Source organism: Photorhabdus namnaonensis (assembly GCF_001684335.1).
GTDB classification, from domain to species: Bacteria; Pseudomonadota; Gammaproteobacteria; order Enterobacterales; family Enterobacteriaceae; genus Photorhabdus; species Photorhabdus namnaonensis.
Genome location: NZ_LOIC01000018.1, coordinates 316,638 through 374,308 on the forward strand (window position 1 = coordinate 316,638; position 57,671 = coordinate 374,308).

The 57,671-nt window shown below is 41.2% G+C and carries 61 protein-coding genes, 2 pseudogenes and 1 riboswitch (1 of these 64 only partly in view); of the genes and pseudogenes, 33 read left to right on the forward strand and 30 right to left on the reverse strand.

Features of this window, described 5'->3' with window-relative positions; translation table 11 throughout:
* Positions 1 to 471 (reverse strand): annotated as a pseudogene (locus Phpb_RS24340) (Na+/H+ antiporter NhaC family protein); the annotation flags it as partial.
* Between the two features lie 406 nt (positions 472 to 877).
* Here Phpb_RS24340 and Phpb_RS26520 point away from each other — a divergent pair.
* The 4 genes and pseudogenes from Phpb_RS26520 to Phpb_RS03700 all read left to right on the forward strand — a co-directional run bounded on the left by Phpb_RS26520 (position 878) and on the right by Phpb_RS03700 (position 4,146).
* Positions 878 to 1,009 carry a helix-turn-helix transcriptional regulator gene (locus tag Phpb_RS26520; RefSeq protein ID WP_240492392.1) on the forward strand — a complete coding sequence of 44 codons (132 nt, stop codon included), beginning with the start codon at positions 878 to 880 and terminating at the stop codon, positions 1,007 to 1,009.
* A 439-nt stretch (positions 1,010 to 1,448) separates the two neighbouring features.
* The gene (locus tag Phpb_RS03690; protein WP_065389212.1) at positions 1,449 to 2,450 is read left to right on the forward strand and encodes a LacI family DNA-binding transcriptional regulator; all 1,002 of its coding nucleotides are present in this window, start codon (positions 1,449 to 1,451) and stop codon (positions 2,448 to 2,450) included.
* 140 nt (positions 2,451 to 2,590) lie between these two features.
* Positions 2,591 to 3,091, forward strand: a pseudogene (locus Phpb_RS03695) (Na+/H+ antiporter NhaC family protein); the annotation flags it as partial.
* A gap of 389 nt (positions 3,092 to 3,480) precedes the next feature.
* Positions 3,481 to 4,146 (forward strand): PAS domain-containing protein, encoded by a 666-nt coding sequence (locus tag Phpb_RS03700; RefSeq protein WP_065389213.1) that lies wholly within the window; start codon positions 3,481 to 3,483, stop codon positions 4,144 to 4,146.
* Between the two features lie 494 nt (positions 4,147 to 4,640).
* Here the strand turns inward: Phpb_RS03700 and Phpb_RS03705 are convergent, their stop codons facing one another.
* Together Phpb_RS03705 and Phpb_RS03710 are read right to left on the reverse strand one after the other, a co-directional pair.
* On the reverse strand, positions 4,641 to 5,711 hold the full coding sequence (locus Phpb_RS03705; protein ID WP_065389214.1) for a magnesium transporter: 1,071 nt from the start codon (positions 5,709 to 5,711) through the stop codon (positions 4,641 to 4,643).
* Between the two features lie 73 nt (positions 5,712 to 5,784).
* Positions 5,785 to 5,956, reverse strand: a riboswitch (M-box (ykoK) riboswitch).
* A gap of 154 nt (positions 5,957 to 6,110) precedes the next feature.
* Positions 6,111 to 6,443, reverse strand: a complete 333-nt coding sequence (locus Phpb_RS03710; protein WP_065389215.1) for a DUF6694 family lipoprotein — start codon at positions 6,441 to 6,443, stop codon at positions 6,111 to 6,113.
* A gap of 594 nt (positions 6,444 to 7,037) precedes the next feature.
* Between Phpb_RS03710 and Phpb_RS03715 the strand changes: the two genes are divergently transcribed.
* A complete protein-coding gene (locus Phpb_RS03715; RefSeq protein ID WP_065389216.1) occupies positions 7,038 to 8,174 on the forward strand; it encodes an ABC transporter substrate-binding protein in 1,137 nt (378 codons plus the stop codon).
* A gap of 443 nt (positions 8,175 to 8,617) precedes the next feature.
* A complete protein-coding gene (locus Phpb_RS03720) occupies positions 8,618 to 10,102 on the forward strand; it encodes an aldehyde dehydrogenase family protein (RefSeq protein WP_065389217.1) in 1,485 nt (494 codons plus the stop codon).
* Positions 10,103 to 10,147: 45 nt separating this feature from the next.
* Here the strand turns inward: Phpb_RS03720 and Phpb_RS03725 are convergent, their stop codons facing one another.
* Positions 10,148 to 11,515, reverse strand: coding sequence for an alanine/glycine:cation symporter family protein (locus Phpb_RS03725; protein ID WP_065389218.1), 1,368 nt, complete (start codon positions 11,513 to 11,515; stop codon positions 10,148 to 10,150).
* A gap of 627 nt (positions 11,516 to 12,142) precedes the next feature.
* Between Phpb_RS03725 and Phpb_RS03730 the strand changes: the two genes are divergently transcribed.
* Positions 12,143 to 13,732, forward strand: coding sequence for an FGGY-family carbohydrate kinase (locus Phpb_RS03730; RefSeq protein ID WP_065389361.1), 1,590 nt, complete (start codon positions 12,143 to 12,145; stop codon positions 13,730 to 13,732).
* A gap of 204 nt (positions 13,733 to 13,936) precedes the next feature.
* On the opposite strand, the gene Phpb_RS03735 is transcribed toward Phpb_RS03730, so the two are convergent.
* The 3 genes from Phpb_RS03735 to Phpb_RS03745 form a co-directional block, all read right to left on the reverse strand.
* Complete coding sequence (locus Phpb_RS03735) at positions 13,937 to 16,084, reverse strand: polysaccharide biosynthesis tyrosine autokinase (protein ID WP_065389219.1); 2,148 nt, start codon at positions 16,082 to 16,084, stop codon at positions 13,937 to 13,939.
* A gap of 71 nt (positions 16,085 to 16,155) precedes the next feature.
* On the reverse strand, positions 16,156 to 16,584 hold the full coding sequence (locus tag Phpb_RS03740; RefSeq protein WP_036809197.1) for an arsenate reductase/protein-tyrosine-phosphatase family protein: 429 nt from the start codon (positions 16,582 to 16,584) through the stop codon (positions 16,156 to 16,158).
* On the reverse strand, positions 16,584 to 17,729 hold the full coding sequence (locus Phpb_RS03745; RefSeq protein WP_065389220.1) for a polysaccharide export protein: 1,146 nt from the start codon (positions 17,727 to 17,729) through the stop codon (positions 16,584 to 16,586). Before Phpb_RS03745 ends, Phpb_RS03740 begins: the two co-directional genes overlap by 1 nt.
* A 671-nt stretch (positions 17,730 to 18,400) precedes the next feature.
* Between Phpb_RS03745 and Phpb_RS03750 the strand changes: the two genes are divergently transcribed.
* Positions 18,401 to 18,796, forward strand: coding sequence for a VOC family protein (locus tag Phpb_RS03750; protein ID WP_065389221.1), 396 nt, complete (start codon positions 18,401 to 18,403; stop codon positions 18,794 to 18,796).
* Between the two features lie 88 nt (positions 18,797 to 18,884).
* Here Phpb_RS03750 and Phpb_RS24350 read toward each other — a convergent pair whose 3' ends face one another.
* The 20 genes from Phpb_RS24350 to sctW form a co-directional block, all read right to left on the reverse strand.
* On the reverse strand, positions 18,885 to 19,334 hold the full coding sequence (locus Phpb_RS24350; RefSeq protein ID WP_065389222.1) for a lysis protein: 450 nt from the start codon (positions 19,332 to 19,334) through the stop codon (positions 18,885 to 18,887).
* A gap of 9 nt (positions 19,335 to 19,343) precedes the next feature.
* Entirely contained in the window at positions 19,344 to 19,745 is a 402-nt protein-coding gene (locus Phpb_RS03760; RefSeq protein ID WP_065389223.1) for a structural protein, read from the reverse strand.
* Positions 19,746 to 19,754: 9 nt separating this feature from the next.
* Positions 19,755 to 20,081, reverse strand: coding sequence for a phage holin, lambda family (locus Phpb_RS03765; protein ID WP_049582457.1), 327 nt, complete (start codon positions 20,079 to 20,081; stop codon positions 19,755 to 19,757).
* A gap of 760 nt (positions 20,082 to 20,841) precedes the next feature.
* Complete coding sequence (locus tag Phpb_RS03770; protein ID WP_065389224.1) at positions 20,842 to 21,828, reverse strand: glycosyltransferase; 987 nt, start codon at positions 21,826 to 21,828, stop codon at positions 20,842 to 20,844.
* Between the two features lie 589 nt (positions 21,829 to 22,417).
* The gene (locus Phpb_RS03775) at positions 22,418 to 22,807 is read right to left on the reverse strand and encodes a YscW family type III secretion system pilotin (protein WP_065389225.1); all 390 of its coding nucleotides are present in this window, start codon (positions 22,805 to 22,807) and stop codon (positions 22,418 to 22,420) included.
* Complete coding sequence (locus Phpb_RS03780; RefSeq protein WP_036809092.1) at positions 22,804 to 23,037, reverse strand: T3SS regulon translocated regulator ExsE family protein; 234 nt, start codon at positions 23,035 to 23,037, stop codon at positions 22,804 to 22,806. Before Phpb_RS03780 ends, Phpb_RS03775 begins: the two co-directional genes overlap by 4 nt.
* Positions 23,034 to 23,477 carry a type III secretion system chaperone gene (locus tag Phpb_RS03785; RefSeq protein ID WP_065389226.1) on the reverse strand — a complete coding sequence of 148 codons (444 nt, stop codon included), beginning with the start codon at positions 23,475 to 23,477 and terminating at the stop codon, positions 23,034 to 23,036. Before Phpb_RS03785 ends, Phpb_RS03780 begins: the two co-directional genes overlap by 4 nt.
* Positions 23,477 to 23,632 carry a hypothetical protein gene (locus tag Phpb_RS26255; RefSeq protein WP_205634730.1) on the reverse strand — a complete coding sequence of 52 codons (156 nt, stop codon included), beginning with the start codon at positions 23,630 to 23,632 and terminating at the stop codon, positions 23,477 to 23,479. The genes Phpb_RS03785 and Phpb_RS26255 overlap by 1 nt, the downstream gene beginning before the upstream one ends.
* A 67-nt stretch (positions 23,633 to 23,699) precedes the next feature.
* The gene (locus Phpb_RS03790; RefSeq protein WP_065389227.1) at positions 23,700 to 24,590 is read right to left on the reverse strand and encodes a YopD family type III secretion system translocon subunit; all 891 of its coding nucleotides are present in this window, start codon (positions 24,588 to 24,590) and stop codon (positions 23,700 to 23,702) included.
* A gap of 11 nt (positions 24,591 to 24,601) precedes the next feature.
* Positions 24,602 to 25,765 (reverse strand): type III secretion system translocon subunit SseC family protein, encoded by a 1,164-nt coding sequence (gene sctE / locus Phpb_RS03795; RefSeq protein WP_065389228.1) that lies wholly within the window; start codon positions 25,763 to 25,765, stop codon positions 24,602 to 24,604.
* A complete protein-coding gene (locus Phpb_RS03800; RefSeq protein ID WP_065389229.1) occupies positions 25,746 to 26,255 on the reverse strand; it encodes a SycD/LcrH family type III secretion system chaperone in 510 nt (169 codons plus the stop codon). The genes sctE and Phpb_RS03800 overlap by 20 nt, the downstream gene beginning before the upstream one ends.
* 9 nt (positions 26,256 to 26,264) lie before the next feature.
* Complete coding sequence (locus Phpb_RS03805; RefSeq protein ID WP_065389230.1) at positions 26,265 to 27,242, reverse strand: virulence-associated V antigen; 978 nt, start codon at positions 27,240 to 27,242, stop codon at positions 26,265 to 26,267.
* Between the two features lie 11 nt (positions 27,243 to 27,253).
* Complete coding sequence (locus Phpb_RS03810; protein WP_065389231.1) at positions 27,254 to 27,532, reverse strand: LcrG family type III secretion system chaperone; 279 nt, start codon at positions 27,530 to 27,532, stop codon at positions 27,254 to 27,256.
* A 40-nt stretch (positions 27,533 to 27,572) separates the two neighbouring features.
* Entirely contained in the window at positions 27,573 to 28,007 is a 435-nt protein-coding gene (locus Phpb_RS03815; RefSeq protein WP_065389232.1) for an LcrR family type III secretion system chaperone, read from the reverse strand.
* Positions 28,004 to 30,121, reverse strand: a complete 2,118-nt coding sequence (sctV, locus tag Phpb_RS03820) for a type III secretion system export apparatus subunit SctV (protein ID WP_065389233.1) — start codon at positions 30,119 to 30,121, stop codon at positions 28,004 to 28,006. Before sctV ends, Phpb_RS03815 begins: the two co-directional genes overlap by 4 nt.
* Complete coding sequence (gene sctY, locus Phpb_RS03825; RefSeq protein WP_065389234.1) at positions 30,118 to 30,447, reverse strand: type III secretion system chaperone SctY; 330 nt, start codon at positions 30,445 to 30,447, stop codon at positions 30,118 to 30,120. The genes sctV and sctY overlap by 4 nt, the downstream gene beginning before the upstream one ends.
* 2 nt (positions 30,448 to 30,449) lie before the next feature.
* Positions 30,450 to 30,815 carry a YscX family type III secretion system protein SctX gene (sctX, locus tag Phpb_RS03830; protein ID WP_036775307.1) on the reverse strand — a complete coding sequence of 122 codons (366 nt, stop codon included), beginning with the start codon at positions 30,813 to 30,815 and terminating at the stop codon, positions 30,450 to 30,452.
* The gene (sycN, locus tag Phpb_RS03835; RefSeq protein WP_065389235.1) at positions 30,812 to 31,183 is read right to left on the reverse strand and encodes a type III secretion chaperone SycN; all 372 of its coding nucleotides are present in this window, start codon (positions 31,181 to 31,183) and stop codon (positions 30,812 to 30,814) included. The genes sctX and sycN overlap by 4 nt, the downstream gene beginning before the upstream one ends.
* On the reverse strand, positions 31,180 to 31,467 hold the full coding sequence (locus Phpb_RS03840) for a TyeA family type III secretion system gatekeeper subunit (RefSeq protein ID WP_065389236.1): 288 nt from the start codon (positions 31,465 to 31,467) through the stop codon (positions 31,180 to 31,182). Before Phpb_RS03840 ends, sycN begins: the two co-directional genes overlap by 4 nt.
* On the reverse strand, positions 31,448 to 32,320 hold the full coding sequence (sctW, locus tag Phpb_RS03845) for a type III secretion system gatekeeper subunit SctW (RefSeq protein WP_036775302.1): 873 nt from the start codon (positions 32,318 to 32,320) through the stop codon (positions 31,448 to 31,450). Before sctW ends, Phpb_RS03840 begins: the two co-directional genes overlap by 20 nt.
* A gap of 306 nt (positions 32,321 to 32,626) precedes the next feature.
* On the opposite strand from sctW, the gene sctN reads away from it, so the two are divergent.
* From sctN to Phpb_RS03955, 21 genes are all read left to right on the forward strand, one after another.
* Complete coding sequence (sctN, locus tag Phpb_RS03855; protein WP_065389238.1) at positions 32,627 to 33,949, forward strand: type III secretion system ATPase SctN; 1,323 nt, start codon at positions 32,627 to 32,629, stop codon at positions 33,947 to 33,949.
* Positions 33,949 to 34,410 carry a type III secretion protein gene (locus Phpb_RS03860; RefSeq protein ID WP_065389239.1) on the forward strand — a complete coding sequence of 154 codons (462 nt, stop codon included), beginning with the start codon at positions 33,949 to 33,951 and terminating at the stop codon, positions 34,408 to 34,410. The genes sctN and Phpb_RS03860 overlap by 1 nt, the downstream gene beginning before the upstream one ends.
* 11 nt (positions 34,411 to 34,421) lie before the next feature.
* Complete coding sequence (locus tag Phpb_RS24355) at positions 34,422 to 35,609, forward strand: type III secretion system needle length determinant (protein ID WP_082302522.1); 1,188 nt, start codon at positions 34,422 to 34,424, stop codon at positions 35,607 to 35,609.
* Complete coding sequence (sctQ, locus tag Phpb_RS03870; RefSeq protein WP_065389240.1) at positions 35,606 to 36,535, forward strand: type III secretion system cytoplasmic ring protein SctQ; 930 nt, start codon at positions 35,606 to 35,608, stop codon at positions 36,533 to 36,535. Before Phpb_RS24355 ends, sctQ begins: the two co-directional genes overlap by 4 nt.
* Entirely contained in the window at positions 36,532 to 37,185 is a 654-nt protein-coding gene (sctR, locus tag Phpb_RS03875; RefSeq protein WP_065389241.1) for a type III secretion system export apparatus subunit SctR, read from the forward strand. The genes sctQ and sctR overlap by 4 nt, the downstream gene beginning before the upstream one ends.
* Before the next feature lie 2 nt (positions 37,186 to 37,187).
* Complete coding sequence (sctS, locus tag Phpb_RS03880) at positions 37,188 to 37,454, forward strand: type III secretion system export apparatus subunit SctS (protein WP_036775290.1); 267 nt, start codon at positions 37,188 to 37,190, stop codon at positions 37,452 to 37,454.
* Positions 37,451 to 38,239 carry a type III secretion system export apparatus subunit SctT gene (gene sctT / locus Phpb_RS03885; protein ID WP_046395152.1) on the forward strand — a complete coding sequence of 263 codons (789 nt, stop codon included), beginning with the start codon at positions 37,451 to 37,453 and terminating at the stop codon, positions 38,237 to 38,239. The genes sctS and sctT overlap by 4 nt, the downstream gene beginning before the upstream one ends.
* Positions 38,236 to 39,291, forward strand: coding sequence for a type III secretion system export apparatus subunit SctU (gene sctU / locus Phpb_RS03890; RefSeq protein ID WP_046395153.1), 1,056 nt, complete (start codon positions 38,236 to 38,238; stop codon positions 39,289 to 39,291). The genes sctT and sctU overlap by 4 nt, the downstream gene beginning before the upstream one ends.
* A 754-nt stretch (positions 39,292 to 40,045) precedes the next feature.
* Positions 40,046 to 40,864: a helix-turn-helix transcriptional regulator gene (locus tag Phpb_RS03895; protein WP_065389242.1), complete on the forward strand. Its 819-nt coding sequence runs from the start codon at positions 40,046 to 40,048 to the stop codon at positions 40,862 to 40,864.
* A gap of 114 nt (positions 40,865 to 40,978) precedes the next feature.
* Positions 40,979 to 41,815: a T3SS regulon anti-activator ExsD domain-containing protein gene (locus Phpb_RS03900; RefSeq protein WP_065389243.1), complete on the forward strand. Its 837-nt coding sequence runs from the start codon at positions 40,979 to 40,981 to the stop codon at positions 41,813 to 41,815.
* Positions 41,816 to 41,829: 14 nt separating this feature from the next.
* Positions 41,830 to 42,252, forward strand: a complete 423-nt coding sequence (locus Phpb_RS03905; protein WP_065389244.1) for a YscB family type III secretion system chaperone — start codon at positions 41,830 to 41,832, stop codon at positions 42,250 to 42,252.
* Positions 42,240 to 44,090: a type III secretion system outer membrane ring subunit SctC gene (gene sctC / locus Phpb_RS03910; protein WP_065389245.1), complete on the forward strand. Its 1,851-nt coding sequence runs from the start codon at positions 42,240 to 42,242 to the stop codon at positions 44,088 to 44,090. The genes Phpb_RS03905 and sctC overlap by 13 nt, the downstream gene beginning before the upstream one ends.
* Positions 44,087 to 45,358 carry a type III secretion system inner membrane ring subunit SctD gene (sctD, locus tag Phpb_RS03915; protein ID WP_065389246.1) on the forward strand — a complete coding sequence of 424 codons (1,272 nt, stop codon included), beginning with the start codon at positions 44,087 to 44,089 and terminating at the stop codon, positions 45,356 to 45,358. Before sctC ends, sctD begins: the two co-directional genes overlap by 4 nt.
* Entirely contained in the window at positions 45,355 to 45,567 is a 213-nt protein-coding gene (locus Phpb_RS03920; RefSeq protein ID WP_065389247.1) for an EscE/YscE/SsaE family type III secretion system needle protein co-chaperone, read from the forward strand. Before sctD ends, Phpb_RS03920 begins: the two co-directional genes overlap by 4 nt.
* On the forward strand, positions 45,560 to 45,820 hold the full coding sequence (sctF, locus tag Phpb_RS03925) for a type III secretion system needle filament subunit SctF (protein WP_046395158.1): 261 nt from the start codon (positions 45,560 to 45,562) through the stop codon (positions 45,818 to 45,820). The genes Phpb_RS03920 and sctF overlap by 8 nt, the downstream gene beginning before the upstream one ends.
* Before the next feature lie 2 nt (positions 45,821 to 45,822).
* Positions 45,823 to 46,176 carry a YscG family type III secretion system chaperone gene (locus tag Phpb_RS03930; protein ID WP_082302523.1) on the forward strand — a complete coding sequence of 118 codons (354 nt, stop codon included), beginning with the start codon at positions 45,823 to 45,825 and terminating at the stop codon, positions 46,174 to 46,176.
* Positions 46,169 to 46,735 carry a YopR family T3SS polymerization control protein gene (locus tag Phpb_RS03935; protein WP_065389249.1) on the forward strand — a complete coding sequence of 189 codons (567 nt, stop codon included), beginning with the start codon at positions 46,169 to 46,171 and terminating at the stop codon, positions 46,733 to 46,735. The genes Phpb_RS03930 and Phpb_RS03935 overlap by 8 nt, the downstream gene beginning before the upstream one ends.
* A 75-nt stretch (positions 46,736 to 46,810) precedes the next feature.
* Positions 46,811 to 47,149 carry a type III secretion system inner rod subunit SctI gene (sctI, locus tag Phpb_RS03940; protein WP_065389250.1) on the forward strand — a complete coding sequence of 113 codons (339 nt, stop codon included), beginning with the start codon at positions 46,811 to 46,813 and terminating at the stop codon, positions 47,147 to 47,149.
* A gap of 6 nt (positions 47,150 to 47,155) precedes the next feature.
* Positions 47,156 to 47,893: a type III secretion system inner membrane ring lipoprotein SctJ gene (sctJ, locus tag Phpb_RS03945; RefSeq protein ID WP_276204237.1), complete on the forward strand. Its 738-nt coding sequence runs from the start codon at positions 47,156 to 47,158 to the stop codon at positions 47,891 to 47,893.
* A complete protein-coding gene (locus Phpb_RS03950; protein WP_065389252.1) occupies positions 47,894 to 48,520 on the forward strand; it encodes a Yop proteins translocation protein K in 627 nt (208 codons plus the stop codon).
* Entirely contained in the window at positions 48,499 to 49,116 is a 618-nt protein-coding gene (locus Phpb_RS03955; protein ID WP_065389253.1) for an HrpE/YscL family type III secretion apparatus protein, read from the forward strand. Before Phpb_RS03950 ends, Phpb_RS03955 begins: the two co-directional genes overlap by 22 nt.
* 310 nt (positions 49,117 to 49,426) lie before the next feature.
* Here Phpb_RS03955 and cspE read toward each other — a convergent pair whose 3' ends face one another.
* Positions 49,427 to 49,642: a transcription antiterminator/RNA stability regulator CspE gene (gene cspE / locus Phpb_RS03960; protein WP_065389254.1), complete on the reverse strand. Its 216-nt coding sequence runs from the start codon at positions 49,640 to 49,642 to the stop codon at positions 49,427 to 49,429.
* A 1,474-nt stretch (positions 49,643 to 51,116) separates the two neighbouring features.
* Positions 51,117 to 51,428: a hypothetical protein gene (locus Phpb_RS03965; protein ID WP_065389255.1), complete on the reverse strand. Its 312-nt coding sequence runs from the start codon at positions 51,426 to 51,428 to the stop codon at positions 51,117 to 51,119.
* Positions 51,429 to 52,288: 860 nt separating this feature from the next.
* Between Phpb_RS03965 and Phpb_RS03970 the strand changes: the two genes are divergently transcribed.
* Positions 52,289 to 53,365 (forward strand): hypothetical protein, encoded by a 1,077-nt coding sequence (locus tag Phpb_RS03970; protein ID WP_065389256.1) that lies wholly within the window; start codon positions 52,289 to 52,291, stop codon positions 53,363 to 53,365.
* A gap of 600 nt (positions 53,366 to 53,965) precedes the next feature.
* Here the strand turns inward: Phpb_RS03970 and Phpb_RS03975 are convergent.
* Positions 53,966 to 54,421, reverse strand: a complete 456-nt coding sequence (locus tag Phpb_RS03975; protein ID WP_065389257.1) for a hypothetical protein — start codon at positions 54,419 to 54,421, stop codon at positions 53,966 to 53,968.
* Between the two features lie 1,222 nt (positions 54,422 to 55,643).
* Between Phpb_RS03975 and Phpb_RS03980 the strand changes: the two genes are divergently transcribed.
* The 3 genes from Phpb_RS03980 to atoD all read left to right on the forward strand — a co-directional run.
* Positions 55,644 to 56,723, forward strand: coding sequence for a hypothetical protein (locus tag Phpb_RS03980; protein WP_065389258.1), 1,080 nt, complete (start codon positions 55,644 to 55,646; stop codon positions 56,721 to 56,723).
* Positions 56,724 to 56,945: 222 nt separating this feature from the next.
* Positions 56,946 to 57,227, forward strand: coding sequence for a hypothetical protein (locus tag Phpb_RS25860; RefSeq protein ID WP_065389259.1), 282 nt, complete (start codon positions 56,946 to 56,948; stop codon positions 57,225 to 57,227).
* Positions 57,217 to 57,671 carry the 5' portion of an acetate CoA-transferase subunit alpha gene (gene atoD / locus Phpb_RS03990; protein WP_065389260.1) on the forward strand. It continues 208 nt past the right edge of the window, so 455 of the gene's 663 nt are visible here — the first part of the coding sequence; it begins with the start codon at positions 57,217 to 57,219; its stop codon lies beyond the right edge, outside the window. The genes Phpb_RS25860 and atoD overlap by 11 nt, the downstream gene beginning before the upstream one ends.

The window sequence follows — 57,671 nt, forward strand, 5'->3', positions numbered from 1 at the left end:
GCCGGCAGAAGTCCAAGGGAGCAACGGCTCTATGACAGTACAGCCATCTTCTATTGTTCGTGACAGATTTTTATTATCCAGTCCCATGCGACGATAAGCCCCTTTGAACAGCTCCGTCGGGATGAGGAGAGCCAGCTTTCCGTCGCAGGTGGCGCCCGTCACCAGAATAGTTGTTGCCAAGGTTGCAGCAATAAGTTGCCCGGTTGTGTGAACAACTTGTAGAAGCCGGTTAATGATGATGGTCAAGGCACCAGTGAGCGCTAAAGCGCCAGCAAATGCAAATGCACAAAATCAGTATCGGTGGCAAAATCAGCAATAAATTGAAGTGATACAGGCTTTCAATAGATTGCACAATTTCTGCGACTTTTTCCGGTGTTGCCACGTTACCTGTTAAGCTTGTATGTCCAGCATAAAATAAACAATAGCGGCTAAAACAAAGCCGGGAATAGTGGTATACATTAAATGCATTATTGAATATCTATCTATTTTAATGTAATTTTTTATTATAGAAGAATTAAGTATAATGTTTAAATAGGACTAGTTACTTAATCATATCCTTAAATTTCTGGTTTTTTAAGATAAACAAGTATATTCCATACGAGTTTCACTTACTTTATCTTTAAAAATTTTTTGACACTTGGCAATGGACCATAAGCAAGACTATAAAGCGATACACAAGTCACATTTTTACACTTCATGAAACCGGTTACATGAACAGCAAACTCATCTCACATTCCATTTGAAACAAATTCGTTATTCTTACTTCTGACTATAAGGGAATTCCCTATAGAACAAATAACTATTCTTGCTAATAGATGACGGGTATATATCTGCTAGGTTAAGACCACCTAACAATATATTGACAGAGAAAGAGTGGATGGTGATTTTTTTATTTTTACAAGGTATTAGCAATGAAGACATTGCTAATGAAATGAACATTTCATATCGTACCTTGGAAAGGTATTTTAAAAGTATCCATGCGAAATTATCAATTGGAAAAATTATTTAATTGAAGCTTTTTTGCGAAAAAAAATGATTACGATCTTTATATTCCACCAAAATACCTTAAATCTATGAACTATTTCCTGCTATATTGAAGGGGATACTTCTGTTCTAGCTTTTCTGTCACTTAATCAAGGGGGATGATTTAAGTGACAGAGAGACATGACTTTCAGTAGATTAGTGACATGGATCACCTTCTTAGCCAGATCTAAGGATTTCATCGTTGGTATATTTGTCGGTATATTGAAAATCCTATCATGTTCATACTCCCAATCACTCTTATTCTATTGTTAAACCGTTCACTCAATATTATTCAGATAAGCCCAACTCACATTATTCACTTGAAATAAGGTATACAAATCCTTTCATGATAATTTGAATAAATTGAATAAATTGAGATATGATTATTCTTCATATTTATTTTACATAACTGCTAAGGAAAGATTATGGCCACAATGAAAGACGTAGCCCATAAAGCTGGAGTATCCGTGGCCACTGTAAGTCGTGTTATTAATAATACCGCTTACGTTGAACCGGGCACTCGTGAGCGTGTAGATAAAGCTATGCGTGAATTCAACTACCATCGTAATTCTGCCGCGCTTGCATTAGCGAAAAGGTGCGGGAATATGTTGGGTTTACTTACCGGTAATTTGGCTGATCCTTTTTTTTCGCTTTTGGCTCGCGGGGTTGAAACAATCGCCCGGAAGAAAGAAATAAAATTGATGGTTTGTAGTGGAGGACATCAAGCTGAACTCGAGAAATCCTCCTTAGATTTTTTAATCAACCAAGGATGCGAAGCAATAGTAGCGCATGTCAGTAGAATGAGTGACATAGATGTATTACGTTATGCAGCTCATACACCAGGATTGGTGATTATCAATCGGTATTTTCCTGCTATCGCCAATCGGTGTATCTGGTTAGATAATGTCAGCGCTTCTCAGACTGCTACCAACTATCTTCTTCAAAACGGCCATCGAAAAATTGCTTGTGTGACGGCAGATCTACCGATCGATGATAGAAGGCTTCGCCTGGAAGGGTATCAGGCTGCAATGGCTAATGCGGGTATCACAGTACCTGGCAATTGGGTTATTAGTGTGCCATTCAACGAAAAAGGTGGGGAATTGGCAGCAGAAAAGCTCTTAGAGAGCGGTATCGGCTTTACCGCAGCAGTAACATTTAATGATGTCATGGCTGCCGGTATGATGCGATCCTTACATCAACGGAAAATTAAATTACCGGAACAACTGTCGATTGTTGGGTTTGATGATATTGTGCCGGCCCGATATCTTTATCCCTCCTTAACTACTGTACACAACCCAATAGAAAAAATGGCTCAACGGGCGGCTAATCTGGCATTGAACCTCAGTGCCAAAAAAGAAATAACTCCACAGATGAATATGTTCTCAGCCGAACTCGTTATCAGAGATTCTGTTTTTTTAATTGAGTAAGTAATAAACGTAAAAGCGATATACAGATTACATTTCACAACTCATGAAACAAATTACATAAACAAGTAATCTCTGTCACATCTCGTTCGAAATAAATTCATTATTCTGTTTCAACAACCACCTGAAAATGGAGTTTTAATATGGATGATAAGAAGAAACTTAATTTGGGACTTGCTATGTTACCAATCGCAGCAATGCTCTTATTGTTAATTATTGGATATGGTCAACTGAATTTACGCATCGAATCCCTATTGCTGATATCAGCAGGAATAACAGCAGCCTTGGCATATTGGCAGGGTTATCGCTGGAATGACATTATCGATGCTATTGTGGCAAAGCTATCTAAAGCGATGCCAGTAATCATGATACTAATTGCTGCTTTCTTTATCACGAGTGTTATCTCAGTTTGTACCAATACGTCATGGGGGTCAGCCGGAACAGTTGATGTCGCTCTGATGGGAGTCGCCGCTGGCCTTGATGTATCTTTGGCGGCAACGGCGGGCGCGGTTGTTTCAGGCGCGTATTTCGGTGATAAAATTTCACCGTTATCTGACTCAACTAACTTCGCCCCCATTGTTGCCGATACTGATCTCTACAGTCATGTTCAGCATTTTATGTCAAATATCGCTCCGCAACTCATTAACATATGGGGAAAAAGTCATAAACCGTGGAACGTAAAAAATAGTACTCCGTACTTTATTTACGGTAATTCAGCAACAAAAGAATTTACTCATAATATTGAGAAATTATTTGATTGCAGAAAGCCTTATAATCATGCAATTCCTTAGAATGAATCTGAACGTGTAAGATAATCAATTAACCAATAAATGTACTTTTGAACTAACAGATTGCCAGGTATTACTATATAACCCGTTATTTTGAATATGATAAAAAACACTTCAGTCGGCCATAATACATAAAACTAGAAAATTCTTATGAAAAAAGTCAATTTTATTGCTATATCCCAGAAAACACCAGAGAATCCCATAGTAGAATGTTTCTTTAATCTTCAAATTATCAAGGAGTTTTTATGAAGAACTATACGATATCACCTCAGATTATCAATACAATGGAAATAAGTAACGAACCTTGGGGAGTAAAAGATAGTTCTTCATGTTTTATTTATGGTAATAAAGCGTTAAGTTCTATCAAAAATTTCTCACAATCATTTGATTACAGTGGGCTTTATGATCATGAACTCCCTTGGGATGGCGCTGAATTTGCAAAGGAATATATTCATCACGATCAAGAAGTAATGGAAAAAGGGAAAAAAATATGCTCACTTGAAACACATCTATTTGGTAAAGAGAAAATTCTATCATCTTATTTCTGTGAAAAAATGCCTTTTTATCATGAAGATGGAAGTTGTATAGGCGTTATATATCATTGTTGGAAGGCGAAGGACTATTCATTAATTAGTCTGTATCAATATCATAATAAACTTCCCTCATCCATTTTACTTCAACCACCGACAGATCTTTTTACTGAACGTGAATGGGATATTATTTTCCTTTTCTTACAGAAATGCACGAAAAAACAGATTGAAACAATATTGAATCTCGGTTCCAGTGTAATTGAAAACCATATAAACAAGATATATCATAAAATAAACATTAACTCCATTCTTCAATTAGAAGAATATTGTCGAGTCAATAATCTTTATCACTATATACCTGAGAAATTTTTATTAACTTAAAGGGCTTCTTCTGCGGATGCAGTTAGCCTTATGGCACGCGTCACTGATCATGCCTGGGGTAAAATAGAATTTTATTAAAACCTCAGGCATATTCAATATAACAAAAAACACCTGTTTCATTACCACAAATAAATTTCAAATTAAAAATCCATCATTTAAAAACCTATCGAATCAATATCTATTAATTAAAACAAAAAATAACTTATCTTATTTAACTAAATTATTTCAATCAATATTTTCACTATATTAAATACGTTCATTTCATTCATGTTGATTGATAATAAAACTCAACATTAAATATATAAAAACATTAAGTTAAATTAAATATAAACCCTATTTTCATCTCTAACAAAAAGATATTAGAAAATTCTTTCATCTAATACCATTAGCAAGAAAACAAGAATTTTCAATGACCATTACAGATAGGAATTATAGAGCAAACTCCTATTTAATCAATAAGATACCCAATGAATATGGGTATCTTATTGGTAATTTTAAACGAGTTCTGTCATCACTAATTTCGCTATCTCGAAATAGATAATCAGTCCTGTACCATCAATAAACGTGGCAATAAAAGGCGCTGATACAACAGCCGGATCAATAGAAAGCCTTTTCAATACCATTGGAATAATGGAAGAAACAATGGCACTCCAGAGGGTGATTGCAATGATGGCCAAACTAACAGCAATAGTTACTTCAATGCCGACACCCAATATCCAGGCACGGATAAGCGCGGCAAAACCTATCGTTACCGCAACTAAAAATGAAGCGGAAATCTCTTTACGTAACACAGCCCCTAAATTGCGCAAACTCACTTCCCCCAGTGCCATTGCTCTGACCAAGGTTGAAGTAATTTGTGTCCCGCTGTTGCCCCCCGTTCCTATTAATAACGGGATAAAAAACGCTAAAGAAATTACCGCTTCCAATTGATCTTCAAATGCTTTAAGCACTGCACCGGTATAAGCTTCCGCGACAAATAGCAATAATAACCACCCGACACGCTTACGCCATAATGTTATTGGGCTGGTACTCAGATAAGGCTGCTCCAGAGGTAAAGTCGCCCCCTGCAAATGAGCATCCAACGTATTTTCATCTTCAATCAACTCAGCAATATCCTGCGGCCGTAACACCCCAACTAATTTGCCAAAATGAATGACCGGAACACTATCCATGCCACTGTGATTTATCAAATTATAAACATCATGACGCGGCTGCTCCGGTGATACGGAAAAATAGCTTTGCCTCATAATATCTGACACAAATAAATCATCAGCTACAGTTAATAGCACTTTTACCGGTAATATGCCATTGAGATAGCCTTCATCATCAATGACATATAAATAAGTTGGGATCTGTTCACCCTCAAGCTGATTAATCAAATTACTCTTTACCGACAACACAGAATCAGCAACAGATACAGAGATGAAACATTGGCTCATATATGCGCTGACAGTTGTCTCTTCATTTTTCAATTGGTGTTTCCGCTGCTGATCAGCGTTTGTTTCATTAATAGAATGATTAGCAATCGCTAACGCATCCATTTTTTCATGGGATATGGTCTTCATGTGTTGGTCCCTATTACTGTTGTGAACTTCAAACAGCACTCACATAGGGGCGAAACCAGATGAGAGAATATAACAGCTATCTCTACGTCTCAGTTTTAGCACTATACAACGTATCCTGAATTATCAGAAAGTTACATGGGGATATACCTTGGTTCGATATATCCTGTCCTAATCTTGGGCGTCTCTCGACGTCGTGAGATCAGCAACCTGTGTTTGTATAGGAGCCTCGCCTAACGAGATACTGCACTTAGAATGCGGCGCATATTATAAGCAATAGTCGTAATAATTCAAACTTGAAAATTGTTTTGTTTAATTTCCATTTAAGTTATTGATAATAATAAAAAAATGGCATAGATTTCCACCTTATTGCCGTTTAATGCGAATAATCCTATGAAGGAATTACTCATTTTCTGATCTCTTAGCTTCAATTTTTTCAACTTCAGCAATCAATTGGTCAGCGGTTTTACCATCCAGCAATTTATAGAACTTTTGTTTCGATTCCTTCATGTCACCATTAGTACCTGATTTAACCAAATCATTAAAATCGATACTATTAAACATAGCTGATTGAATTGATTCATCAAACTTCGATTTTTTATCATCAGGTAACGTATCTCTTACTTTCTCAATGGATACTTTCAACGAGATTTCATTAGACGCATCAATTTTAGGTTGGCTATCACAACCAACTAATACAAATCCTAACAAACAAATTACTAACAATTTTTTCATATTCATCCCCCAACAGAATATTAAACAAGGGAATAATAACAGAAGCAGAAATAATTAGCCAAATCGATAAAGAATAGTAATAAGATGAAATTTCCTATCATGCTATTCCAGAATGGTTATCCTTGTGATTGGCAATGATAATGCCAAAATATAATCATTTATTATTTCTTCAACAGCATAAAAAACGATTTTTTGCCTGCTAAATCTATCAAACGACTAAAATACTCGACCAATCGACAACATGACAGTCCCAGATACAGCCGCAGTAATTGCCGATATTCAGATCAATAATGTAACTGGAATCATCACAATCTACCAGAAGACTTGGCAAATTTAGTCTGCTGTTTTTGCCAACCACCACCATAACTTTCCACCAAATGAGAATTACTTTCAACTCAGGAATGCCACTCAACTCATTGTTATTATTTAAAAATAGTAAAAAAAATAAAAATATTATTTACCAAAGTCACTAAAACCATTTGATTAATGTAAATTGTTATCATTATCATTTTAAGATGAGTATAAATAGATGTGGGCCCAATTTGTCAAATTATGCGGTTCAATCAAGAGCGTTCTTTATTCAAAGGAGAAATAATGGCAATCATCCACCGCACTACAAAATATTTTCTGACTGCCATATTGATGTTACTGTCTGTTTTTGCACAAGCAAAAGAAATTACAGTCAAAGACGTTGCTGGCCGGAAGGTCAAAGTTAACTCGCCGGTCAATCGGGTTATGCTAGCTAACAGCCGAGTATTGATTGCACTGAATATTCTTCATCCTGATAATCCGCTTAAAAGTATTGTTGCCTGGGATAATGCATTGGAAATTAAATCTCCAGATTTAGCAATTGCTTATGAAAAAGACTTCCCGCAATTGCGTGATATTCCGGTATTCCCTAATCCTTATCAAAGTGATTTTAGCGTCGAAAAAGCGCTGACTTATAAACCCGATCTGGTTATTTTTGATATTGGTCTTCAAACTAAGCTCAATGATAGTAGAACCATAATTCTACTAGAAAAAGCGGGCATTCCGGTTATTTTTATCGATTTCAGTCAATATCCGCTAACAAATACGATTCCAAGTATGGTTTTACTTGGGAAAGTATTTAGTGAAGAAGAAAATGCACAAAAATTTATTGAGTTTTATCAAGAGAGGATGAAAATTATTAACCAACGCGTCGGCACGTTAGGTAAAGAACAGCGTCCTCCGGTGTTTATCGAACGCCACGCAGGTATGTTGGGTGTTGAACATTGCTGTAAAACTTTCGGAAATGGCAATTTTGGCGAATTTGTTACGGCCGCCGGAGGTGATAACCTCGGTGCTCGCTGGTTTTCAAGTATGGATGGTGAGGTAAACGAAGAACAATTAATCGTCAGTAACCCTGAGTTTTATCTGATGACCGCCGCAGATTGGGATAAAGTCCACCCCGGAAGCTTCTCTGTGCCATTAGGCTACACCGGCAATCTAAAACAGTCACAGGAAAGACTGAAAAAATTACTGACACGTCCCACATTAAGCGTATTAAGAGCATTTCGTGAAAAACAAGTAATAGCACTGTACCACCAATATTACGATACGCCGTTTAACATCATTGCTGTTGAAATCATTGCTAAATTTTTGCATCCGAAGTTATTTGAAGATATCGATCCACAAGCTGATAGCCTATATCTGCATAAAACCTTTACTACTCTTGACGGTAACGGGATATTCTGGGTTACAGCAAAATAATATTTCTTTTCAATCCGTTGGAATACGCCAACGGATACTTAGTTTCACCATTCATTTATAATTTCCGTTGGTTAATATACCTAATATTTTATATAACGTGCTAATAGACATCTATTATTTTGTGCTCTACTATAGTTGATGCTGAAAAAATATAAAACATGACAAGATAAATTCAGTTAAGTAATAAATATAAAGTAAAAATATATTCACATAATGGAACTATATAAAACCTGCTAATTAAGCAACTATTCCAATAGAAATGATCAACACAAGGCCATTATTATCAATAAATTATATGCACAGCCAAAGTACAGAAATCAAGCTATATACATGATATACAGGGAATCATTCGCTCTTTACTAACAAGAATGGAAAATAAAATAACCTAATGAGATAGATTCTGGATGTAACTATTCTTAAACCAAAGTACTCGGAGTATATTAATGAAACGATTACATGATATTGAGAAAGAGATGTTGCCCGTTGAATCCTACAAAATGCTTATTGGTGGGCAATGGGTAGATAGTGTATCCAAAGCAACAACCAAAAGTTATAACCCGGCGACAGGAGAATTACTGGCTGAATATGTATCCGGTAATGCGGAAGATGTCGATCTTGCTGTCAGCGCCGCGAAAAAAGCTTTCCACGCCTGGAGTCAAACCTCCGCCATCGAAAGACAATCAGCTTTACTGAAAATTGCTGATTTACTAGAAGCAGAACAAGAACGTTTCGCCATCCTTGAATCACTGGATACCGGCAAACCATTAAATGAATCCCTGTATATGGATCTACCGGCCTCCATTGACCATTTCCGCTATTTCGCGGGTGTGATCCGTTCCCATACCGATGAAGCTTCAGTTCTGGATACCAATACACTCAGCCTAGTGATCCGTGAACCCATTGGTGTTGTCGGACAGGTGATTCCCTGGAATTTCCCACTACTGATGGCGGCATGGAAACTGGCTCCTGCTCTTGCAGCGGGCAATACCATTGTGATTAACCCGGCGACACTGACACCCATCACCTTACTTGAACTAGGTCGAATATTGGATAAAGTCCTGCCAGCCGGAGTGGTTAACATTGTTACAGGCCGCGGTTCAGTTGTTGGTCAAGCTATTCTGGATCACAAAGATGTCGAAAAAGTGGCATTCACTGGTTCCACCAGAGTAGGTTATACCGTAGCCGAAGCCGCAGCCAAAAAGCTGATCCCTGCAACACTAGAGCTTGGCGGTAAATCAGCCAATATTATCTTCCCTGACGCCAATATGAAAAAGGCGGTAAAATATGCGGCCAAAGCTATTTTGCTGAATCAAGGTCAAGCGTGTGAATCAGGTTCCCGGTTATTCTTGCATAAAGATATTCATGATGAATTCCTCAAATCCTTAAAAGTAGAATTCGAATCCATCCAGGTTGGTGACCCATTAGCAAAAGATACTCAAATGGGAAGCCAAGTCAGCCAGGAACAAATGGAAAAAATTCTTGGATATGTCGATATTGCGAAAAAAGAGGGCGCAACCATTCTCACGGGCGGCAAACGCATTACTGGGGAAAGTTATGATGATGGCTTCTTTATCCAGCCAACCATCATTACCAACGTCACTAATGATATGCGAGTCGCGCGCGAAGAGATTTTTGGCCCTGTATTGACCGTTATTCCATTCAATGAAGAAGAAGAGGTCATCGGAATGGCAAATGATTCTGATTATGGCCTGGCGGGTGCTGTCTGGACACAAGATATCGACCGTGCACTACGCGTCGCTAAAGCTGTCAGAACTGGCCGTATGTGGATTAATACTTACCATGAACTGCCCGCTCATGCGCCATTTGGCGGCTACAAAAAATCAGGTCTTGGCAGAGAAACACACAAAATGATGTTGGATTCTTACACCCTGATCAAAAACATCTATATCAAAACCAGTGAAGAATAATTTCAATCAGTGATTAGAAAAGCCTTCCGTTTGGAAGGCTTTTATTCAGATATTTGCTTTAATATCAACACTATCCGCATTCACATCTTTAATATGCTCTTTTGTCAGCCGATAAACAACTGGGCTCAACAATGCTAATGCAACCAGGTTCGGTATCGCCATCATCGCATTCAATGTATCTGCCAATAACCAGACAAAATCTAATGACTGAGTAGCACCTACCATTAAAGCAATAATCCATACCACACGAAAAGGCGTGATAGCTTTTTGCCCAAATAGATATTGAGTACATTTTTCACCGTAAAAACTCCAGCCAAGAATTGTGGTAAAGGCAAATATTACCAGAGCACCGGCGACAATATAGTTACCACCAGGAATCGCCATAGCGAAAGAAGTCGCTGTCAGTGTCGCACCTGTTTGACCGTTCAACCAACCACCAGTAATGATGATCGTTAAGCCTGTGATAGAACAAACAATAATAGTATCGATGAAAGTACCTAGCATAGCGATCAACCCCTGGCGAATCGGGTTTTGGGTTTTGGCTGTCGCATGAGCAATCGGCGCACTTCCCAATCCCGCTTCATTTGAGAAAATGCCACGAGCCACCCCAAAACGAATTGCCGCCCATACTGCCGCACCCGCGAAACCACCTTGTGCCGCAACAGGTGTAAACGCAGATTTAACAATCAGAACAAACGCGGCGGGAATCTCACTAAAATTCACCCCCAGAACAATAATCCCGGCGGCAAGATAGGCAACCGTCATAAATGGCACTAATTTACCCGCCACATCAGCAATACGTTTAATGCCCCCGATAAGTACCGCACCAACCAGAATCGCCAATCCTACGGCCGTTACCGTGGTGGAAACACCGAAGTTACTTTGCAGCACATCAGCAACAGAATTCGCCTGTACGGTATTACCGATACCGAAACAAGCAATGCTGCCAAATACCGCAAACAACGTCCCCAGCCAAGCCCATTTTTTGCCTAAACCGTTTTTGATGTAATACATGGGGCCGCCAACATAGTGACCGTTTTTGTCAACCTCACGGAAACGGACTGCCAGTACCGCCTCTGAATATTTGGTTGCCATGCCTACTAATGCGGTTATCCACATCCAAAACAGTGCACCTGGCCCACCCAATACAACCGCGGTAGCCACACCAGCGATATTACCTGTTCCAATGGTGGCGGAAAGCGCAGTCATCAGTGCGTTAAAGGGCGATATCTGCCCTTCTCCCCGCTGATGGTTACGCTCAAATAGTAATTTAAAACCCGTTCCCAATTTGCGTATAGGCAGAAAAGAGAGACGGAGCTGCATGAACAACCCAACCCCCAGAAGACCGACCATCATCGGTACTCCCAATACTACCCCGTTAATAGCACTCAGCCATTCTGTGATCAATCCCATATATTCCCTCGGATATTTCATAACAAAATAACAACATATGCGCAGCAACTTAATAAAGAATATTTACAGAAAATATGCGAGAAAAAATTTCATAAAAATGGAAAAAAATTTGATACTTGTGAGTGATATCACTCGATAGAATTTTAAGATTAGAATGTTCAAAAATTTATTATGCCTAATACATTAAAAAACATTTAGGTATAAATCGCCACTTTAATCAAAATAATTTAATAGAAAATCCAAATATTTAAATCAATTAAAGTAAAAACAACAGAACATTACTCTTTATATTCCGTTTTTTTATTAATTAATGAACTGATTAATATTATTTTTAAAAAGCAATTTTTTGAGAAACAACTCATTGAGTAAAAGTTATCAGCGCTTTTTCTGAAAATATCTTGCTCACTCTGCCTATCATGTTTTGCCTTTTAAACAAACCACCATTCTGGAATGGATTTATACATCAACCCAAAGAGCGACAGAAAATATATGTAATATTTTTCTATTATCATAAAACCATTAAATCTTTTTCGAACCGCTTCACAATAATTGAATAACCTCATTGTCTTATTGTTCCATTCAACTCATTTTATCCTCCTGGATTAATGAATGAGAGAGAACCTCATGGTGGAACAACAATATTTCATTGGTGTTGATGTTGGCTCCGCCAGTGTCCGTACTGCGGTTTTTGACCAACGCGGCAAACGGCATGCATTTTCTGCTCGCCCTATCCAACAATTTCACCCAAAAGCTGATTTTGTTGAACAATCTTCTACTGATATCTGGGCGCAAGTATGTGCAACAGTAAGAGAAGCTGTGGCACTAGCAAATATTAATCCTATTGATGTTAAATCAATCGGCTTTGATGCCACCTGTTCATTAGTCGCGGTAGCAACAGAAGGACGTCCTCTTTCTGTGGCTGAAAATGGCAATCCTGAACACGATATCATCATGTGGATGGATCATCGGGCAATAAAAGAAACCATCACGATAAATCAAACCAATGACCCCGCACTCTGCTATGTAGGTGGTGAAATCAGCCCTGAAATGGAACTACCGAAAATCCTATGGCTAAAAAACCACTTTCCTCAACGTTATCAGGATATCTGGCGTTTCTTTGATTTAGCTGATTTTTTGGTGTGGAAAGCAACTGCCGTTGATGTAGCCAGTATTTGCACGCTCACTTGTAAATGGAACTATTTAGCTCATCAAAAACAGTTCAGCGAAAAACTACTTTATGATGTGGGGTTAGAAGATTTAATAAATAAAGTTCCGTCTACCATCATTGAACTTGGCGAAAAAGCAGGTTATCTGACTGTTGAAATGGCTAAAGATTTTGGGCTGCACACAGGAGTCATCGTCGCCGGTGGTATTATTGACGCTCATGCCGGCGGATTGGCACTGGCTGGCGCCGATCCAGAGGGCAGTTTGGTCATTATCAGCGGCACTTCAAACTGCCATATGATTGTCAGTCCTCATCCTGTTATGGTTCCAGGGGTTTGGGGCCCCTATTTCGGCGCAATGCTACCCGATTATTGGCTCAACGAAGGTGGACAAAGCGCCGCCGGTGCATTAGTTGAGTGGTCAATTCGTCAACACCATAGCTGGCTGGAGCTAGAAACCAAAGCTGAGGAATCTGGTCATCATTACTACCAACTACTGAATGAAGCTGTCGCACAGTTAGAAAAGCAAGAAAAATACCCGACCGCACAACTTCATATTTTAGGTGACCATTACGGCAACCGCTCACCAAGGGCAAACCCTAATGCCAAAGGAATGGTCAGCGGGCTGACGCTGGCAGATAGCCGTGATGCTTTGGCCCGCCATTACTTGGCAACGCTGCAATCTATCGCTTATGGCACCCGCCATATTATTGATGCACTAATAGAAGCAGGGCATAAGATAAACAGGCTAGCGATGTGTGGTGGCGCAACTAAAAACCCACTATGGTTACGTGAATATGCCAATGCCACCGGGCGCGAAATCCATCTCACTCAGGAAGAGGATGCTGTCAATCTTGGTTCTGCTCTGCTTGGCGCCGTTGCTTGTGGTTCCTTTACGGACTTCGCCCAAGCGGCGAAATCGATGGTACGTGACGGCAACATTATCAAACCGGAAAAAGAGACATTTTCATTTCATCAAGCCAAATATCAGGTCTATCTGCAAATGTACCGGGACCAGCAGCGATATAACGAAATCATGCAAACCGGCAATTAACTTTTAATGATAAAAACAGATATAAATAACGTTTCATAATTCTGCTACACATGATCTTCTCCAACCCATTGTTATACATAGAATTATGGGCAGTATAAGATGTAGCGCTATTTTGGAATCTTATTTATAATAAAATATAATGATGAAAGGAATAAAAACTCATTAGATAAAATTTCTCCGGCCCCACAAGCCGGAGAAAGGTGATCAATCCTTATAACTGTATTGATAACATCCGCCATAATCATAATAGAGACCAGAATTCTTCTCTACCGCGTTTAGCAACACCCCTTTAATATGAATGCCATTTTGTCTAAACCGGCGAATAGCAATATTAACTTCTTTAACTCTTGTTTTATGATAACGAGCAATTAACAATGAAGTTCCTGCATATCTCCCAATAATCGCAGCATCAGTTACAGCCAAAATAGGAGGAGTATCTACCAAGACATAATCATAATGCTCTTCTGCCCAAGATAATAATTCTTTAAGCCTGTTATGCATAAGCAATTCCGACGGATTAGGCGGAATAACACCTCGATTAACAAAATCAAGCTCAGTAAGATAAGTTCTGGTGATGATCTCTTTTATCTGATGCTGACCAGCCAAATATTCAGACAACCCCAGAGATTGAGGACCTTCCAACACCTTATGTAAACGACCTCTCCTCATATCCGCATCGATTAAAAGCACGCGTTTATTACTTAATGCCAATACAGCAGCAAGGTTTACTGAAATAAAAGATTTTCCTAGTTCAGGCGCAGAACCTGAAAGAAGAATAATTTTATTTGCAGATTCCATCATTGAAAAATGCAAGGTTGTTCTAAGGCTACGTAATGCTTCAATAGCTAAATCTGTGGGATCTTGAATCGCTAATAACCGTAATTTATGGCGATGAGTTCGCTTTTTCTGTTGTTGTTCAAGTTTAATCTGGGTCCCAGATAGTGGAATAGTGGCATAAACGGAAACACCTATTTCTTCCAATTGTTCGGGGCTTTCGATTCCTTTACGAAACATGACTCGTATACAAACCAACCCAGCAGACAATATAAAGCCCAATACCATCATAGATGCAATAATCAGTGACTTCTTCGGTTTTACCGCTGAATTTTCTACAATAGCTTCATCAATAATACGTACATTACCCACCGTCCCTGCTTTCAAGATGTTCAACTCTTGCTGTTTATTGAGTAACTGCACATAAATTTCTTGACCAACTTGAACATCTCTGGTCAAACGTAAAATTTCCTGCTGTGTTTTAGGTAACCGTTTGATTGACTGATTCAGCTCCTTTTTGGTATCAACCAAAGTCTTACGTTTATCAAGCAACGCAATATAAGCAGGATGTTGTTTGGTATACAATTGCTGTAATTCAGCTTCTTTGAAAATCAACTCATTAATCTGTTTCTCAATTTGGACTAATGTTTCCAGAGCCGATTTTGCTTCAAGTGATAAATCGATAGATTCATTCGCTTGACGATATTGGTTAAGCAACTCCTCAGAACGATTGAGTTCAATTTTAACTTTAGGTAAATGATTTTTTAAGAAATTAAGACTACTTTCAGCCTCTTCCGTCTTTCTTGTCACATTTTGTTGCAAGTAATTTTTACCAATACTATCCAGTACTGACTTTATTCTTGCACGATCATCACCCTCCATTTCAAGCGAAATAATACCTGTACTATTACCTTTTTCTTTTACCCGCAAAGCTTGTTGCAACCCACGAATAACCCCCAATTGCCCCCGTTTAACCAACGTGAAACTTTGTCCCGGAGCAGCTGAAATATTTGAGATAAGCAAATTTATGCCATCAGTATCAAATACTTTGTTCACTTGTCCGCGGAAAATTTGATCATCAAACAGCAACCGATAATTTTCTGAATCGTCAACATATATTTTTATCCCTTTGTTCATATATTCGGGTGATATTGTAAAATGTTTAATAACAATATCTGGCTTTGGCATACCACGGAGACGGGCAATTCCCTTACCTATCACAGGAAAATAATCCGCTGTAACCTGAACATCCAAATTAAGATCCTTTACCGTCTTTCCCAATATCATTCGGGAAGTTAATAACTCCAATTCTGCCGATGTATCTGACGGTCTTCCTGAAAGCATATCCGCCATGTCGCCAATTAAAGGCAATACACTACTTCTCTTTTCAACCTGCAATAAAGCATTTGCCTTGTATATCGGAGTCGCAATCAAGGAATAACAAAGGCCAATAATGGTAAACAATAGAGTGATTCCACCAATCACCCAGCGATAATCGAATAAGGCACTAAGAAGACGGCCTAAATCAATTTCATCACTATCCGTATGAGTGTGACTTGATTTATCTGATGTAGTCATAAAAAGCCTATAATTACTTTATTGATAAGTAATGAAGAATAGAAAACCCAGAATTTGAAAATACTTATAAGTTATAATTTCCCAAGCCAACTATTAGCACTCTCAAATAATAACTGATACACATATTCATAAACCTCGATATCAGACTTATATGGATCGGGAATGGCCATTTTATTTAACCAATGGCCAAAAAGCATTGTTTTCCCCCTGACTCCTAGATTTATCCTATTTACAGCTTCAATATGTCTTTTTTCCATAACCAAAATCAAGCTTGACTGCTGGCATAATTCACTGGTTAGTTGACGTGCTGTATGCCCATCCAAGGACAATCCATACTTAGCCGCAACCCTACTTGAAAGCTCATTTGCAGGATTACCAGCCAAAGCAGATATCCCCGCAGAATAAATCTCTTTCTGAGGAAATATCTGCCGCAATAAACGCTCTCCTGTCGGAGATCGACAGATATTACCCACACAAACGACCAGAATAGAATTAAACATTAATTCGGCCACTTACGAATCCACTTAGTTGTTTCAGTCAGGCTATTAATGCTTGATATCGTTGGCACCAACTGATTAATAACCCGATTCCAGCGAACGACTGGCGCACTGGTAACATAGACAATATCGTAAGGTTGCAAATTAAACTCAGTTCCCAACACCAACGCCGTCGCATCTTTAGCATTGAGCTGATAGATATTGGCTATTTTTCCTTTATTATCAGTTACATTACGCAGTGAACGGATGACAAAAATGCCATTAGCATCACTTGATAATTGATCTATACCTTCAGCATTACCCAATGCTTCAGTCAAAGTCATTCCACTGCGATCCATACGCAGAGTAGTCTGTTTTTTGACCTCCCCCATAACAAACACTTTCAAATCATCATTACGAGGAATGTATAAAATATCGCCAGAATAGAGCAGACGATTTTGCTTTAGATCACCATTCTGCATTAAATCTTGAAGAGAAATAATCGTCTCTTTTCCCTTATGAGTCAAAATGATCCTCCTCCAGTCAGCATTTTCGGTTAAGCCGCCAGCATGGTTGATCGCATCAATAATGGTTAAAGGAACGTTAGTGATAGGTTGTTGAGCTGACCTGGCCACTTCACCTGTTACATAAGCTTTTTGTGAACGGAAAGCAGCAATATTAACATCCACTTGAGGTGATTCAATGTACTTAGATAACTTATCAGTAATCATTGTTCGCACCTGAGTGACCGTTTTCCCTTTTACATGAAGTTTACCAACATAGGGATAAAAAATCGTTCCATCAGAATGCACCCAGTTTCCCGTATCACTGGCACTACGGTATTGCCCGGCTGGTATCGTCAATTCAGGATGATCCCAAACAGTAACCATAATGACATCCCCCACACCAATACGGTATTCATACTGTTGTAACTCTTTATCTAATTCAGGATTAGGACGTGCAATAGCAGAATTCACTCGTAACTTTTCAATTAACTGTGGTGTTACTGGATAAACGTTTACCAAATTATTAATATCATAGTTACTATCATCATCATTGATTATTTCTTTATTATAAACAGTAAGGCCACTCCCAGGCATAACAGTACAACCACCTAATAGCGTAGAACAGGACAAAGCCAGAACTATAATTAATTCCTTAATATTCATCAGAAATTTATCCTTAAAAAATAATAAACAAAAAAGAATACAGAAAATAGTATTAATTATAATCTCCCTAACAAAACTAGATTATAATATAATAAAATATAATATAATATAAAAATTTTGCTTAAGGGCCACAAGACACTAGGCTACTGGTCGTATCACTTGGTAAAAACAACAGAAATCAACTTAATGGCTTTGAAAAATTCAGGCCATTAAATAATAGGTAGTAAATTTATTAATTATTTTATTATTTAATATATCTTATAAGATATTATTACAAACAGAAAGTAAGAGCGGCTCATCAAATAATAGTAAAGATATTTATCAGAATTTATCGGAACTGAATACATACTCTCGATAACATTGTGAAAAAACACAGACCTACTTACATCAAATCCGTGTTCATATAAGATACTTTAGTAATTAAGATGATATAAAATAAAAAAACAACCAACTAACCTATCAAAAAACTCCAATTATAAAACCATAAATTTTGCCATATTATAAATAATAGCTCGGTAGTATCGAATATTTTTAGATTGTTTTAATTTTGAAGCTCACCACTTTGTACTTTTCTCGTTTATCAACTACCATTACCGATTGTTTTATATAGCAATAGTAGAAGATCTGAGAATCGGGCATATTCCACAAAAACTTTATCAACTGGGATTACCATGAAAAAATCAACCATACTAAGAATCGCCAGACCAACTGACAACTTAACTCAAATTGCTGAAATGTACTGCCAAGGTTTAGGATTTATTATCCTGGAGCAATTCGAAGATCATGAAAATTTTGATGGTATTATTCTAGGGCATCCAAACCATCTCTGGCATCTCGAATTTACCCATCATCGTGGCACAACAGTAGGAAGATCCCCCACGCAGGACAATTTATTAGCCTTCTATATATCAGACCATTCAGAATGGTTAGAGCAGATATCATTAATGAAAAACGCTGGCTTTATTGCAGTCCCCTCTTACAACCCATATTGGGATATTGATGGTAAAACATTCGAAGATATTGATGGTTATCGGGTTGTGTTACAAAACACAGTATTCCCTGTTTGATTATTAATCGACCTTAAGCATACTTGCCCTAATAACCAATCCATACCTACGTTGTTTTATATTACGCAATAACATTATCAAAACTCAGCTATTGACACTGAGTTTTGATATATTCTTGCAAGTATTTCGTTTGCTGTTCGTTCTCAACAATCATTCTTCGGAGATCGAAATAATCTTGTTCAGCTGCTGGGTTAAGTCGTGGGGGGACTGCATGGCCCACGCTGCCGGAGGAACCGGCTTCGCCTTGATTACAGGTGGCCGCGATGCGCAACCGGCGATGACCAGCGGCAACATCGTTGCGAAGCACATCAATTTCAGATTTCGCATGAGCAAGCTCCTTTGTATGCTGATTATCCAGTTCAGACAGGAGCCTTATCCGCTCCTGCTGATTAACGATTTCATTCTGCTGCTCCAGCAACTCACTCTGTAGCTTAACTGTCGTATCAAGCTGTTTGGTATACTTACCGTAATAGTGGTAAGCCAGAAGCGAGACAAGCGCTAGTGCAATAACAGTATAACCATGAGAGTTAAACTTCATAATATCGCTCTACAAAAGTGAAAAAGCTTTATCAATGACCACATTGCTATAAGGCTGACTACCATTTTCCATGGTAATAACGGACTTAATAAGCTTTGTCATAAATTCTTTATTAAATACATCAACAACCTGATCACAAGTCACTTCAGTGTCTTTACATACATGGCTAATATAAGCATCAGTATTATTTTCATTATGGGGAGCCCATCGTGAAATGATACCTTTCACTGTTTTAAGGCCATGTTTCCGATTGTAATTATGCAGAATTTTAATCATTGCCCGAATACCATATTCAGGGCTGACAAACTGGCAGAAAGATTTATCGGTACGTTGTGATTCCGGTACCAAACCTTGCCAGTCATCACCCCAACGAATGTTGCCAGGGTTATTATTTCGAATACCTCTGCTCATAATTCACTCCTACTGTTTATTGCCTGTTTTGTTATTAACAACTTTTCTTAAGATCTGACCAAAATAGTCAGTTCCCAGATAACCAATAATCACACTGCCGATGTAAGCCAAGTCCGTGCTCATACCAAAAAACTTCAACACATCACGGATAAACCAGGCAATCATGGCACACATAATAGAATCCATAATTGTCGTCCAAAATTTACCGCCGTTATATCGACCTCTGAGATAAGCCATTGCGGCAGCCAGGGCCGCACCTATACCTTGTTCTTTGACTGACAGCAGCCATACCCATAGCTGCATCCAGATGTCAGGCTGTTTATCCATGTATTTCATCCTTTACTCCCATTCATATAATGGGAATCCATAGGCTGCCGTGTAGCCTTAAATTTCAGTTAATAGGAATACTGCGAAATCAGTAGAATAAGAAAAGGCCACACATAGCGCAGCCTTAAATTTTATAAGGTGATTACTTACATTTAGTATAATACCGAGCTCATCAACAAACTCTGGTTGTATGTCATTACGTATAAGGGAATAATAATAATTAATAGATACATAATTTATTAAGGCATTAACTATTCCAATTAAACAATACTCTTTCTGTTAGCTATTATTCTACAAGAATTCATATTCTATCTATTTTTTAATTTCCCAATAATCCATCCTTCAATCAAAAGCAAGGAATTATTACTTCGCCTTGAACTTGATACTTTCAAGTATCAACATGATCACCGTGCATTTAATTTCTGAAATGTCTTGTTATAGTGACCTTATTTCTGCTGATTCATTTAAAAACAAAATAAACGCTAAATCAAGGCCAAATCACTCATCTCCCTTCTAATATAAATAACTTTGCTCCTATCAAGTTGCTCAAATACCCTTATAATGTATGCTGATATTTTCGATCATTTAACCCAGAAAAATGAATGTTCGCAGGAAGATTTTTGTTACTCAAAAAAATAATCATATCGAAAATATTTTATATCCTCACCGTCAACTTAAATGTTGGATTACCCTTCCCAATAAATTGGGAAATAGCAAACTAATCAGGTGAAAACAATTAAAAAATATAACACCTAGCGTATTATAGCCACTATTCCATAAATCTCCTTAATACTAATATTATATTACAACGTATAATGAACCATAATTCATGATAATTATGTACACCTGGTAATAAATCTCTCAAAGCAATTTTTTCAATAAAACGTTTCGCAAGTAATTTTTTTAAGGCAGGATCTTGTATCCTTTTTCTATACAAAATAAAGAAACTGCCAACCTCTCGTATTGCATGACGACTCAGTGATCTTCTTAACGACTTTTCACCTCTAATCCCTTTTGAGATGTTAATAATTGAATCAACTACAGTAATATAACTATCAGCCCGATGATATAATTTTTTAATTTCGCTTGAGCGAGTTATCGATTCCAAATTATGTCGATAACAATATAATAACTCCTCACAAAAACCAATTCGATTCGCGATAAGTGACAAATTAATGGTCCATAGGATATCTTCATGAAGGGTATTTTTTCTAAAATTGAGTTGGTTATTTATAATCAGCTCTTTTTTGATAAGTTGTAACCAAACAAAGTGTGGCCATTCCCTACATTCAACACAATATTCTATCCACTCTTTACCCATTAATATCCTGCCATAAGGTTGTCTACATGTTATTCTTTTATTCTCCTGTGAGAATGGATCTTCCGTAAAACTGACTCCATTGCCAATTAACACATCTAATTTCTGTTCAACAGCTTGATCAAGCCACTTTCTTAATGTTTGCGGTTTCAACCAGTCGTCACTATCAACAAATAAAATCCACTCTCCTCTCGCATACTTTATGCCAGAATTTCTGGCTATTGAAACACCATGATTTTCTTGATTAAAGATCCGTATTCTATTATCTCTTTTTTTATACTCATTAATGACTTCTAAGCTATTATCCGTTGAGCCATCATTAATAATGATAACCTCAAAATTAATATTCTCTTGCGCAGATATTGAATCTAACAAACAGGCTATATAGTTTTCATTATTAAACATAGGGATAATGATAGTAATATCAAACTGAAACATCTATAGTCCTTTTAATGAGTTAGTTTTTTTGATAAAAACATCATTTTCATAGTAAAAATGTGCTTTTTACCCGTTGCGATTCACAGACCATACAATATTTTAAGCATCAGTTACAGATGGAATTAAAATTTTCATCAAAAAAGCAGATGATTAAGTGTGATAATGATGCAAGAAATATATCTGTAATTTACACATTACCGTCTCTTGTAAAGATAGAAATATCCATCCAAACCTATTGGAACAGTTTAAATAAATCGGTAAATGTAGCAGATAAAATCAACAGAATATTTTTGATTTACTAAGATTACTGTAATCTTATAAATACAATTAAATATTTTAAGGTAAAAAAACAAATGTAATCAAAAATAAGAAATAGAAGAAAACAATAGAGAAGAGCGAAAAACATTAATTATCTTTACTAGCCATAATAATATAACAGACGTAAAGATTATCATGACCTAATTAGAAAATAATATTAAAATAGATATTATCGTAGATACTACTCTTATTTAACCTATAATCAAATGGTATTTAAAAATTTAAAAGGCAATATTATTGCCTTATTTATTAATGAAGAAATATTTAAAACTCATAGACATTCTGGATAACACGCTAAAGGAGACAACTGCACTATAATCCTTTTTCCTGCAACAACTCGTTGTTGGCTTTTCGCCTGTACCGCTCGTTCCCCATCCCAACGTAAACGAGTCCTTAAGAATAGCTCACTATGAGAAAACGGTGGACTTAAACGCATAGAAAAAGTGAGGGGTAACATGTCCAAACGATAATACATCTCACCCACTGTCAACACTTTACCTTCAACCACAGTAAACAACGACATCTCAACGTCTGCCGTTTTAGGCAGAGAAACCGGCATAGTCACATCCCCCTCAATCAGATGTGATGCATTATGCTTGACTACTTCACTGACACAACCAGTAATCAGCAAGCACAACAAGACCAGCCCTATTTTGGTCACGGCAGGCTGATCCTACGTTGTGACAACGGGGTATGCTGCCCATCCAACAAACGCTGCAATGTTGTCTCATGTTCAAGCCCTACGACAAGACCTCTACTTAGCACCACAGAAAGTGGCTCATTAACATTTTGCGGTATATGTCCTAAAGTAACCCGACGGCCACAACAAAGACTATTATTTTCATGGGGCACGCTTGTTAAATGAATGGGTAAAGAATTTTCAATTTTCATACTCGCATTCCCAAAGATTCTCTCTGTTGAGAGTCAGCCGGAAGTTGAGCTTGCAATAACTCCTGCCAAAACTCAGCATGATCCAACATACTTGAAAGGCTTTCTTCAAAGAGAGCCAGATTTAGCCGACTAGCTGACATCTGCCGATAAAGCTGTACCATTAGCGTTGACTCATCAAAACCAAAATGAAGATCAAACTGATACCAATGACGATTAAAACTGGCTAATTGACGGAAAATCCCTTCTCCAACCGCAGTGATATCAGCAACATCTATCTGTAAAACAAACTGGTCTCGTTCAGGAATTAAGATCAAAGAGAGGTGAAGGTGCTCATCAAAACAGAGAGCGGACACACCTTCATGATTTAAAGCTAGGTGTGGCAAGCCGAATTTAACAGCAAATTCAGACAAAACTTGGTTGACGATGGCTATCACATCCATTATGGGTTACTCCTGCTAGAGAAGGCAATCAGACCAACTTGAACTACCGAATGGTCAAACAAACGGGTTACTCCCGCAGAAAAGGGGGCCAGTTTACTACCATCATCTTTTGTGCCTCTGTCACTCAAGGGCAATTCTTTTAATAAAAAGGTCACACCAATAAGAGCGCACCTCTCGGTACGCTCAGACTTATTATCCAGCACAGATCTTACTCTGACTGCATCACGCCACGTTAGTCGCCGCGCGCCATGCCTGGACATGACTCTGATAAAGCTGCTGTATCAATTGCAAAACCTCTCTCATAAAATTGTTATTCAATGAGATCTGATCTTCACTCTTCTGTTTTTCATGTTGAGAAATAGATGAATCCACTTCATGTTCCTTAGCTTTAGCTTGAGCCAGTCCCTGTTCTACCTGCACCGAATTATTGGACATACTCTCTAAAGATTTCATCACTGAACTTAAGAACTGCTGCTTGGTATTACGATTTTCAAAAACCAAGGTAAGAGATTTCAGAGCGCTCTTGTCAGCATCTTGTGCTACATTCCATACGTTACCAATTGCTGCCCGATCTGCATCACTACTCTTACCTGACTGTTGCAACTTAAGATCGATTAATTCGTTACGACCAGCAATATTACCTTCCAACGTCTTCTGCTGCTTAATTGACTGACCGTTTTTAACGGAAGAAAAACCACCTATCAGCCCCGAACCAATCGTCATTAAGCCTGAAACCACTGCCATAGCAATCATCAACTTAGCGCCATGTCGCATCTCATCCACTTGTGACTTCTGAGCATCAATGGACGCTTTATTCTCAGTGTCACGCTGCAAAATACCCAGTTCACGCATTCTCTTGGCAATCTCAAACAACAGCGACATCATATCCAGCGTGTTATTTAATTCTTGTCCGACATTTCCTAAGCGACTGGGATCGAAGCCCTGTTTCGGTACAATCAATTCAACCGTATCCGAGTGCCCTGTTTTTTCTAGCTGTCGAATAGCAGCTTCATGTGCTGTTGGTGTCGGCGTGGAGATTTTGTCAGCCACAATATCAACACTATTATTGACACTGCTCACCTGAGAACTGCTGACATTATTAACAATTTCCATCTTCTTACTCCCTAAATTTCCTGTGGTCGGCTGGCAAGGTTATTTATCATGTCGCCCCTGGCATTAAGCATCTGGAAAATCATTTCCATCACATGTTGGAAAGACTCTACCATTTGGGACAACTCCTCTTTGAGCCTGTCCATAACAGCCTGAAATGCGGTTAATTCGCTACGTGAAAGCTGTACATCAGCTTGTCGGTTAGCCGCTTTACTCTGGAAGGCCGAATTGGCAGTTTGAGCGGCGCCATTAGCAAGATTCACTGTCATGTCACTGACCTGCGTAGCCAATTTCACGCTCCGAGCCGTGGCATTTGCTACCGTACTAGCAGCTTTAGCAGAAAACTCCGCAGCCTTAGTTGCCATCTCAGCCGCTTTACCGCCAATCTTAGCTCCCATTTTGGCTATAATCCCAGCTGCCGAGCCACCAAAACTGACTCCCAGTGCCACCAAAGACACTATAATCTGAATCGCCATCATTGCTGGACCCAGCCATTTCATGGTTTCCTTGCTGATTAAACCCGCTTTAGCCGCTTCTTGTAGTCCCTGAGACACTGCTCCCACTACTCCTCCGGCAATTAGCATCGCACCTGCTATCGCACCAACACCGGTAGCAACCATAATTGCTCCGACCACAATTGAAGCAATCGCACTGATCCAACCAAAGATCTTGGAAAATAATCCAGATTTTTGCGCCTCTTTAGCAGAATTTTCAGCTTCTTTAATCTTCTGCTGGTTCTCATCCATTTTCTGCAAGCTTTCCTGACGCGCCCGCTGGATATCTTGGATCTTGAGCTTTGTTTGATTACGCTCGATCTCGCTGGTCAATTTGCCCAATTCAATCTCTATTGCCTCAGATGAGGACAATACTAGAGAAGACAACAGCGACGTTCCTGTCAGCTTCGTTGTCAGCGCCTTTATCAGCCCTGTTGCCTGCTTAGACTCTTGCATAATCGATTCGAGCTTAGCCATTTCTTCTCGCTCAAGGCGAGTATTACTCACAGCCAATGGCGCTGGCAGTGATACCCTTCGTGACTTAGCTACATCAGCCGACAAGTCACTTGCCTGGCTAGGCGTAACATGCTGCTCCCCTTTAAAAGGTGTAGCCACAGAGATATCATCAACCAAGGGACTCTTTTCCGGTTGAGAAACTCGGTAATCATTTGTTATCGGAATCATCTTTCTGAGTCCTTTTTATTGTGATGGCTTCTAACATCGCACTGGAACTGGCGGCCAAAGCGGCCTGTTCCGGCAAAGCCGCCGCAAGTTGTTGGGCTGAGTAGAAGCCACTCTCAGCCCCATCAAGTTCTCCTAATTGCAGGAGACATTCGGCAGCATGAAATGGAAAACGGGGCTCATTAATATCAAGCATCGCTCCATAGCTATAGCTTTGAACCGCCTGTTCCAGTTGCCCCATTGCCTGTCGGCACGCCCCCAATCCAAGGAAGAACCGGGAGTCATAGTGATCCAACATACACAAAGCCTGGAATATCTTATGTGCATCCTGCCATTTGCCTGACTGATACTGGTTGAACGCTAATGAGTAAAGTTGCTCCAACGTATCACTAGAAATATCTTTCAACATGGCAAAGGTGCCGCCATCATGAAGAAAAGATTCCAGCTCTTGTGCATATTGGTCAGAAATTGTTGATGTTTCTTGATGCTCCATAATCATTCCTTAAATTGCGCCGAGAATATTGCGCATGATGCTGTCATACTTTTGAATAAAACGGTTTAACGCCTCGATAGCCGCGTTATAACGGGAACTCGCCTCATTTAAACGCGTGGTTTTTTCCTGGACAGTATTGTTTAGCGGATTTACACGATCATTAACCGAAGTAGAAAAGTTGGCTAGGCGATTATTTTCTTTATCATATTCGTAAGAATTCTCCAGACCCGTCATAGCTCCACTTTGCTTATTAGGATTTTCTAAGAATGACTTAATAGAGATTTTTTCTCCTAATTTAGGGAACATCTTCTTTAACAGAGCATATTCAGCACTATCTTTAAAAATAGTTTCATTGCTAAAGCCATATCTCTTATAGTCCCGTAAATCAAAAGACGTATCACTAATATCAAGTTTCTGCTTATCTTTCTCTGCCGCTAGTTTCGCATTAATCTCCGATTGAATAACACTGTAAATCTTTAACTCTGCGGTCAATGCAGCCAATTCATCACGCAATTCAAGTCGTTTTTTATCATGACCCAACATAACAGAAACAAATACATCGATTACATCATCATCAAGACGATCCGGCGTTAAATTAAAATGAACCGCAGCTAGAAAATCCCTTAATGTCCAATCAGTTTTTAATGTAGGGCTATTCAAGAAGGACTTAAGATTCTCTATGCCATTCTTTATTTGGCTATCGAAATGACCATTTTCGACAATAGCGTTCGCTGGCAGAAAACAGGCAATCAGTTTTTTCAAGAGCCCTTTATCGTCCCTGCCACCCTGAGTAATAACCTGATCACTAAATACCTCTTTATCCCTATTCAGATCATACTTTGCTTCAATCTTGATCTTTTTATTAAGAATAAGTGCAACCAATCCATCAAGCTCCGAAGATCCAGAACCTTTTAATTGAGCTAACGAAACCTTTTCTAGATCTGCCAAGAAAAGCTGTGGGTCATTTTGATATGGCCTAATTTCCACCTTCAAACTCCTTATACAATAATACCACGCATACGAGGTGGGCGACGGAGACGCTTTCCCTCTTCCAGAGAGGGCGGTTGGTTGCTTCGTAAGCGATTAACTTCGGTCAGCAACTCTTGCTCAGCATTCTGAACCAAAGTAACGTCAGTATGACCAAACAGTTCTGTACCCACATTTGGGTTGATGCCAAGAGACTGCCACATCTCCTGCAATAATCGCAGTCTGTGATCGCTGTCCTTAATGGCTGCCTCAGCAGCTTGCAGTACCTTAGCGTTAGGCTTCTCTCGCATCAGTGACTCCTATAATAAAGAGAGATATTAATCCTTCCTGTCAAAGTTGGACTTTTTTTTGTTGTTTTCTCATTTGATGTAACGATATAACGCAACTGGCTTCCAGCTCAAACCAGCCGGGCGCCACCTCGCTCGCGCCTGTCCAGCGGTGGTAAAACCGGGCTAAACGCTCATCATTAAGGGGAGAGTCAACCAAAGTATTAACTTGACCATAAAGCCGGCTACCCGGCCCAAGCACAGCCATCGTCGCTGCCGCCAACAGATAAAGAGGCGCAAATGGATTAGCAAGCCCTCGGCGCTGCCGGGTACGGCGTAACATCACGATCCAAACTCGCGGCGCATCATAGCGCCAGGCAATTTCACAATCTTCATACCACACACGCCAACCAAGAGGGATCGCGCTACTTCCCATATAGTGGGGGTGTACCGAATAACCCCGTTCCTCAAACCAAGGAGTAAGTGGATCATGGTTCATAGGCACACCCTGCCAAGAGGTTGGATGTTGATCTGTTGAGTCAACTCTTGATACGAGAGCACTGGCAAGCCGTGGTGATCGCCTTCAATTAACTTACGAACATAACGACGAATATCCATTGATACGATTAACACTGGCTTATTCTGCATCTGTGTTAAATCGCCCACTGTTTTCTTCATCTGTTCAAGGAAACTTTGCGTCACCGCCGGGTCCAACGCTAAGTAGCTACCTGCGCTCGTTTGACGAATACCGCCTCGGATCTGCTCCTCTAACTGCTGATCCAACAGATAGGCGGGCAGGATATTGTTGCCATTAGCATACTTGTAACAAATGTAACGCTTGAGACTACTACGAATATATTCTGTTAATTGCACTACATCTTTCTCCTTCTGCCCCCACACCACCATCGCTTCAAGAATCGCGCGTGTATTACGAATGGAGATATCCTCACCGACCAACCGTTGCAATATCTCAGTCATCCGCTGCAATGGAATGATGCGCATGGCCTCCTTGACCAATTCACCATAGCTACCCTCCATTTGTTCCAGAAGATAACGGGTTTCCTGCACGCCAATAAAATCTTCGGCATACTCACGCAACACATGAGATAAATGCCAAGTGATCACCTGAGACATGGATAAAACCGCCAGCCCGGACTTCGCCAAACGCTCTTGATGTTCTTCAGCTACCCACAGGGTAGGCTGATTAGGTAATAGCGGTTCCCCTTCTTCATAAGGAATGGCCAACAATTCCAACTGACTGACCGGTTCCTGCACCAGCAAATGTGATGAACGCAACCGACCACGGGCGACAGGCACCTCTTGTAGCTGGATCAGGTACTCCCCCTCCTTCATTCCCTCATTAAAGCGTAAGTGGATACCTGGAAATGGAACCCCTAAATCCAAATAGAGGGCGCGCCGTACCCGTATCAATTCATCATTCAGTGAAATAGCTTCCAGCTCAGCCTGTAACCCCGCGTCCACATCAATAAGCAAAGGAACCGTCATCGCAAATTCCTCTTTCTCACTAAGCTTGCCAGCTTTGGCCTTACTACCGCTTTTGGGTTTAGGTTTGGCTGCCGGAGCGCCTGCTCCTTGGGCTAACAAACTAGGAAGATCCGCTTCCTGACTGGCGTTGGCTTGTCGCTGGCGTTGGAATAGCAAATAACCGCCACCCGCCACCACCAGTGCAAGCGTTAAGAAGGTTAATGTAGGAAATCCGGGAATCAGGCCAAATAACACCAATAAAACGCCGCCAATCAGCAGTGCCTTTGGTTGAGCGACAACCTGCTCGCCGATCTCATTACCCAGATCCGAGGCGTCTTCCGACGAAACCCGGGTAACAATGATACCTGCGGTGATAGCGATCAATAGTGCAGGAACCTGAGAGACCATACCATCACCAACGGTCAAAATAGCGTAGAGCTGCAACGCGTCAGCCGCCGACATCCCTTTTTGGGTGACGCCTATGGTTATCCCGCCCAAAATGTTGACAAAGATGATGAGGAGACTCGCAATCGCATCACCCTTAACAAACTTCATCGCACCATCCATCGAACCAAACATCTGGCTCTCTTTTTCGATAATGCTGCGCCTCTCTCTAGCCTCATTGACATCAATAACGCCGGCACGCATATCTCCGTCGATACTCATCTGTTTACCGGGCATGGCATCAAGGGAAAAACGGGCGCTCACCTCAGCTACGCGTTCCGAACCCTTAGTTATGACGATAAATTGTACAATGGTGATGATCAGAAAGATCACTATCCCGACAATCAGGTTGCCGCCGACAACGAAATCACCGAAGGTATAGACTATCTTACCGGCATCCGCTTGTAGAAGAATCATCCGGGTGGTACTGACGGAAAGCGCCAGACGAAATAGCGTTGTCACCAGTAAGACCGCAGGAAAAGCGGAAAACTGTAAGGGGGAATTGATATAGACCGCCATCATCATGAGCACAACAGAGATGGTCATATTAATGGCGATCAAAATGTCAAGCAGGATAGGCGGAAGCGGCAACACCATCATGAAGACCACAGCTAGCAACAATATTGCCAACATGATGTCCTTACGCTCGCCAATCAGACGCAATAACTCAAACCCACGGCTCATAATTGCGCCCCTTGAGCGAGATAACGTTGATAAGCACTGCGCGCTTCTTCCAGGTTCCCCTCCTGTTGACAGGCGCGGCTAACACAAAGCCAGAGAGCGGCGCTTTGTTCGCCCTGTTCTTGTAAAAGAGCGCAATGTTCTTTTGCTGCGCTCCCCTCTTGCAGTTTAAGTAATGAAACCACCAAGGCGCGACGCCCTTCCTGATGTTCTGGATGCAAAGCCAGTAATGCATCCAATAAAATACGCGCTCGGTCAGGATGACCGTATTGAAGTTGGAGCCAGCCGAGCAGCAACAGGGCGCTCTGCTGTTTAGCACTGAGAGTCATGGTCATACCTTGTGCAACAGGTGCAGAGCCATCTGCAACAACTGTTCATCTTGATTCATTTTTTCCAACAGGGAGACAGCATGCTGTACCCTGACGTCATCATCTTGTTGCAAAATTGTACGCAAACCACTCACCGCCTGACGGAAATCATGTGGGCGCAACAGAGAGTGAAACCCATCTTGCGGGCAAGCAAAAGCCAACAAAGCCTGATCAGCCTTGTTAGCGGGATAAAGACGTGCAGAGTGAGTCTCAACGGATTGACCATCGGGCAATAACGCGTAGCGATCAGGTAAACTAACCCCTATCTCTTCCCGACTGATCGCCGTTAGTTGTTCAATTCCTATGTGGGCGGCAGCGATTTTGCTCACGAAGCGAGCACCTCTCGCTGTATTCTTAACAAAGAGCGAAATGCCTGATGCAGCAAAGGCAAAGTTATATCGCGTTCATCTAGTGTCACAAACAATAACAGGCGATCTTCCCCCAACCAGCCGCAACGCAAGGGCAGTTCTGGCCCCTGACCACTGAAAGTGAGTAACATCGCCTTAACCATGACCTCTTTTCCCTGATGCCAGGGAATTTCGCGGGCCAGCCAAAGTGTTAACGCGCCACCATAACGCTCAATCTGTAACGTACCAGAATACTCAAAATCGATTTGGATCAAGGGGCTAGAAACATCAGACATCTCCATACCCAAATCCTGACAAAACTGGAGTAACTGTGGCTCTATCCAGTTCATGATGTTCCCTCTCCCGACCACAATTCGTCTTCTTCTCTCTCAATTGCTGTATCCAGCGCCAATTGACAAGCATTAAGCAAATTTTGACGCTGTTCTTCATCACTGAACACTTCTACCGGAATTAAGCGAATCAATCGCTTCAACTCCCGGTAGAAATGAATTTGAGTTTGGCTATCCTGCAATCCCAAAGCATGACCGAGCATTTCAACATCCCGCACATTGGCCCAACGTTTCTCAACCAGAGAAACGACATCTCCCATAAGGTCAGAAGGCCCGTATGCCATGACTTTCCCCCTCTATCACGCTTTTCCATAACTGCTCAACCTGAACCGACAAGCTGTTAAGCAGACGGAGTTTATGCATGTCACTCATCACACGTTCCAGCTTAATCGGATCAAGTTGCCGCTGTTGGCTGTCCAAATCAGCGCTCAACGCTTTCATGATGAATCCTGTTACTTCCATCAGGGAGCTACTCTTGAAATTGGCTTGAATATCCCGCCAGGCAGCCGACAACCCTTGATAATCCATCACTGCATCACGATAGATGTTGCGCAACGCTTGCAAGTTGCCAACCCCATTTCTCGCTGCTGTCGTGGCATCAGGCGTAATGCGGGCTCCCAACTCGATAGCAATCCCTTGCTCTTGCGCTAAACGAGACAATTCCTGGTCAATCAATGTCAATATGGCATGTGCCTCTGGCCTGCCAGCCAGCGCGTCACGGGCCTGACTCAGCGCATAGAATTGCTCACTCACCTCGCCAGAGAAACTTTCCAAATAAGCCTGTAATTGGGCAATATTCGTCAGTTGAGCGCTATTTAAGTGAGAGATCAATGCCTTGACCTTTTGTTGACGCTCCAAATCCGGCACCTTCTGCAAATATTCGCCCACCAGCGCCTCAATTTCTCGTACCCTGGCATGCCCATCGCTAACTTTACGCTTGGAGAGCGGCATATCTTTGCGCTCCGAAAATGCAAAGGTCAGCTCTTCAGCCGCATCAGCAAAAGATTGGGATGCCGATACCAGCACGACTTTCTCTCCCTGAAACTGACCAACCTTAGCCTGCTCTTGTTGTGCGGTAACCCCGGTACCCGGTTCTGATAAAGTTATCGAATGAAGATGATTCTGGATAATATCCATAGTCTACCTTGTCATATCAGAGTTAATAATGAACGAATTATAAAGATACCGTCCCAGTGCCTATGCCAAAATCAGCCGTGAATTTTTAGCAAAATCCGCCGTAACCCAAGGCAGAGCCCCATTGATCTAATGTAAAGCGCACCAAATATGAACAATACGCCGTGAATAAAATTAGGAAATCTCATCGATAAAGCAGGGAATGTCCAAACAAACTCCAACCATTTTCTAAAAACTCCCGACTCAGGTTGCAATCCCTCCCCTTCTCCCTTCTTTATAGTATTCGCAGCAGAGGTTATATAAACGATCATGAAGCTTTCCCTTGACCACATTCCCGGCCAAATGCGCCACGCTATTAATGAATGCCGACTAATTCAGATTCGCGGCAGGGTTACTCAGGTCACGGGTACACTACTTAAAGCCGTCATTCCTGGTGTGCGGATAGGTGAACTTTGTCACTTACGCAATCCTGACAACACGCTGTCGCTTTTGGCGGAGGTGATTGGATTCCAACAACATCAAGCGCTGTTGACGCCACTTGGTGAAATGTTTGGTATCTCTTCAAATACCGAAGTCAGTCCAACCGGAGCCATGCACCAAGTTGGCGTGGGTGATTACCTGTTAGGACAAGTCCTTGATGGGCTAGGTAATCCGTTTTCCGGCGGCCAATTGCCGGAGCCACAAGCGTGGTATCCCGTTTATCGGGATGCGCCGGCTCCCATGAGCCGTAAACGGATTGAACACCCGCTTTCACTCGGCGTACGCGCTATTGATGGCTTACTCACTTGCGGTGAAGGTCAACGTATGGGGATTTTCGCCGCGGCTGGCGGCGGAAAAAGTACACTGCTATCTACGTTGATTCGTAGCGCCGAAGTTGATGTTACCGTGCTGGCGCTCATCGGCGAGCGTGGCCGTGAAGTACGGGAATTCATCGAATCGGATCTCGGTGAAGAGGGACTAAAACGTTCCGTGCTAGTGGTCGCGACCTCAGATCGCCCGGCAATGGAGCGAGCTAAAGCAGGGTTTGTCGCCACATCAATCGCCGAATATTTTCGTGATCAAGGTAAACGTGTACTGCTATTGATGGATTCTGTGACCCGTTTCGCCCGAGCACAACGAGAAATAGGTTTAGCTGCCGGTGAACCACCAACCCGGCGTGGTTATCCTCCGTCCGTGTTCGCGGCTTTGCCACGATTAATGGAGCGTGCTGGTCAATCCGACAAAGGTTCGATTACCGCCCTCTATACCGTATTGGTGGAAGGCGACGACATGACAGAACCCGTAGCGGATGAAACCCGATCCATCCTTGATGGTCACATTATTTTGTCACGCAAACTGGCCGCGGCTAATCACTATCCTGCCATCGATGTATTACGTTCCGCTAGTCGAGTGATGAATCAAATCATCACCCCTGAACATCAAGCTCAGGCAGGTTTGTTACGCAACTGGTTAGCTAAATATGAAGAAGTGGAGCTTTTGTTGCAGATTGGAGAGTACCAGAAGGGACAAGATTCCGTTGCCGATAACGCCATTGCACGCATTGAAGCAATACGTAATTGGTTACGCCAAGGCACTCATGAGCCAAGCGATTTACCGCAAACTTTAGCGTTATTGCAACAGATAACAAGATAATGATTAGCCGTTTACAACGCATAAAAGCCTTACGAGTCGAACGCGCTGAAAAACATTTTTCACTGCAACAAATGAAACTGCAAACAGCCCGTCAAAACCATCAACAGGCTTTGCAAACCTTGCAAGATTACGGTCAATGGCGAATAGAAGAGGAACAGCAGCTTTTCGCACTGTGTCAAGGCAAACCTATTGACCGTAAAGGTCTTGAACGCTGGCAACAACAAATTGCCCTGTTGCGCGAAAATGAAGCGCAACTGGAAAAGCAATTGGCTGAAATGAAAGAAAAAACGGAGCTGGAACTCCGTCAATTACAAGAGTGTCAGCGTGTATTGCACCACGCACGCCAGCAGCAAGAAAAATTTAATGAATTGGGTCGTCAGCAACAAGAGGCGATCCGTGCCCAAGGTGAATACCAGGAAGAGCTGGAACAAGAAGAGTTCCATTGCCAAGAAAGAGTGTAAAACAGAAGAGTATGAACCCACTGACAGCTATCGGCAAAGGTGTCTCCTCCCTCCCAACGTCGTCTCCCGCAGAGGCAGACGCCGATTTGCAACGCCGTTTCGAGCAAGCTATCACCTCTCACACCGCCAACACGCGCCAATCAACCACACGGCGAACGGAACAGCAGTTAGCTAATACGACGGCAAACAATAAAACAGCGGATCAACACGCCACATATGATTCAGATGAGGAGCACCCCACATCCGTCCTCCCTCAACCGGCAATTCTGGCAATTGATGATCCACGCAGACAAGCCCTGCCATTGTCAGATCATGACATACCGACGTTGCCTCAAAATCAGAAAAAAAGCTTATCAGCTTCGGTTCATCACCTTAGTGAGATCGCTAACGAAATAAAGGCGTCTCTGTCAGCGCCTGGAATCCCAGCACGTCAGCCAAACCTGAACGTCTTGTCTGATTCTGGCCTGAAACCAGTTGATATCACTGTGACTGCTTATCCTGACACTGCCGCTATTCCTGTACTGCAAGACGCAAACGATGAACTGGCATATCATGCAGTGATGCAGACAACATCGGGCCGATCCCTATCTCAGCCAGACACACCACACAGTGTCACTTCTCACCAACAGACAGATCCGACTTTACCTATACCACCTGCTCGCTATTCCAACGAAAACATCATCACGGAAAAAAAAGCGTTGGATGAAATCGAGACCTACCATTTGTTGGCATCAAAGCCAAAAGAGTCTGACTCTCAATCCTCTTACTCTGGCGGATCAGATGGGAAAACCCCTTTCTTGCCGCAAACACCACTTCTGCCAGGGGAACGCATCCTCGCCACGATGCAAGCAACTTCAACCATATCTCCCCTTTTGGAAGCATTGATCGACAAACTGAGTGTGGAGATCAGTATCGAACTCACACAACAACAGCGTCCGGCAACATTACATTTGACACTTCCTAGCCTGGGGGCGCTTGAGATCCAACTCACTAATGAGCATGGCAAACTTCAAATAGAGATTTTGGCGAATCCCGCAGCTCAACAACTCCTGAAACAGGCACGTTTTGAACTGATTGAACGTTTACAACTTCTTTACCCAACACAAACTGTTGAACTCTCCCTTCCGCCTCAAACGGATAGTGAACACGGATCGCGTCAACGTCGCAGCGTATATGAAGAATGGAAAAAAGATGCATGAATGACCTAACCCTATCCAAAGTTTCATTAAAAGAATTAACGCTGCATCAGACCCTGAATCGCCACCAGCAACAATTTAGTTGGGATAATAACCATCTCTCGCTGGATGTGGCCGCCCCTCCCCAGACGTTGGACAAGGTACTGATCGCCCATTGGCAGGGACAAACTTTTTCCTTTTACTGCCATGCCGCGGAACTAGCATTGTGGCTCGCTCCTGATCTACAACAAGCGGATCTCACCTCGCTCCCTCAAGATCTGCTGCTGGCGCTGCTGGAATATCAGAGCAAAGTGCTACCCACGCTGTCATGGTCAGCACTGCGTACCACGTCAGAACGCCCTTTGTCAGCTTGCTTGCAACTACGTCTTGAACGGCCGGGGGCCACATTGCCGCTCTGGTTACCAGAGCCATCCCCTTTAATTGCTATATTGCCAGAACGTCAACCTGCCGAGCGCCTGTCTATTCCATTACGACTTTCTCTGCAATGGGGAACAATAACCCTGACTTTAGATGCGTTTCGCACCCTGGAATCAGGGGATGTGCTGCTACTGCCCCTACAGCAACAACCAGACGCCCCTTTATTAGCGTATCTAGAAGGACGCCCTTGGGCCTACTTTAAATCCCATGACCATAAACTGGAGTTAATCACTATGCACACCCCCTCCTCTGACAATTCTGACGACACTCTGCCAGTAACGGACTTAAACGACCTGGAAGTTCATGTTAGTTTCGAAGTGGGTCGTCAGACCTTGGATCTACAGACGCTCACCAGCCTGCAACCCGGTTCATTACTCGATCTTGGCGTTCCCTCAGACGGTGTAGTACGTATTCTTGTCAATCAGAAATACCTGGGTTCAGGGCGGTTAGTCGATATTGAGGGGCGTCTGGGAGTAAGAGTCGAACATCTCTCCGTGGAGAAACAATCATGATCCAGTTACCAAACGAATTGGATCTCATCATCGGTCTGGCTTTGCTGGCTTTGCTTCCCTTTATCGCGGTGATGGCGACCTCTTTCCTCAAACTGGCTGTGGTATTTTCCTTACTGCGCAACGCGTTGGGCGTACAGCAGATCCCACCTAACATGGCAATGTACGGATTGGCGATTATCCTCACTATCTATGTGATGGCTCCGGTGGGTTTCGCCACTCAAGATTACCTGCGTCAAAATGAAGTTTCATTCAGCAACTCACAATCAGTAAAGAAATTTGTGGAAGAGGGCCTGACGCCTTACCGAAACTTTCTTAAACAGCATATCAAGCCCAGTGAACGCACTTTTTTTATCGACAGTACCCGACAAATTTGGCCAAGCCAGTATGCAGACCGGCTAGAACCAGACAGCCTGTTGATACTGTTACCCGCCTTTACCGTCAGTGAATTAACCCGAGCTTTTGAAATCGGGTTTCTGCTTTATCTGCCGTTCATTGCAATCGATCTCATTATTTCTAACATTCTACTCGCAATGGGGATGATGATGGTTTCGCCAATGACTATCTCTCTTCCTTTCAAGTTACTGTTATTTGTCCTGCTTGATGGCTGGACACGCCTGACACACGGCCTTGTTATCAGTTACGGAGATTGAATATGAGTAATGCCGATATTTTGCATTTCACCAGCCAATCGCTCTGGTTAGTGTTAATCCTTTCCCTGCCTCCGGTACTCATGGCTGCGGCAGTGGGGACATTAGTCTCGCTAATCCAAGCACTCACCCAAATACAAGAACAAACATTGGGTTTTGTGATTAAATTAATCGCAGTCGTTATTACCTTGTTCGCGACAGCAACCTGGCTTGGCAACGAACTTTATAGCTTTGCCAACATGACCTTTCTTAAGGTGCCGCTGATCAAATGACCTTACCAGAGCTCCAGCAGCAAATGCTGGCTTATACCCTGCTATTACCGCGCATCATGAGCTGCTTTGTGATATTCCCTGTGCTCAGCAAACAGATGCTAGGTGGTGGGTTAATCCGCAACGGCGTGGCTTGTTCACTGGCCCTCTATGCTTACCCAACTGTAGCCGGTAACCCACTGCCCACATTAGGTAGCCTGGAGTTGACGCTGTTGCTCGGTAAAGAAGTCCTGCTTGGTTTGCTCATTGGCTTTATCGCTTCTATTCCATTTTGGGCGATGGAAGCCACCGGTTTTATTATAGATAACCAACGGGGAGCGACAATGGCGTCAGTGCTTAACCCTTCCTTGGGAAGTCAAACCTCACCCACAGGTCTGTTATTAACTCAAACGCTAATCACACTTTTTTTCTCCGGCGGCGCTTTTCTTAGCCTGCTTGGCGCTCTCTTTCAGAGCTATAACAGTTGGCCGGTGACGCAGTTCTTCCCCAACATTACCAACCAATGGCTCCATTTTTTCTACGGCCAGTTTAGTTATCTGCTGCAACTCTGCGCCCTGATGGCCGCTCCTCTGTTAATTGCCATGTTTCTGGCTGAGTTCGGGTTAGCACTGATTAGCCGCTTCGCTCCTTCTCTTAACGTTTTCGTGTTGGCAATGCCAATCAAAAGCGCAATTGCCAGCCTGCTACTGGTTATCTATATCCAGTTATTGATGCATCACGCCTATGACAAGGTGCTGTTAATTCTCTCCCCGGTACGCATGTTAATCCCTATTCTGGAGGCGCCATGAGTGGAGAAAAGACTGAAAAGCCTACCCCCAAGAAACTCCGGGATGCCCGGAAGAAAGGCCAGGTAACTAAAAGTAACGAAGTCGTCTCTACCTCCTTAATCTTGGGGCTAATCGGCATGATGATGGTCATGTCTGAATACTACTTGGAGCATCTGAGTAAACTGATGCTAATCCCGGCTAATCTGCTAGATAAACCCTTTCCCCAAGCCTTAAACCATGTGGTTGAAAACTTGATGCAGGAGCTGGTCTACCTCTGCTTGCCAATTCTGAGCGTTTCCGCTTTGCTATCGCTGGCTTCACACTTCGCCCAATACGGTTTTCTACTGAGTGGACATTCCATCAAACCTGATATTAAAAAGATCAATCCTGTTGAAGGCGCTAAAAGAATCTTCTCTATCAAGAGTCTGGTGGAATTCATCAAATCGATACTTAAAGTGGGGTTGCTCTGTACCTTAGTCTGGGTGACTTTGGCAGGCAACCTACAAGCGTTACTCTACCTACCAGAGTGTGGGGAGAAATGCATTACCCCTGTACTGGGAATGATGTTAACCCAGTTAATGACCGTGTGTGGCATTGGATTTATCGTGATCTCTATCGCTGATTATGCTTTCGAACACTACCAACATATTAAGCAGCTTAGAATGAGCAAAGACGAGATCAAACGGGAATACAAAGAGAGTGAAGGCAGCCCAGAGATCAAAAGTAAGCGACGTCAATTTCATCAAGAATTACAGTCGAGCAATATGCGTGCCAGCGTCAAGAACTCATCAGTGATCGTCGCCAACCCAACTCACATTGCGGTGGGTATCCGTTACAAGAAAGGGGAGACGCCATTACCCCTTATCACGCTCAAGTTCACCGATGCTCAGGCCCTACAGGTTCGACGTATTGCCGAAGAGGAAGGTATTCCGGTGTTACAACGTATTCCTCTGGCACGGGCGCTTTATCAGGATGGCCTAATCGACCACTATATTCCCGCCGATCTCATCCAAGCTACCGCAGAAGTTTTACGCTGGCTAGAACAGTGGCAAGATCGTGCTCCTGAGTCGTAACCTGTCCCCAAATAGCGTTTTTTAACAGCAAAACTACATATATGACTGAGCATTAGCATTCAAAACACCTCGCCAATGCTCAATATAAACGAAATATAATTCAGATTCGTTTCTTAATCATTACGATTAAATTACATAATAACAACAAATTTAATATAAATAAAAATTACTGCCAATAAACCAACATTCCTTAAACAATATTATAATAAACAATCCAATTCAGTTCGGTTGATTTTACCTTTTTATCGATTGATCAAATCGTTGAAACCAGATTGAATTTATTATTAAGTAATTTATATTACATATAGTCATTTGGATTTCACTTTGCACTGACTTCTATACCTGTTAATCCGTTAATATTACTCTAGTCATTACAATTATTAACGTATTCTGAACCATTAATACATTGCCTGAATAAAAGGAGATAACTATCAATATCAGTCAGGAAAAAAGGCCCAGTTTATGATTAAAAGTGCAGAATTTATCGGCAATGGTTATCGTATAAAAATTTGATCGCTTTTTACTCTTCGTTTATAAAACGTGAGAATAATTCGGTATTCGGGCCAAGGAACATAAATGGGCCCACTAGCAAAAATCATTTTAATTAAAAGGTGCTATAGTTAACCATCAGGTTAAATACATAAAACTATTCTTGCTGTCTATTTCAGACAGCGAAACCAAAGAAAATATCTATTAATAATAATAATGTGATTTGTATTTTTAAGACATACACCAACAGATCCAGGACAATAGAATGAACGGCATCACAACATCAGGGAAGGGAATGGATATCTCACTATTCCAACGTAGCATGCCTGCCTTTAACGTTATAGAACATCCTCAGGAAGGGATATATATCCTGCTCGAAGGTGAAATGACATGGCAGGACAGCACCAATACCTACGATATCTCCCACAACGAACTGCTTTTTGTTCGTCGTGGCAGTTATGCGACAAAAACGCGTAGTGATACCTGTAAGTTACTCTGGCTGCCTCTGAGTACCACTTTTCTCCACGGTTTTCTGCAACGTTTTGGTACTCTGCTCAGTGAAGTCGAGCGGCACAATATGCCAACACCCGAATTAATTGCATTTACCCCATCACCTCTGTTATCTCAAAGTATAAATGGGCTGGTCGATTTACTGGCTCATGATTACCCCACAGCGTTGGGTCAACTTAGAACAGAAGAGTTGCTGTTGTTACTAGCATTTGGAGAACAAGGTAATTTGCTCATGTCAGTATTACGACAATTGAGCAACCGCCAAGTGGAACGTTTGCAGAGTTTTATGGAAAACCACTACCTTAAGGAGTGGAAACTCAGTGAATTCGCTAAAGAATTTGGTATGGGATTAACCACCTTCAAGGAGTTGTTCCGTTCGGTATACGGAATATCGCCACGCGCCTGGATCAGTGAACGCCGCATTCTTTATGCACACCAACTACTACTCAACAGTGAGATGAGTATTGTTGATATTTCAATGGAAGCCGGATTCTCCAGCCAATCTTACTTTACTCAAAGCTATCGAAGACGCTTTGATTGCACCCCCAGTCGGGCCAGGTATGGCAAAGAGTAACGATTGGCTAAAATAATCTGACGTTTTTTACAAGTTAACCATTGGCCCGACAGATAAAATAAGGCCATTCCTAATTTAATCGACAAGAGTGACTAGCAGCAAGATGAGCATAGCATGAGCCAGCAAGAACATAATCAGACTCGAACCAGCATGTTTCTCGGCCGCAAGATCTCTGTCATGCAGTCGGGAATTCCACGCCGGGATCAGTTACTCGGAAAATCATCGGCTATTCAGTATCAAAATAGAGACATTATCAATAACCAACAGTTTATTTTATTGCAACGCCTGCTACCCAGACATCGGCTGGAAAGCTTAATGAAATCTGTCTGGTTCCGTAGGCGGCTAACCTGCGGGCAAGCTTTGCAACGTAATGACCTACAGCAGCTCATCAGAGCGGCGGCAGAACCGGAACGTGACTGGAATAAGGTATTGGGCGACCGCATAAACTTGGCTGACAGACATCTTTTACAATACTGGGTATTACAGCCGCTATTTGACTGGTGGCTCCGTTTGTTAGAGCCAGAGATAGGTTTCTGGTTCACTGAATTTGAGCAGTTACAGATTCAAGAACGGCAATTGCGTGCTAAAACGCATTTTTGGCAGCAGGCGGAAAGTGTCCCATCTCAATGTCGGGAGCAACATCATCAAGAGGTTATATCTTTGCAAACAGCGCTTAACCAACGCAAGCAACTATTAGAAAAGCTGCTGTTGACAACGGAAACCCAAGCTCGCGAAGCATGGCCCAACTGGTTTACTGGACTGGATGCACTCCAGACCGGCGGCGACCTGACCGCTTTTACGCCGGTTCCCGAAGCGCTGTCATCCTGTTGGACGTGGTTAACCGCTTTAGAACATGACAACGAGTCGGCCATTCACTTACAAAAATGGCTTTGTGCCCGTGTTCTGTGTCTGCCACAGGACAGTTTTTATTGGCAATCGACGACGACCTAATTATTAGAGGAAACATGCAAACTCTACTCAATCATTTGGCCAGTCGCTTGGGCCAGAAGCCTTTCGTTTCCGATAGACAAGGGCATTACCATTTGCACATTGATAACTACAACCTGTTTCTTCGCCAACAGGGAACCGAACTTGTGTTATCCAGCCCGTTAAGCTGGCGCCATAACCCGAAAGATCCGTCATGTACAGAATTACTGAAAACACTATTGCAACAGGTTACACGTTGGGGACGCCACGCTCCCCACGCACTGACCTTGGATGAATCAGAGAATCTTATTCTGGAGGCACGCCTTGACCTTGATAGTTTGGATGCTCAAATACTGGAACAGACGCTAACCATGCACGTCGATCTGCTGGAACAAGTTATGGCTTTATTGTCAGAAACCCAATCTTCCCCTCAATGGAAACAGGTAATATGGCAACCATGAAACAGTTCCAACGGCTGTGCCGTTCCCTACTGTTGTCGTTGAGCATCAGCGGCGTGATGATTCCCTCTGCTTATAGCCAAGATCTGGATTGGTTTCCTACGCCTTATAGCTATTTGGCAAAAGGAGAAAGCTTGCGGGATGTACTGGTTGATTTCGGCGCTAACTATGAAGCCTCAGTGGTTGTCAGTGATAAAGTGACCGATCAAGTTAACGGCCATTTTGAGCAAAACACTCCTCAGGAATTCCTGCAACATTTATCCTCTCTCTATAATCTGGTCTGGTATTACGACGGAAGTGTGCTGTATGTATTCAAAAACAGCGAAATACAATCTCGTCTACTTAAGCTTGAACAAACCAACGCAACGGAACTACAGCAGGCCCTAAAACGTTCAGGTATTTGGGAACCACGCTTTGGCTGGCGTCCTGATCCAGGCAACCAACTGGTTTACATATCAGGCCCGCCCCGTTATCTCGAACTGGTTGATCAAACCGCATCTGCGCTGGAACAGCAATCATTGTTGCGTAGCGAAAAAACCGGCGCCTTGACGGTGGAAATTTTCCCGCTTAAATACGCCTCGGTAGTCGATCGCAAAATTCAATATCGTGATACCAGCATTGAAGCGCCTGGCGTAGCTACCATTCTCTCTCGTCTACTCAGCGATACCAATGTGACCGCTGTCACTGGTGAAGCGTCTTCTTCTATGGGAGGAAGTTACTCAAGCCGTGCGGTTGTACAGGCAGAACCCTCCCTAAACGCCATCATTGTACGGGATAACCCGGAAAGGATGCCCATGTACGCCCATTTGATCAACGTATTGGACAAACCTTCCGCCCGGATTGAAGTCGCCCTTTCCATCGTCGACATCGACGCGAACAACCTTTCAGAACTGGGGGTTGACTGGCAAGTCGGTATCAACACCGGGCCTCGCCATATTATCGATATCACCACTTCCGCCGGGGGAAAAAATGAGGTCAAAGGAAAAGGGGAAAGCCTCGGTTCAGCCGCGTTAGGTAGTCTGGTTGATCGCCGTGGTCTGGATTATCTACTCGCCAGAATAACCTTACTAGAGAGTAAAGGAAGCGCTCAGGTGATTTCCCGACCAACGCTTCTAACGCAGGAAAATACGCAAGCGGTCATTGACAACAATGAAACCTACTACGTGAAAGTGAAAGGTGAACGGGTTGCTGAACTTAAAAGCCTGACCTATGGCACGATGCTACGCATGATCCCCAGAGTCATCCAAATAGGAGATTCTGCTGAAATCAGTTTAGACCTGCATATTGAGGATGGTAATCAGAAACCTAATAGCTCAGGCCAGGATGGTATCCCGACTATCAGCCGAACCGTTGTCGATACCGTTGCCAGAGTTGGACATGGGCAAAGTCTGCTGATCGGCGGCATCTACCGCGACGAAATGAGTCAAATAACACGTAAAGTGCCATTTTTAGGCGATATCCCCTATTTGGGCGTCTTGTTTCGCAATACCAGTGAGCAAGTTCGGCGATCAGTACGGCTATTCATTATTGAACCACGTCTGATTGATAGTGGAATAGCCCATTATCTGGCTCTTGGCAACGGGCAAGATCTACGTCCTGGATTACTGGCGACACAAGATATCTCTAATCATAGCTTATCGTTGAGTAAAGCTCTGGGGAGTGCGCAATGCCAGCCACTATCCTCGGCCCGTCAAGTACAAGAAACACTACGGCAAGCAGGTAAAAGCTCATTTTTAGACTCATGCCGAATGGGTAAAACTTATGGATGGCGAGTCATTGAACAACAATGTTCACTGAAAGAAACCTGGTGTGTTCGTGTGCAAAATAAGGCGAACAGATGAGTTGGAAAATTCGCTTTTACCGCGGACTGAATAAAAGTATTGAGGTCAATTTAGCTGAGGGGCGTTTAGCCATCGGCTCAGACCCCCTACAAGCAGATATCGTTCTGGTGGATGAAGATATTGCTCCTGTGCATCTGATCTTAGAAGTCGAACCAGACTCAATTCGCCTGTTGGAATGGGCCGGTGAAGTCGCACCAAGTCAGAATGGCGAACCGCTATCATCGGGCGCCACATTGCAAGCGTTAACTCGTCAGGAGGCAGGCCCGTTATTGTGGGCCTTTTGTGACCAACAACATACATTCCCAAACCAACTCGCTGAACCGACGGTCACGCCACGCCAGCGCCCTGCCCGCCAAAATCGTAGCCGGGTAGCGGGTGGAATGTTGATACTGTGCTTGGTACTGGCGCTTGGTCTCTTGATGCTGCTTGGACATGAAGGATGGCAAAGAAGCAACATGTCCAACGGTATGGCCGAGCAAGAGCTACGCCGTTTTCTCAATGGCGATTCAGCCTATCGTCATGTAAGTGTACAAATGATGCCCAATAACGAGCCGCTATTGCTCAAAGGTTATGTAAACCTCAATCAACAACGACTGGCGCTGCAACAGTATCTTGATGCTCACTCTCTCAGTTATCGGCTGGAATTACGCACTATGGAAGAATTGCGTCAAGGGGTGGATTTCATTTTACAAAAACTAGGTTATACCCAAGTGCAGAGCAGCAATGGCAAACAAACCGGCTGGATTCGCCTTATGGGCGAAGTCACTGATACCAGCCAGCAATGGAACGATATTGAACCACTGCTCAAACGTGATGTTCCGGGCTTACTGGGCATAGAAAACAAGACGAAGTTCACGGGTAATCACCTCAAGCGACTGGATATGCTGTTAGCTAAACATGATTTACCCAACACGCTGACCTACAAAGATAAAAATGATCGTATCGAGTTCACAGGTCAACTGGATGAACACCAAGCTCACAATTTCCAACGCTTACAGCAAGTATTTAAACAAGAGTTCGGCAACCAGCCAGCACTGGTATTACTGAATAATAAGCGGCTCACCCGCAATGATGAACTAAATTTCGATGTCCGGGCAGTTTCCCTCGGGCGTATACCCTATGTGGTACTCAAAAATAACCTGCGTTATCCCGTCGGAGCAACAACAGAAAATGGCTTGAGAATCGAGGCCATCCGCCAAGATGCGATTGTTATTACCAAGGGCGAGCAGCAATTTATTATCAAACTCAACAGGAGCCCGGTTTTATGATGACATCCCTGGAGGCACGACTGTTTGGCGCCGATCCCACTTATGTCAACGAAATGCAACTTCGCCTCTCTCAGGCGCTGAACGATATTAAACAACGCCTGAGACGTGGCGGTTCGGTACAAGAATACCAACAATGGCAACTGGAGGCTGACGCCATCCAAGCCGCAATCACAATACTTAACACAACAGAAGGAGACCATCATGGCTAAAACTTTTACTGCCGCAGCAGCACCAAACGCTAATGTACTCGATAGGGTTGCTGAACAGTTGACTACACAAGCCAATACAGCTGAGACAGATGTCAGTGCCGCCATTACAGAACTCGGCAAAGGTGCTGATAACCCCGCCTTGCTAGCTGATTTACAACACAAAATCAACAAATGGTCAGTTATCTACAACATTAACTCTACTGTCACCCGATCCATGAAAGATCTGATGCAGAGTATATTACAGAAGATCTAATCATGACACGTTCACTCAAAGGGCTACTGGCTGATATCGCTCTGGTTGGAAGCGGTCATCACTGCCATGACGAAGCCAATATTATTGCTGACTGGCTGATATCAAGCGAGGAAGGGCAAGAAGCAGCAAACCTGATTCGACTCTCTTCTTTGACAAACCAAGGCCAATATCAACAGGCTCTGGATTTTGGTCGGGACCTTCCCTGGCCTAGTTTGGAACCTTGGTTAGCGTTGTGCGAGTGGCGTCTGGGGCTGGCATCAGCTCTGGAAAAAAGACTGACACGAATGGCTGGCAGTGACGATCCACAATTGCTCTCCTTCGTTGACGGCATGCGGGAACAGCTAGCTCATGGATAGGATTGAAGGGCCATCCCATAACATCGTGCCGCAACCAACGGTACAGCCTTCGGTCAGTTCCAGACATCAGCTCAGCTTTGAGCAAGCACTGGAAACCACGCCGGATCAGCAAATGCTGAAAGAGCGCCAACAACGCTGGTTACAGGGAGAATCGCTGGAAAACGTTTTAGGCGATTTTGATCCAGCGACACAGCGCCAAGTGACATGGCAGTGGTATCAGGCTTTATCGCCTGATAAACAGCCCGCCCAACGTGCTCAGTTAGAAGACAAGCTGATCGCTCCGGTACAAGAGCGGCTATGGTCACAGTTTGGCGGCCTGACATTGCCCGTCAATCCGCCACTGGATATGCCAGAACTGAGAGCGATTGTTCGTGAATTCTCCCCCACAGGCCGACAACAGGAGACGGTGCTCCTCAAGATACTCGGCAAGATTGAGACTATTCCGGGCAATGAGTACCTGAGTGATCTTATCCGGCAAGAGTTGAAAACACTGATCCCCCGTAACGGTATGGTGGATAACCTGATACGAAACTCACACAAACTCGACTTGGAAGAATAATGGACCAACCACAACCCAGTGAAACAGGGATAGACAACCTAAATAAACTCAACCTACCTCAAATTTGGAGGAACAATGGATCTACCACAGATAAGTGAGACACTGATCACCAGCCTGGATGAACTCAACACACCGCAGGCCAGTGCCGAAAATATTGCGAGTTTTGAACACGCTATGTCCAATCAAGAGCAGGGGATTGAAAACAATCTGATCAGTGAATTAGGTCAGCTCAGACAACAATTCACTCAGGCCAAACAGGAGCTGGAAGCGCAACTAGCCGTGCCCGGTAGCGACCCTAACAGCCTGATGCAAATGCAGTGGTCTCTGATGCGAATCACCCTGCAAGAAGAGCTCATTGCCAAAACGGTAGGACGGCTCAATCAAAACATTGAAACCTTAATGAAAGCCCAGTGAGGAGCTGTGAAGAAACCCTATATAATCTGCGTTATGCTCGCTGTCCTGATGCTAACTGGCTGTAAAATCGAACTCTACACCGGCGTCAGCCAAAAAGAAGGCAACGAAATGTTAGCCTTGCTCAGGGAAGCGGGCATTTCCTCTGATAAGCAGCCAGACAAAGATGGCAATATCAAGCTGTTAGTCGAAGAGTCTGATGTGGCGCAAGCGGTTGAAGTGCTCAAACGTAAAGGATATCCACGGGAGAACTTCTCCTCGTTACAAGATGTCTTCCCCAAGGACGGCCTTATCTCCTCACCAATAGAAGAGCGGGCGCGGCTCAACTTCGCCAAAGCGCAGGAGATTGCCCGAACACTTTCTGAGATCGATGGCGTACTGGTAGCACGGGTACACGTTGTTTTACCCGAGGAGCAAGACAGACTGGGTAAAAAGCTATCTCCAGCTTCTTCTTCGGTGTTTATCAAACACGCGGCGGACGTGCAACTCGACACTTACATTCCTCAAATCAAGCAACTGGTTAATAACAGCATTGAAGGGCTGAGTTATGATCGGATCAGCGTCGTATTAGTGCCCGCAGCGGGCGTACGTCAGGTACCGTTGGCGCCACGCTACTCCACGCTGTTCTCTATCCAAGTGACTGAAGAATCACAGGGGCGTCTGATTGGGCTGTTTGTACTATTATTAGCCTTGTTATTTGTCAGTAATCTGGCGCAATTCCTGTGGCATCGAAGCAGGATGCAATAAATGGTAACCGCATTAACGCCCTATCAGTTTCGGTTTTGCCCTGCCAGCTATACCCATTCTGACCACCTACCATCAGAATGGCTTGCTGTCTTATCTTCCCTGCCTGAGTGGCGAAACTCTCCCAGACTTAATGGGCTATTGCTAACCCAATTTAATATGAATGTGAATTATGAATTGCCAACTGGGTTGGGAAATATCGCCCTGTTAGAACAATCGTGCTTAGAACAACTTCTGACTTGGCTAGGAGCCTTACTTCACGGGCAAGCTATCCGCCATTGCCTGCTGGCGACAGAGCTTCGCCACTTACACGACTCACTAGGAAAAGAGGGGCACCGCTTCTGCTTAAAGTATCTCGACATCATTATCGGCAACTGGCCGACTGGCTGGCAACGCTCGTTACCACTAGTAATCAATGCAAACTATTTTCGTACCAGCGCCTTACAGTTCTGGCTAACAGCGATGGAGCCTCTTCCTATCGATTTCGCTAAACGCTTGAGCCTGCGGCTTCCCCCTTATGAAAACCTCGCAGCCTGGCCTGTCAGCCAGGCAGAACGACCATTGGCACAAGCATTGTGTCTCAAATTGGCTAAGCAAGTGAACACAGAATGTTACCATTTATTAAAATAACAACAGAGCATCTTCAACTGGCCCCTGAGCTCCAGATACTGCGTAAAGCGGACTATCAGACCTGCCTTAGCGCCAAATCTCTGCTCGATGCAGCCCGGATGCAGGCACAAGAAATTGAACGTGACGCGCAGGCGGTGTATGAACAACAAAAAGAGCTAGGCTGGCAAGCAGGTATTGATGCCGCCCGCGCAGAACAAGCTACCCTGATTCATCAAACTCAGTTGCAATGCCAGCAATATTACCGGCAGGTGGAGCAACAAATGAGCAATGTAGTCTTGCAGGCTGTACGTAAAATCCTAAAGAATTATGACCAAGTTTCCCTCACCTTACAGGTAGTTCGTGAAGCCCTGTCATTAGTCAGCAACCAAAAACAGGTTATTTTACGCGTTAATCCTGAACAGGCCGCAGCAGTTCGCGAACAAATATCACGGGTACACAAAGATTTCCCTGAAATCGGCTACTTAGAGATCACCGCTGATGAGCGTCTCGATCAAGGAGGCTGTATTTTGGAAACAGAAGTCGGGATCATTGACGCCAGTTTGGATAGCCAATTAGAAGCGCTGATGTCTGCCATCAATAACCAGTGGCAAAATTGACGACCTTATCCGCTTCAAAGAGATAACCGGTTTTCGACGGAAAGTGAAAATTTCTTCTGCCGTTATTAATATTCTCTATTTCGACAAAACATTATGATTCACTCTATCTGATATCCAAGCGCATATGCGTATCCCTTGGAATAATTACAAAAGAAACCACTAAAAGACAGAGAATCAGAATAAAATACTATTCTGGCACCATGCAAAAAACCCGCCATTAAAGCGGGTTTTTACTTATTAACGACTTTAACTACTCAGGATATTACCTTCATCGCTATCGTAAAGTCGCTAATAGACTTAAGCAGTTAAATTAAGATAACACGACAACATTTACTGCGGATGGGCCTTTTGCACCATTCTCAATAGAGAATGAAACTTCCTGACCTTCTTCCAATGTTTTGAAATTATTACTCTGAATTGCAGAATAATGAACAAAAACATCTTTGCTACCATCTTTTGGCGAAATAAAGCCAAAACCTTTATCGTTGTTAAACCATTTTACTGAACCAGTCATTGCATTAGACATAGAATTTTCCTTTAATTTTTAAGTTGCCACAAGGCGTTATGAGGTCTGTTTTTCAGTTTTACTTATGGGTACTATTTACGGGTACTAATTAGAAGGAATTCGCAATGAAGTGGTATCAGGGATAACGCTAAATGGTGAACTGCTTTAACTTTAATACTTTTCATAAAAAACTTTCATAAATAGGTCTGTACTTCCAAACCAGTGACGCTATTAAATCACATTGTTCGGTTGTTAGCAAATCTTAATTTCATTTATTTTTTCCTACTGGTCTTTACCTTGTTCCTAAATTGCTGCTTTATTCATATTGCACAGCTTTACCATAGCCATAACTAACTAATTATAAAAGTTTTTATCCACAATCCCTATTTGCCGAGATTACAGCACTGAGTTTGAATCTACAATTTTCCCCTAACGCTCGAATCAGGCTACAATCCGTAGCCTAAAATTAGTGAAAATAAAATTAACATCTTCCCATCTTTAAACGACCATTGCAGTTCATGATCTCTGATACCTTAAAATACGGGAAATACTCAGTACCGTTATCGATAAATCCTCCATTATCAGTACGACATTGTGATGTAATAGCGCAAGTCTCATCTCCTTGCTTCCATAATCAATACATCACAAGACTGGGAAGCACGAGACATACTTCACTGCGCCATACACTCTTGATCAGTTAGTTCAATAGGTTTATCGGCTCCACTGCCTGCGTTTGCGGCAGACGCAATCCCGAGAAGCAATGCCCTTAACATAAACTTCTTCATATTTATATACCCGTCATCTTTCAAGTTGCCTCTTTGTTGGCTGCACTCACTCACCCCAGTCACATAGTTATCTATGCTCCCGGGGATTCGCTCCTTTGCCGCCGCGATGCATCTTGAAATCCATAGGGTATATATCCTTTAAGAATCATTCAATTATCGTATAATAGTGTTAACTAATTGAAATTAATTTTCATAGCTATTTTAGGTATGTAAATATCTTTCTTAAATAATATTTAATTTCTGAATAAAATAATCAATATTCTTTAGTGAATCGGAGAGCTTCATATATCCACATTAAAAAAGCAGTCCATCTTCCACATTATTACAAGTCAATTGGAATATAATATGAAAAAACCGCATATTGATTTCAAATGGTTATCATTAGAATGATATTATTAACTCTACAAGATTCTAGTGAGTTAAATATGGTTTTTTATTCATCAAGCATTAATTAGACAAAACAACATGGATAAATACCTAACATACAGCCATTAAATCAAACCTGAATTAAATAAATTCACTACAATAGTTATATGCTTTAAATAATGCAAATCGTGATGGAATAATATGGACAAAAATAAATATTATGACAATGCATTTAAAATTATATCCATGATATTACTGTAAAACTGGATAAATATTCCAACATCTCTACAAGTGTTAGATAACTTCAGGCTACAATCCGTAGCCTGAAATTAATGAAAATAAGGTTAACATCCATCTATCTTTAAGTAACCATTGCAGTTCGAGAGCTGTGACATATTAGTATAAGGATAAATTTTATAGTTATTAATAAGTTTTCCATTAAGAGCTCGACATTTTGCTGAAACAGTGCAAGAACGCTCTCCGGCTTTCGAGACCGATGCACTACAAGATTGGGCAGCACTAGATACATTCCATTTTGCAATACAATCCTGAGTAGTAATTGGAATAGTCGGCGAAGCAGACTTATCATCTCCACTACTTGCGTTTGCGGCAGACGCAAATCCTAGAAGCAATGCGACTAATATAAACTTCTTCATATATGTATCCTTAGAGAATCATGCATTTCTCATATAACGGATATTGCCAACATATATTATTATTAGCTAATTGAAATTACTTTTCATAGCTATTTTAGACATGTTAATGTTTTTCTTAAATAATATTTGATTTCTGAATAGAATCATAGGACAAATATTCTTTAGTGGATGAGAGAATGTCATACACCCACAATAAAAAAATAGTCCATTCACCACATGATTACAAGTCAATTGGAATATGATATGAAAAAAAATATATATTGATTTCAAATAATTATTATTAGATGTGATATCATTTATCCTGCAAGATTATAATAAATCAAATATGGATTTCCACTAACTAAGCACTAATTAGACAGATCAATATAGATAAATGCTGGATAAACAGCGCTTAAATTAAACCTCAACCAAATCAATTCACTATAATATTGATATGCTTTAAATAATGCAAATCGCTATGGAAAAACACTGACAAAAAGAAATATTATGACAATAAATTGGAAGTTACATCTATGATATTACTTTAAAACTGGATAAACATTTCAATATCTCCACAAGCGTCAGGTAATAACAAAGTAATAATTAAAGATACGCTATAAGAGAAAGATGGAATAATGTTAATAATTGATTCCAGCGTTAAACAGTAACCCAATTACAACAAAATATATTTTCAGGTAAACTCTTCGACTGTAGAGGAAATTGAACCATTCAATGTAACTGCATTTATCTTAAATAGAAAATAAATTGAGAAAATATACAATAATCTCATTCAATACCTTGAAACCCCCTCACTTTGAACTATATTTATTTTAACTATGTTTAATTATGAAAAAAATATTCATCCTTATGAGGGGTTAAAAATGAGTACAGTCTTTGAATGGGACCCAAATAATTCTCAGGTATATACCAAAAATTATGGAACTGGATCTATTACTCTTTCATCTACTCAGTCAGATTCATTCGATAAATTAGGTGGCGCTAATTTCACAATGAACGCTGAAAGTGAAACATTAACACTACAAAATGATTCCGATAATATACCTATTTATTGGCCAGAATTTAATCGCCACAATGACGGAAAAATGACTGATAGCGGCAAAGGATTAGATATAAATGTATCTGCTGGAACATTATTAGTAGACTATCGGCTAAATGATCAAAACCATACAGTTGATAGAAGCCAGACAGTTGCTTATTTAGGGTGCTCTGAAAGCGCTAATTTTATTCTTAAAAATTCAGGCTCCTTAAGCATCAAAAATCCAGGAACTGTATTTATGTTTATAGATTATGTCGTTTCCAATAAACCACCAAAACTCATAATGTCAGGAAAAAGTAAATTTGAAATAAGACAAACAACAAAAATAGAAGATGATGTTCCGGCTTTTATATTTCTAGCTAGTGAAATTTCTCTAAGTGAATCATCTAAGCTCACTTTTGAAAGTAGCAACCTCTACCTTGGAGATGGAAACTTTAATTACTGCAATATCAGCATACAAGATAAATCGACAGTGACCTTGATTAATAATGGCATAATGCAAAAAAATGACATAGAAAAAAACAAGACATGGTTCAAACTTAAATCAGGTTCTCCTTCACTAAACCTAGAATCTTTCGATGGTATCCATTTCCCACTCTACCTTGACAACGTAGAATATCCAGAAGGTCTATTTAATTTCATTACTACAGAAGGCAAGAATGAAGGGAAAATTATGATTGAATTCTCACAACAAAATCCCAATAATAAAAAGGACAATGTAAATAAGATATTTGATAGAAAACTAATAGCTATCAACAATAAAATAATTCCAAAAGAAAAACACGAAGATTATTTTGATATTAGTTATAAAACAGACCAATTCAAAAATAATCATAAATTTATGACTATAACAATATCACTTAAAGATCAACACCAATTACATCAGAAAGTAAATATTTAGCAGTTTAAAATTAATTTTACTCTTTGTGGTACGATATCGAATAAGGTAATGTACCACTTAACATCGATATAAATCAGCTATTATTTAATCATGGTAAACTATAAAATACATACTTTATAAATGATATCTAATGTGGAAATTTCCTCATAAAACCCAGAATTAAACAATTTTATATTTCAACAATATATTTAACATGAATTAACAAAACCGAAAAATATCGAGTTATCACTTCACAAACAGTCATCACAAATACTCTGTGTTGTTATATTCAGTAATTTCTTAAAATGGTAAGAATATCCATGAAAAAAATTCCATGCTAATGAAAATACAAACACAGTAATATTATACATATTTGTCAAGCTACACATTACTTCCCTAATATAAAAAAATATACAATGCCTTATATTAAAATAAAAAAGTAAGGCCACATCGGAGTGTAGCCTTAAACCTAGAATTAAAAACCAGTTAACTCGTCAGCAATCACATCTCTTTTCATTTATAACCTTGCAAAAGCTTATTCGAGTTTATAACCAGTTTATAATATATCAAGAACACAATTAATCTGTAAAAATTCCACTTTAAAAACCGAGCTATCTTGTGTTAGTACAGTCTCATTTGAACAGTATTCAAATCTCCTGGAACCGTACATATAACTTTCAGAGATTTATATCCTCCACCTTTACTATTGCCCATAACCTCTCTTGACGCTTTATAATTAGGGTTATCACCAACAAAATACTTAATAATTCCATCAGGAGTCCTTGCATCTTGGAACAACCAAATATTTCCAATATGATCCCAAAATGATGTCATAACATTAAACCGAAGTGGCTTAATAATGTTATAATCAGTATTTGGTCCTATCACTGGAGCATATATATATTGACCCGATAATGTCTGATCTGGCATGATCAGATACGATTGCATCAAACTTCCTCCAGATAAATCTATATCATCATTGTTACCTATGTAATTACTAATATTCCAAATAACTGTAGTGATTTGATAGTCAAGGAGCTTTTCTAATTCTATGATATATTCTTTTTCTTCTTTCATTTCACTCACCTATAATATTAATAAATTAAAATTATGACAATATTTTGAATAACATTCGCATTCATAAATCCAATATAAATTACAAATTAATTAAATTGATGAACTAACTTCTGTTGGCCTCCTTAATTTTAAAGTGGGTTTTTGACGGAAAACTTTATTTATCATTCCAAGAAGGCATTACTATTTTTATTTATCATGTTACGTTGTTAATTAAATATAGACAAAGTTTCATTCCTTTCCACTAAATTTTAAAATAATTTTATGGCATCTTATCCATTTTCATGATGAAACATTAAAAACCACAAAATCATTTATCCAAAAAAATAAAATCAGATAATTATTTCTCTATTAATGCCAATAAACAATATAAAACAGAATAATATTATGCTTATACTTATTATTATTTCATAATAAAATTAACCACTTTAAAAATCATCACATTCAGGTGTGTTCTCAATTAACTTTATAATTATTTCAGTATTTACAATGCATTATAGTATTTTGCACATATTTCCCCAACAAGATCCTCGTCAGAGGATTACTTCATTTGACAATCGATAATAAAGTGTACGGAAATTAGAAATTTTCTTTTTTGAGATTTAAATCACATATAGGCAAACCGATTAGTTCAATAAGATACCTTAATTTTCTATACGACAAGAAATAAGGTAATAACAGGCTATTAAAACACGCCGACAAACTCACTTATCATCGACTTACCCAACAAAACAGACACAACAAATAGATCAAATTTCCAACAAAAATATCTGACTACTCACAGAGAGTAAAATTCTCAGATTGAAACTAATATCGTCTTCCGATTATACATAATATGTATTGATTACATCAGTGCCCCACCAAACATAACTATCCTGACACAGGATTTTCACCTACCGTTATTTTTTCAATCACAAAGAATTTCTTATAAACTTAAACAACTCTTTTCACCAATTATGCTCAATCAAATTTGTACTTAAACAGCATTATTCGGTTAGAAAGTAGTAATAAACTATTCTCCCATAATATCATTCCTTACATAAACAAACCGTTGAAAAGGCTCTATCAAAAACAGGAAAAAATGCTGATATCAGGTTCCATTGATCAGCAACAAAATCACAATAAATAGGCTGAAAGTATCTTGAAACTCACTTATTTTGAACTATATTTATATTAATCTACATTTAATAATGAAATAATATTAACTCAAAAAAGGGTAAAATTAATGAGCGAGAAATTTATCTGGGTCCCTGATGAAGATCAATCATACGGTCATCAACACGGCAGTCAAACTATTACTCCATCAAGCTCTTTCGATAAAAACATTGGTTTCACCTTCAAAATGGACGCTGGAGAAAATACATTAACACTGAATACTGATAACACAAATAGCATTAAAGCATACGATATTCATTGGCCCAGACCATCAATTCCAGTTGAACTTAAAGAACAATATGAAGCAGTACATAAGGCAGAAAATACAGATAAAATTTTAGGCGAAACAATAAACATCTCCTCAGGAAATCTTATAATATTAGGAAGTCAAAAAAAACCTGTTAATTTTTATCTTAATTCTCAAGCTCAAGATAGATATAGAATAAAATTACAAAACTCAAGTACCCTTGCAATAGCAAAGGCAAACACGGTAAGAATTAGCAGTCCCAAAAATAAAACACTAAAACCAGAAGAATCAGCAGTAGCTATGTCAGGATCAAGTCACCTTACTGTAGAAGCTGTAGAAATACAGCAAGAAAATGAAGTGATAAAAGGTAATATTTCATTAGAATGTGATTTCTTTATCTCAGAATCCTCTAAAACCATGCTTAAAAGTCCTTCGATCGATATATATAATAGCAATATTATCTTACAAGATAATGCACAGATGTTAATAAATTCTCAAATATTAAACATAAGAACTGATTTAGATGAACAAGATCAACCTTTATTCTACACAAATTTCACTCTAAAAGCCGGAGCGACTTTATTAAATCTTAACTCTCCAAATGGCACCGACTTTCCATTAGATATTCACAGAGAAGATTACCCTAAAGGTGTATTCAATTTCATGGCCGAAGGAAAAGAGAACACAGGAAAAGTCGTCATTGATGTTGCAGCAAAAGATGCTAATGCCTATGGGCTTAATACCATGCTTCGTAAAAATTTCACAGCAATTAATGGAACGGTGGTAGAAACCGGAGACCAGATGAGATATTTTGATTTTAGTTATGGAAAAGATACCCGCAACGGTAATCAAGTCGGAACAATAACTATTTCTCTTAGAAACCCTCACCTAAAATTATCTTAACAAATAGATCCAAGGCACAGCATAGAATACAATGCTGTGCCTCCCGGTATTAACAGATCATCCCTACTCTATACACCTATAAGGCTAAAGTGAGTCAAACCCATTAGAAGCCCCTCACACTTACCCATTTTCCCCCTTGCCCTCATTCGGCAACGCTTTCTATACTTCCAATTACCGCCTTTCCCCTTATCCTGAACGGCGAGGTTTCTCGGAGGCTAATTGATGAAGCAGGGAATCAATCAACAACACCAAGCCCTATCCGACAACCACGGTTGGGATCGGATCTTGACTAACAGCCCCAAAATGATGGCGTTGTGCTGCGATACAGTGAACGTTGGCGAAATGCCCCTTACCCTACAGGCCAAACTGTACCGCCTTAACGCTATTCATCTTTCTCCCCTCCTAGAACATCCTAAAGATATTACTTTACTGGCATATTCATTGCCTTACGGACATGCGCCTATGTCAAACATATCCTATATAGGGAATAGATATGAAAAATAAACTCATTAGCACACAACAAGCTATAGCGCATTTCCATGATGGAATGACGATCATGGTAGGCGGTTTTATGGGTGTAGGCACACCTCCCCACCTAATCACCACGTTACTGAGCTCTGGTGTAAAAAATCTGACCCTGATTGTTAACGATACGGGTCGTATCGACACCGGTATTGGTCCTCTTGTGGTTAATAACCGAGTGAAAAAAGTCATTACCTCACATATTGGCACTAATCCGGAAACCGGACGCAAAATGCTTGCTGGAGAAATAGAGGTGGAACTGGTTCCTTTGGGTACGTTGATCGAACGTATTCGCTGCGGAGGAGCCGGTCTGGGCGGATTCCTCACCCCAACCGGGGTAGGTACCGTTGTAGAAGAAGGAAAACAAAAAATCACCGTCAATGGAACAGACTATTTGCTGGAGCTCCCGCTACGCGCCGATCTCGC

What these genes read in the sequence shown, in the direction of transcription:
- Phpb_RS03690 (WP_065389212.1), top strand. Translation starts at nt 1,449, where the DNA reads ATGGCCACAATGAAAGACGTAGCCCATAAAGCTGGAGTATCCGTGGCC.
- sctE (WP_065389228.1), bottom strand. Translation starts at nt 25,765, where the DNA reads ATGATTCCGATAACAAATGATTACCGAGTTTCTCAACCGGAAAAGAGT.
- Phpb_RS03710 (WP_065389215.1), bottom strand. Translation starts at nt 6,443, where the DNA reads ATGAAAAAATTGTTAGTAATTTGTTTGTTAGGATTTGTATTAGTTGGT.
- sctI (WP_065389250.1), top strand. Translation starts at nt 46,811, where the DNA reads ATGGATCTACCACAGATAAGTGAGACACTGATCACCAGCCTGGATGAA.
- Phpb_RS03745 (WP_065389220.1), bottom strand. Translation starts at nt 17,729, where the DNA reads ATGAATATTAAGGAATTAATTATAGTTCTGGCTTTGTCCTGTTCTACG.
- Phpb_RS03765 (WP_049582457.1), bottom strand. Translation starts at nt 20,081, where the DNA reads ATGAAATACATGGATAAACAGCCTGACATCTGGATGCAGCTATGGGTA.
- cspE (WP_065389254.1), bottom strand. Translation starts at nt 49,642, where the DNA reads ATGTCTAATGCAATGACTGGTTCAGTAAAATGGTTTAACAACGATAAA.
- Phpb_RS03705 (WP_065389214.1), bottom strand. Translation starts at nt 5,711, where the DNA reads ATGAAGACCATATCCCATGAAAAAATGGATGCGTTAGCGATTGCTAAT.
- sctV (WP_065389233.1), bottom strand. Translation starts at nt 30,121, where the DNA reads ATGAGCCGTGGGTTTGAGTTATTGCGTCTGATTGGCGAGCGTAAGGAC.
- sctF (WP_046395158.1), top strand. Translation starts at nt 45,560, where the DNA reads ATGGCTAAAACTTTTACTGCCGCAGCAGCACCAAACGCTAATGTACTC.
- Phpb_RS03935 (WP_065389249.1), top strand. Translation starts at nt 46,169, where the DNA reads ATGGATAGGATTGAAGGGCCATCCCATAACATCGTGCCGCAACCAACG.
- Phpb_RS03950 (WP_065389252.1), top strand. Translation starts at nt 47,894, where the DNA reads ATGGTAACCGCATTAACGCCCTATCAGTTTCGGTTTTGCCCTGCCAGC.
- Phpb_RS24350 (WP_065389222.1), bottom strand. Translation starts at nt 19,334, where the DNA reads ATGAAGTTTAACTCTCATGGTTATACTGTTATTGCACTAGCGCTTGTC.
- Phpb_RS03895 (WP_065389242.1), top strand. Translation starts at nt 40,046, where the DNA reads ATGAACGGCATCACAACATCAGGGAAGGGAATGGATATCTCACTATTC.
- Phpb_RS03860 (WP_065389239.1), top strand. Translation starts at nt 33,949, where the DNA reads ATGATTAGCCGTTTACAACGCATAAAAGCCTTACGAGTCGAACGCGCT.
- Phpb_RS03920 (WP_065389247.1), top strand. Translation starts at nt 45,355, where the DNA reads ATGATGACATCCCTGGAGGCACGACTGTTTGGCGCCGATCCCACTTAT.
- sctW (WP_036775302.1), bottom strand. Translation starts at nt 32,320, where the DNA reads ATGGATATTATCCAGAATCATCTTCATTCGATAACTTTATCAGAACCG.
- sctY (WP_065389234.1), bottom strand. Translation starts at nt 30,447, where the DNA reads ATGACTCTCAGTGCTAAACAGCAGAGCGCCCTGTTGCTGCTCGGCTGG.
- Phpb_RS03725 (WP_065389218.1), bottom strand. Translation starts at nt 11,515, where the DNA reads ATGGGATTGATCACAGAATGGCTGAGTGCTATTAACGGGGTAGTATTG.
- Phpb_RS03810 (WP_065389231.1), bottom strand. Translation starts at nt 27,532, where the DNA reads ATGCGAGAGAAGCCTAACGCTAAGGTACTGCAAGCTGCTGAGGCAGCC.
- Phpb_RS03840 (WP_065389236.1), bottom strand. Translation starts at nt 31,467, where the DNA reads ATGGCATACGGGCCTTCTGACCTTATGGGAGATGTCGTTTCTCTGGTT.
- sctU (WP_046395153.1), top strand. Translation starts at nt 38,236, where the DNA reads ATGAGTGGAGAAAAGACTGAAAAGCCTACCCCCAAGAAACTCCGGGAT.
- Phpb_RS03930 (WP_082302523.1), top strand. Translation starts at nt 45,823, where the DNA reads ATGACACGTTCACTCAAAGGGCTACTGGCTGATATCGCTCTGGTTGGA.
- Phpb_RS03970 (WP_065389256.1), top strand. Translation starts at nt 52,289, where the DNA reads ATGAGTACAGTCTTTGAATGGGACCCAAATAATTCTCAGGTATATACC.
- Phpb_RS03700 (WP_065389213.1), top strand. Translation starts at nt 3,481, where the DNA reads ATGAAGAACTATACGATATCACCTCAGATTATCAATACAATGGAAATA.
- Phpb_RS03785 (WP_065389226.1), bottom strand. Translation starts at nt 23,477, where the DNA reads ATGGATGTGATAGCCATCGTCAACCAAGTTTTGTCTGAATTTGCTGTT.
- sctQ (WP_065389240.1), top strand. Translation starts at nt 35,606, where the DNA reads ATGAATGACCTAACCCTATCCAAAGTTTCATTAAAAGAATTAACGCTG.
- sctN (WP_065389238.1), top strand. Translation starts at nt 32,627, where the DNA reads ATGAAGCTTTCCCTTGACCACATTCCCGGCCAAATGCGCCACGCTATT.
- Phpb_RS03955 (WP_065389253.1), top strand. Translation starts at nt 48,499, where the DNA reads ATGTTACCATTTATTAAAATAACAACAGAGCATCTTCAACTGGCCCCT.
- Phpb_RS03740 (WP_036809197.1), bottom strand. Translation starts at nt 16,584, where the DNA reads ATGTTTAATTCTATTCTGGTCGTTTGTGTGGGTAATATCTGTCGATCT.
- sctD (WP_065389246.1), top strand. Translation starts at nt 44,087, where the DNA reads ATGAGTTGGAAAATTCGCTTTTACCGCGGACTGAATAAAAGTATTGAG.
- Phpb_RS03790 (WP_065389227.1), bottom strand. Translation starts at nt 24,590, where the DNA reads ATGGAAATTGTTAATAATGTCAGCAGTTCTCAGGTGAGCAGTGTCAAT.
- Phpb_RS03750 (WP_065389221.1), top strand. Translation starts at nt 18,401, where the DNA reads ATGAAAAAATCAACCATACTAAGAATCGCCAGACCAACTGACAACTTA.
- Phpb_RS03965 (WP_065389255.1), bottom strand. Translation starts at nt 51,428, where the DNA reads ATGAAGAAGTTTATATTAGTCGCATTGCTTCTAGGATTTGCGTCTGCC.
- Phpb_RS03975 (WP_065389257.1), bottom strand. Translation starts at nt 54,421, where the DNA reads ATGAAAGAAGAAAAAGAATATATCATAGAATTAGAAAAGCTCCTTGAC.
- Phpb_RS24355 (WP_082302522.1), top strand. Translation starts at nt 34,422, where the DNA reads ATGAACCCACTGACAGCTATCGGCAAAGGTGTCTCCTCCCTCCCAACG.
- Phpb_RS03760 (WP_065389223.1), bottom strand. Translation starts at nt 19,745, where the DNA reads ATGAGCAGAGGTATTCGAAATAATAACCCTGGCAACATTCGTTGGGGT.
- sctR (WP_065389241.1), top strand. Translation starts at nt 36,532, where the DNA reads ATGATCCAGTTACCAAACGAATTGGATCTCATCATCGGTCTGGCTTTG.
- Phpb_RS03715 (WP_065389216.1), top strand. Translation starts at nt 7,038, where the DNA reads ATGGCAATCATCCACCGCACTACAAAATATTTTCTGACTGCCATATTG.
- sctT (WP_046395152.1), top strand. Translation starts at nt 37,451, where the DNA reads ATGACCTTACCAGAGCTCCAGCAGCAAATGCTGGCTTATACCCTGCTA.
- Phpb_RS03720 (WP_065389217.1), top strand. Translation starts at nt 8,618, where the DNA reads ATGAAACGATTACATGATATTGAGAAAGAGATGTTGCCCGTTGAATCC.
- Phpb_RS03780 (WP_036809092.1), bottom strand. Translation starts at nt 23,037, where the DNA reads ATGAAAATTGAAAATTCTTTACCCATTCATTTAACAAGCGTGCCCCAT.
- Phpb_RS03815 (WP_065389232.1), bottom strand. Translation starts at nt 28,007, where the DNA reads ATGAACCATGATCCACTTACTCCTTGGTTTGAGGAACGGGGTTATTCG.
- Phpb_RS03770 (WP_065389224.1), bottom strand. Translation starts at nt 21,828, where the DNA reads ATGTTTCAGTTTGATATTACTATCATTATCCCTATGTTTAATAATGAA.
- Phpb_RS03735 (WP_065389219.1), bottom strand. Translation starts at nt 16,084, where the DNA reads ATGACTACATCAGATAAATCAAGTCACACTCATACGGATAGTGATGAA.
- Phpb_RS25860 (WP_065389259.1), top strand. Translation starts at nt 56,946, where the DNA reads ATGAAGCAGGGAATCAATCAACAACACCAAGCCCTATCCGACAACCAC.
- Phpb_RS26520 (WP_240492392.1), top strand. Translation starts at nt 878, where the DNA reads ATGGTGATTTTTTTATTTTTACAAGGTATTAGCAATGAAGACATTGCT.
- Phpb_RS03980 (WP_065389258.1), top strand. Translation starts at nt 55,644, where the DNA reads ATGAGCGAGAAATTTATCTGGGTCCCTGATGAAGATCAATCATACGGT.
- sctC (WP_065389245.1), top strand. Translation starts at nt 42,240, where the DNA reads ATGGCAACCATGAAACAGTTCCAACGGCTGTGCCGTTCCCTACTGTTG.
- Phpb_RS03900 (WP_065389243.1), top strand. Translation starts at nt 40,979, where the DNA reads ATGAGCCAGCAAGAACATAATCAGACTCGAACCAGCATGTTTCTCGGC.
- Phpb_RS03800 (WP_065389229.1), bottom strand. Translation starts at nt 26,255, where the DNA reads ATGGAGCATCAAGAAACATCAACAATTTCTGACCAATATGCACAAGAG.
- Phpb_RS03905 (WP_065389244.1), top strand. Translation starts at nt 41,830, where the DNA reads ATGCAAACTCTACTCAATCATTTGGCCAGTCGCTTGGGCCAGAAGCCT.
- sycN (WP_065389235.1), bottom strand. Translation starts at nt 31,183, where the DNA reads ATGAACTGGATAGAGCCACAGTTACTCCAGTTTTGTCAGGATTTGGGT.
- sctS (WP_036775290.1), top strand. Translation starts at nt 37,188, where the DNA reads ATGAGTAATGCCGATATTTTGCATTTCACCAGCCAATCGCTCTGGTTA.